50 protein-coding genes (2 of these 50 cut by a window edge) are annotated in these 57,671 nt (G+C 52.3%); 37 read left to right on the top strand and 13 right to left on the bottom strand.

The window, feature by feature from the left end:
* Together nrdE and nrdF are read left to right on the top strand one after the other, a co-directional pair.
* On the top strand, window positions 1–1,323 hold the 3' portion of the coding sequence (gene nrdE / locus F1379_RS15595; protein ID WP_150271348.1) for a class 1b ribonucleoside-diphosphate reductase subunit alpha. The gene continues 762 nt to the left of window position 1, outside the view; 1,323 of the gene's 2,085 nt are visible here — the last part of the coding sequence; the start codon falls outside the window, past its left edge; it ends in the stop codon at window positions 1,321–1,323.
* A 622-nt stretch (window positions 1,324–1,945) separates the two neighbouring features.
* The gene (nrdF, locus tag F1379_RS15590; RefSeq protein WP_150271346.1) at window positions 1,946–2,905 is read left to right on the top strand and encodes a class 1b ribonucleoside-diphosphate reductase subunit beta; all 960 of its coding nucleotides are present in this window, start codon (window positions 1,946–1,948) and stop codon (window positions 2,903–2,905) included.
* A 102-nt stretch (window positions 2,906–3,007) separates the two neighbouring features.
* On the opposite strand, the gene F1379_RS15585 is transcribed toward nrdF, so the two are convergent.
* A complete protein-coding gene (locus F1379_RS15585) occupies window positions 3,008–3,940 on the bottom strand; it encodes an AraC family transcriptional regulator (RefSeq protein WP_150271343.1) in 933 nt (310 codons plus the stop codon).
* Window positions 3,941–4,120: 180 nt separating this feature from the next.
* On the opposite strand from F1379_RS15585, the gene F1379_RS15580 reads away from it, so the two are divergent.
* The 4 genes from F1379_RS15580 to F1379_RS15565 all read left to right on the top strand — a co-directional run bounded on the left by F1379_RS15580 (window position 4,121) and on the right by F1379_RS15565 (window position 9,366).
* Window positions 4,121–4,978, top strand: a complete 858-nt coding sequence (locus F1379_RS15580) for an aldo/keto reductase (protein WP_150271341.1) — start codon at window positions 4,121–4,123, stop codon at window positions 4,976–4,978.
* Between the two features lie 212 nt (window positions 4,979–5,190).
* Window positions 5,191–7,812, top strand: coding sequence for a phosphoenolpyruvate synthase (gene ppsA / locus F1379_RS15575; RefSeq protein ID WP_150271339.1), 2,622 nt, complete (start codon window positions 5,191–5,193; stop codon window positions 7,810–7,812).
* 32 nt (window positions 7,813–7,844) lie between these two features.
* Complete coding sequence (locus F1379_RS15570; protein ID WP_150271336.1) at window positions 7,845–8,672, top strand: MerR family transcriptional regulator; 828 nt, start codon at window positions 7,845–7,847, stop codon at window positions 8,670–8,672.
* An 82-nt stretch (window positions 8,673–8,754) separates the two neighbouring features.
* Complete coding sequence (locus F1379_RS15565; RefSeq protein ID WP_150271334.1) at window positions 8,755–9,366, top strand: DUF554 domain-containing protein; 612 nt, start codon at window positions 8,755–8,757, stop codon at window positions 9,364–9,366.
* 78 nt (window positions 9,367–9,444) lie between these two features.
* Here F1379_RS15565 and F1379_RS15560 read toward each other — a convergent pair whose 3' ends face one another.
* On the bottom strand, window positions 9,445–12,105 hold the full coding sequence (locus tag F1379_RS15560; protein WP_150271332.1) for a cation-translocating P-type ATPase: 2,661 nt from the start codon (window positions 12,103–12,105) through the stop codon (window positions 9,445–9,447).
* 175 nt (window positions 12,106–12,280) lie between these two features.
* A complete protein-coding gene (gene pdxR / locus F1379_RS15555; protein ID WP_150271330.1) occupies window positions 12,281–13,768 on the bottom strand; it encodes a MocR-like pyridoxine biosynthesis transcription factor PdxR in 1,488 nt (495 codons plus the stop codon).
* A 157-nt stretch (window positions 13,769–13,925) separates the two neighbouring features.
* Here pdxR and pdxS point away from each other — a divergent pair, with 157 nt between their 5' ends.
* The 11 genes from pdxS to F1379_RS15500 all read left to right on the top strand — a co-directional run bounded on the left by pdxS (window position 13,926) and on the right by F1379_RS15500 (window position 29,480).
* Entirely contained in the window at window positions 13,926–14,807 is an 882-nt protein-coding gene (gene pdxS, locus F1379_RS15550) for a pyridoxal 5'-phosphate synthase lyase subunit PdxS (RefSeq protein WP_150271328.1), read from the top strand.
* An 18-nt stretch (window positions 14,808–14,825) separates the two neighbouring features.
* Window positions 14,826–15,413 carry a pyridoxal 5'-phosphate synthase glutaminase subunit PdxT gene (gene pdxT, locus F1379_RS15545; RefSeq protein ID WP_150271326.1) on the top strand — a complete coding sequence of 196 codons (588 nt, stop codon included), beginning with the start codon at window positions 14,826–14,828 and terminating at the stop codon, window positions 15,411–15,413.
* A gap of 211 nt (window positions 15,414–15,624) precedes the next feature.
* Window positions 15,625–16,326 (top strand): ABC transporter ATP-binding protein, encoded by a 702-nt coding sequence (locus F1379_RS15540; RefSeq protein ID WP_150271323.1) that lies wholly within the window; start codon window positions 15,625–15,627, stop codon window positions 16,324–16,326.
* Between the two features lie 14 nt (window positions 16,327–16,340).
* Window positions 16,341–18,992, top strand: coding sequence for an ABC transporter permease (locus F1379_RS15535; RefSeq protein ID WP_150271321.1), 2,652 nt, complete (start codon window positions 16,341–16,343; stop codon window positions 18,990–18,992).
* Between the two features lie 139 nt (window positions 18,993–19,131).
* Window positions 19,132–19,746, top strand: a complete 615-nt coding sequence (locus tag F1379_RS15530) for a TetR/AcrR family transcriptional regulator (RefSeq protein ID WP_239004690.1) — start codon at window positions 19,132–19,134, stop codon at window positions 19,744–19,746.
* A 43-nt stretch (window positions 19,747–19,789) separates the two neighbouring features.
* Entirely contained in the window at window positions 19,790–20,671 is an 882-nt protein-coding gene (locus F1379_RS15525; protein ID WP_150271317.1) for an ABC transporter ATP-binding protein, read from the top strand.
* A 5-nt stretch (window positions 20,672–20,676) separates the two neighbouring features.
* Window positions 20,677–21,477 carry an ABC transporter permease subunit gene (locus F1379_RS15520; protein ID WP_150271315.1) on the top strand — a complete coding sequence of 267 codons (801 nt, stop codon included), beginning with the start codon at window positions 20,677–20,679 and terminating at the stop codon, window positions 21,475–21,477.
* Between the two features lie 44 nt (window positions 21,478–21,521).
* Entirely contained in the window at window positions 21,522–22,316 is a 795-nt protein-coding gene (locus F1379_RS15515) for an ABC transporter permease subunit (RefSeq protein WP_150271312.1), read from the top strand.
* A gap of 113 nt (window positions 22,317–22,429) precedes the next feature.
* The gene (locus tag F1379_RS15510) at window positions 22,430–24,745 is read left to right on the top strand and encodes a glycoside hydrolase family 95 protein (protein ID WP_150271309.1); all 2,316 of its coding nucleotides are present in this window, start codon (window positions 22,430–22,432) and stop codon (window positions 24,743–24,745) included.
* Window positions 24,746–24,967: 222 nt separating this feature from the next.
* Window positions 24,968–28,264: a chitinase N-terminal domain-containing protein gene (locus tag F1379_RS15505; RefSeq protein ID WP_150271307.1), complete on the top strand. Its 3,297-nt coding sequence runs from the start codon at window positions 24,968–24,970 to the stop codon at window positions 28,262–28,264.
* A 472-nt stretch (window positions 28,265–28,736) separates the two neighbouring features.
* Window positions 28,737–29,480: an SDR family NAD(P)-dependent oxidoreductase gene (locus F1379_RS15500; RefSeq protein ID WP_150271305.1), complete on the top strand. Its 744-nt coding sequence runs from the start codon at window positions 28,737–28,739 to the stop codon at window positions 29,478–29,480.
* A 147-nt stretch (window positions 29,481–29,627) separates the two neighbouring features.
* On the opposite strand, the gene F1379_RS15495 is transcribed toward F1379_RS15500, so the two are convergent.
* The 5 genes from F1379_RS15495 to F1379_RS15475 all read right to left on the bottom strand — a co-directional run bounded on the left by F1379_RS15495 (window position 29,628) and on the right by F1379_RS15475 (window position 35,463).
* A complete protein-coding gene (locus tag F1379_RS15495; RefSeq protein ID WP_150271303.1) occupies window positions 29,628–31,142 on the bottom strand; it encodes an S-layer homology domain-containing protein in 1,515 nt (504 codons plus the stop codon).
* Between the two features lie 117 nt (window positions 31,143–31,259).
* A complete protein-coding gene (locus tag F1379_RS15490; RefSeq protein WP_150271301.1) occupies window positions 31,260–31,958 on the bottom strand; it encodes a response regulator transcription factor in 699 nt (232 codons plus the stop codon).
* The gene (locus F1379_RS15485; RefSeq protein WP_150271299.1) at window positions 31,945–33,429 is read right to left on the bottom strand and encodes a sensor histidine kinase; all 1,485 of its coding nucleotides are present in this window, start codon (window positions 33,427–33,429) and stop codon (window positions 31,945–31,947) included. Before F1379_RS15485 ends, F1379_RS15490 begins: the two co-directional genes overlap by 14 nt.
* 226 nt (window positions 33,430–33,655) lie before the next feature.
* Window positions 33,656–35,107: a M56 family metallopeptidase gene (locus F1379_RS15480; protein WP_239004689.1), complete on the bottom strand. Its 1,452-nt coding sequence runs from the start codon at window positions 35,105–35,107 to the stop codon at window positions 33,656–33,658.
* Entirely contained in the window at window positions 35,104–35,463 is a 360-nt protein-coding gene (locus F1379_RS15475; RefSeq protein WP_150271296.1) for a BlaI/MecI/CopY family transcriptional regulator, read from the bottom strand. The genes F1379_RS15480 and F1379_RS15475 overlap by 4 nt, the downstream gene beginning before the upstream one ends.
* 163 nt (window positions 35,464–35,626) lie before the next feature.
* On the opposite strand from F1379_RS15475, the gene F1379_RS15470 reads away from it, so the two are divergent.
* The 5 genes from F1379_RS15470 (at window position 35,627) to F1379_RS15450 (ending at window position 39,791) form a co-directional block, all read left to right on the top strand.
* Entirely contained in the window at window positions 35,627–35,974 is a 348-nt protein-coding gene (locus F1379_RS15470; protein WP_150271294.1) for a DUF1801 domain-containing protein, read from the top strand.
* Window positions 35,975–36,016: 42 nt separating this feature from the next.
* Complete coding sequence (locus F1379_RS15465; protein WP_150271292.1) at window positions 36,017–36,571, top strand: DUF1697 domain-containing protein; 555 nt, start codon at window positions 36,017–36,019, stop codon at window positions 36,569–36,571.
* 40 nt (window positions 36,572–36,611) lie between these two features.
* Window positions 36,612–37,271 carry a response regulator transcription factor gene (locus F1379_RS15460; protein ID WP_150271290.1) on the top strand — a complete coding sequence of 220 codons (660 nt, stop codon included), beginning with the start codon at window positions 36,612–36,614 and terminating at the stop codon, window positions 37,269–37,271.
* Window positions 37,272–37,273: 2 nt separating this feature from the next.
* A complete protein-coding gene (locus tag F1379_RS15455) occupies window positions 37,274–38,629 on the top strand; it encodes a sensor histidine kinase (protein WP_150271288.1) in 1,356 nt (451 codons plus the stop codon).
* A gap of 76 nt (window positions 38,630–38,705) precedes the next feature.
* Window positions 38,706–39,791: a hypothetical protein gene (locus F1379_RS15450; RefSeq protein ID WP_239004688.1), complete on the top strand. Its 1,086-nt coding sequence runs from the start codon at window positions 38,706–38,708 to the stop codon at window positions 39,789–39,791.
* Window positions 39,792–39,865: 74 nt separating this feature from the next.
* Here the strand turns inward: F1379_RS15450 and F1379_RS15445 are convergent, their stop codons facing one another.
* A complete protein-coding gene (locus F1379_RS15445; RefSeq protein WP_420850508.1) occupies window positions 39,866–40,327 on the bottom strand; it encodes a GNAT family N-acetyltransferase in 462 nt (153 codons plus the stop codon).
* A 159-nt stretch (window positions 40,328–40,486) separates the two neighbouring features.
* The gene (locus F1379_RS15440; protein ID WP_203457114.1) at window positions 40,487–41,146 is read right to left on the bottom strand and encodes a pectate lyase; all 660 of its coding nucleotides are present in this window, start codon (window positions 41,144–41,146) and stop codon (window positions 40,487–40,489) included.
* A 278-nt stretch (window positions 41,147–41,424) separates the two neighbouring features.
* On the opposite strand from F1379_RS15440, the gene F1379_RS15435 reads away from it, so the two are divergent.
* From F1379_RS15435 to F1379_RS15410, 6 genes are all read left to right on the top strand, one after another.
* Window positions 41,425–42,234, top strand: coding sequence for an AAA family ATPase (locus F1379_RS15435; RefSeq protein ID WP_150271283.1), 810 nt, complete (start codon window positions 41,425–41,427; stop codon window positions 42,232–42,234).
* A 113-nt stretch (window positions 42,235–42,347) separates the two neighbouring features.
* On the top strand, window positions 42,348–42,536 hold the full coding sequence (locus tag F1379_RS15430; RefSeq protein ID WP_150271281.1) for a hypothetical protein: 189 nt from the start codon (window positions 42,348–42,350) through the stop codon (window positions 42,534–42,536).
* 574 nt (window positions 42,537–43,110) lie between these two features.
* Window positions 43,111–43,614 (top strand): STM3941 family protein, encoded by a 504-nt coding sequence (locus tag F1379_RS15425; RefSeq protein ID WP_150271279.1) that lies wholly within the window; start codon window positions 43,111–43,113, stop codon window positions 43,612–43,614.
* Window positions 43,615–43,656: 42 nt separating this feature from the next.
* On the top strand, window positions 43,657–45,330 hold the full coding sequence (locus tag F1379_RS15420) for a DUF6138 family protein (RefSeq protein WP_150271277.1): 1,674 nt from the start codon (window positions 43,657–43,659) through the stop codon (window positions 45,328–45,330).
* A gap of 92 nt (window positions 45,331–45,422) precedes the next feature.
* The gene (locus F1379_RS15415; protein ID WP_150271275.1) at window positions 45,423–45,722 is read left to right on the top strand and encodes an iron-sulfur cluster assembly accessory protein; all 300 of its coding nucleotides are present in this window, start codon (window positions 45,423–45,425) and stop codon (window positions 45,720–45,722) included.
* Window positions 45,723–45,896: 174 nt separating this feature from the next.
* Window positions 45,897–47,489: an alkaline phosphatase family protein gene (locus F1379_RS15410; protein ID WP_150271273.1), complete on the top strand. Its 1,593-nt coding sequence runs from the start codon at window positions 45,897–45,899 to the stop codon at window positions 47,487–47,489.
* 147 nt (window positions 47,490–47,636) lie between these two features.
* On the opposite strand, the gene F1379_RS15405 is transcribed toward F1379_RS15410, so the two are convergent.
* Window positions 47,637–48,494 carry a chemotaxis protein gene (locus F1379_RS15405; protein WP_150271271.1) on the bottom strand — a complete coding sequence of 286 codons (858 nt, stop codon included), beginning with the start codon at window positions 48,492–48,494 and terminating at the stop codon, window positions 47,637–47,639.
* 85 nt (window positions 48,495–48,579) lie between these two features.
* Window positions 48,580–49,401: a MerR family transcriptional regulator gene (locus F1379_RS15400; RefSeq protein WP_150271269.1), complete on the bottom strand. Its 822-nt coding sequence runs from the start codon at window positions 49,399–49,401 to the stop codon at window positions 48,580–48,582.
* A gap of 142 nt (window positions 49,402–49,543) precedes the next feature.
* On the opposite strand from F1379_RS15400, the gene F1379_RS15395 reads away from it, so the two are divergent.
* The 9 genes from F1379_RS15395 (at window position 49,544) to F1379_RS15355 (ending at window position 57,217) form a co-directional block, all read left to right on the top strand.
* Window positions 49,544–51,049 (top strand): MFS transporter, encoded by a 1,506-nt coding sequence (locus tag F1379_RS15395; protein ID WP_150271267.1) that lies wholly within the window; start codon window positions 49,544–49,546, stop codon window positions 51,047–51,049.
* Window positions 51,050–51,292: 243 nt separating this feature from the next.
* Window positions 51,293–51,880: an RNA polymerase sigma factor gene (locus F1379_RS15390; RefSeq protein ID WP_150271265.1), complete on the top strand. Its 588-nt coding sequence runs from the start codon at window positions 51,293–51,295 to the stop codon at window positions 51,878–51,880.
* A 97-nt stretch (window positions 51,881–51,977) separates the two neighbouring features.
* The gene (locus F1379_RS15385) at window positions 51,978–52,976 is read left to right on the top strand and encodes a DUF4179 domain-containing protein (protein WP_239004686.1); all 999 of its coding nucleotides are present in this window, start codon (window positions 51,978–51,980) and stop codon (window positions 52,974–52,976) included.
* A gap of 237 nt (window positions 52,977–53,213) precedes the next feature.
* Entirely contained in the window at window positions 53,214–53,528 is a 315-nt protein-coding gene (locus F1379_RS15380) for a PadR family transcriptional regulator (RefSeq protein ID WP_275262503.1), read from the top strand.
* The gene (locus tag F1379_RS15375) at window positions 53,521–53,892 is read left to right on the top strand and encodes a DUF1048 domain-containing protein (protein ID WP_150271257.1); all 372 of its coding nucleotides are present in this window, start codon (window positions 53,521–53,523) and stop codon (window positions 53,890–53,892) included. The genes F1379_RS15380 and F1379_RS15375 overlap by 8 nt, the downstream gene beginning before the upstream one ends.
* On the top strand, window positions 53,889–54,650 hold the full coding sequence (locus tag F1379_RS15370; protein ID WP_150271254.1) for an ABC transporter ATP-binding protein: 762 nt from the start codon (window positions 53,889–53,891) through the stop codon (window positions 54,648–54,650). The genes F1379_RS15375 and F1379_RS15370 overlap by 4 nt, the downstream gene beginning before the upstream one ends.
* A complete protein-coding gene (locus F1379_RS15365; RefSeq protein ID WP_150271252.1) occupies window positions 54,651–55,421 on the top strand; it encodes an ABC transporter permease in 771 nt (256 codons plus the stop codon).
* 171 nt (window positions 55,422–55,592) lie between these two features.
* Window positions 55,593–56,060, top strand: a complete 468-nt coding sequence (locus F1379_RS15360; RefSeq protein WP_162551175.1) for a heme-degrading domain-containing protein — start codon at window positions 55,593–55,595, stop codon at window positions 56,058–56,060.
* A gap of 221 nt (window positions 56,061–56,281) precedes the next feature.
* Entirely contained in the window at window positions 56,282–57,217 is a 936-nt protein-coding gene (locus F1379_RS15355) for a bifunctional helix-turn-helix transcriptional regulator/GNAT family N-acetyltransferase (RefSeq protein WP_150271247.1), read from the top strand.
* A 38-nt stretch (window positions 57,218–57,255) separates the two neighbouring features.
* Here the strand turns inward: F1379_RS15355 and F1379_RS15350 are convergent, their stop codons facing one another.
* Window positions 57,256–57,671, bottom strand: the 3' end of a protein-coding gene (locus tag F1379_RS15350) for a sulfurtransferase (RefSeq protein ID WP_150271245.1). It continues 472 nt past the right edge of the window; the window shows 416 of its 888 coding nt (coding positions 473–888); the start codon falls outside the window, past its right edge; the stop codon is at window positions 57,256–57,258.

Genomic DNA, 57,671 nt, shown 5'->3' with positions numbered 1-57,671 from the left:
CTGGACAGCAAGAAGATTAATGCCGACGAGAGAGTCCGCCTGAAGACTCTATCCATCGGCCTGATTGTGCCGAACCGGTTCTACCGGCTGGCTCAGGATAATGAGCTGCTGCATGTGTTTGCGCCTTATAGTGTATTCAAAGCCTATGGTGTGCACCTTGACGACATGGATCTGGATGAGATGTACGATACGCTGCTCGCCGACGAACGTGTCAAGAAGAAAGCGGTCATGAGCGCCCGCGATATGCTGACCAAGATCGCCATGATTCAGCTCGAATCCGGATATCCGTATATTATGAACAAGAGCAACGCTAACCAGGCCCATGCGCTGAAAAATGTCGGCCAGATCAAGATGTCCAATCTCTGCACCGAGATCTTCCAGCTGCAGGAGACCTCTGAAATTGCCGATTACGGCAAGCCGGACCAGATCCGCAGAGACATCAGCTGCAACCTGGCATCCCTGAACATCGTTAACGTCATGGAGCATAAGGCGATCAAGGAATCCGTCCATGAGGGCATGATTGCACTGACGGCCGTCAGCGACATGACCCGTATCGACAACGCACCGGGCGTGGCGAAAGCCAACCGGGAGATGCATTCGGTCGGTCTTGGCGTCATGAATCTGCACGGATTCCTGGCCAAGAATAAAATTGCCTATGAAAGCAATGAAGCCAAGGATTTCGCACGCACCTTCTTTATGGTCATGAACTATCACTCCCTGGAGAAGAGCATGGACATTGCCAAAGCTACCGGCGAGCGGTTCTATGGATTTGAAGGCTCCGATTACGCCAGCGGCGTATATTTCGACCGCTATCTGGAGACGGATTACCGGCCGGCAACGGCAAGGGTGCAGGAGCTGTTCAGTGGTATGGAGATCCCGGGACCGGAGGATTGGAAGACACTGAAGGAGAACGTGATGGCGAACGGCCTTTATCACGCGTACCGTCTGGCAATCGCCCCGACGGCCAGCATCTCCTATATCCAGAATGCGACCTCCAGCGTGATGCCGATTGTCGAGCAGATCGAAACCCGGACCTACGCCAATTCGACCACTTATTATCCGATGCCATATCTGGGCAAGGATAATCTGTTCTATTACAAGTCCGCGTACCAGATGGACCAGTTCAAGGTGATTGACCTGATTGCGGAAATTCAGCCGCATATTGACCAGGGTATATCCGCCGTGCTGCATGTGAACAGCGATGTCACCACACGGGAGCTGGCCCGCTGCTATCTGTACGCCGCACATAAAGGCCTGAAATCCTTGTATTATACCCGCACCAAAAAGCTGTCGGTGGAAGAGTGCCTGACCTGCTCGATTTAATGCCGGAACTTAAGTGCTGCATATAAAGGTGAAGTGATGGAAGAGGATTGTGTAACTGGAGGAGCAGTAGCGTCCGCCTGAAAGCTTCCGAAGGAAATCTTATAAGATGAACTTAAGATTAGCCGGATAAGGCCTGAAAGTGATTTGATTAAAGTTACAGACTTTCGTCCGCTGCCCGTTCCCCCGATTACCTGATGAATACCGCTTTTGGCTGTATTATTCGCTGGCAGTCAGTTCTGTATAGTTATGATGAATGATAGGCAGCCCCGTTCAACAGGGATAAATGTATTTCGTGCAACTATTTGTTAGGGATGTACCCATCTTTGAAGGATAGATGTATTTTGTGCAACTAAAATCAGTATATTGGGGTCAAACTGCCTTAAAGTAAGAAAATAGTTGTACGAAATGCAACTATGGCAGGAAAACGGCTTGTTTAGATGGATATAGTTGTACAAAATGCAATTAGCAGCTTAGAAGCGGTTAGTGAGGGCATTAAGAGCAATCCGTGCTGCTGGCCTTCAGCAATCCGTGCGGTTAGCCTTTAGTAATAGGTGCTGTGGCCTTCAGCAATCCGTGCTGCCGGAAGCTCTTAAGTTCATATATTAAAAGGAGACTAAGATCTATGCCAGGAATTCAAGCGGTCAACTGGAACCGCCCGGACGATGACTTCACCATGATGTTCTGGAATCAGAACATTATGCAATTTTGGACCGATGACGAAATCCCTTTATCCGACGATAAAATGACCTGGGCGACCCTAAGCGACCTGGAAAAAGACGCCTATATGAAGGTATTGGGCGGCTTGACGCTGCTGGATACGATTCAGGGCGGCGTGGGGATGCCGCAGATTCTGGAGCATGTGGACGGCTTGCAGCGCAAAGCGGTGCTCGGCTTCATGGCGATGATGGAACAGATTCACGCCAAATCCTACAGCAGCATCTTCACTACGCTGGCTTCCACCGAAGAGATTGACGGCATCTTCCGCTGGGTGGAGGAGAATGAGCATCTCCAGACCAAAGCGGAAACGATCCAGCAGTATTACAGGAACATCCATACAAACAAAGACTTGTTCATGGCCATGGCAGCGTCAGTGCTCCTGGAAAGCTACCTGTTCTACAGCGGATTCTTCTATCCGCTCTATCTGGCGGGTCAGGGAAAGCTCACCAGCAGCGGAGAGATCATCGACCTGATCCTGCGCGATGAAAGCATCCACGGGGTCTATGTCGGAGTACTGGCCCAGGAAATCTATGCGGAGCTGAGTGAGGAGGAGCAGCAGGAGCTGTACCAGTCTCTCGTGAAGCTGCTGCGTTTCCTTCATGCCAACGAAGAGCAGTACACGGAGCAGATTTATGCCTCCATCGGTCTGGTGGAGGATGTAAAAGTGTTCCTGCGCTACAACGCCAACAAAGCGATGATGAATCTCGGCTTCGAGCCGCTGTTTGAAGACGAAGAGGTCAACCCGATTGTCTTCAACGGTATCAGCACGCACACGAAGCAGCATGATTTCTTCTCGAAGAAGGGCAACGGTTATGTCCGGGCCCTGAACGTCGAGCCATTGAAGGATGAAGACTTTAATTTCTGATTTCTTGAGCTTTAGCAATAACATGCGAGATCATGAGACTATAGCGGCAAGGCAACCAATAAGTGATTGGTTGCCTTGTCTTTTTTTCACACCTACCACAGATTAATCTCCCAGAAACACAATGCTTCTAGCAGGATCGTACATTTCCTTCAATTGCTTCACGTCGGAACGCGGCGGAGAACCAAACATCCGGGAATACTCCCGGCTGAACTGGGAAGCACTCTCATACCCGACCCGGTAAGCTACCTCGGCGGCTTCGGCAGATTCTGCAAGCAGCAACCGCCGGGCCTCCTGCAGTCTCATTTGCTTCTGAAACTGGATGGGTGTCATACCCGTCACCTCTTTGAAATTGCGGTGGAACGTAGAGAGGCTCATGCTCGCAGCTTCGGCAAGCTGTTCGACACGGATCGCCTCGGCATAATTTGCAGTGATATAATCAATGGCTTCCCGGATCCGGTAAGTATGGCTGCCCTCCATCGCGATCTGTCCCAGGGTCACACCGTATGGACCCTTCAGCAGGGTATACAGAATTTCCTTGATGAACAGGGGAGCAAGAAAAGCGATATCCTCCGGCCGGTTCAGCAGTTCCATCAGTCTTAATGTCGCATCCATCAGGGAACGCTCGGTCTGGCCTACAAAGATAGCCCGTTTTGCGTTTTCCTTCGGCACAATGCGTACGTTAGCCTCGTTCATTACCTCCAGAATCTGATCATGCGTAAATTCCAATTTGATACTTAGATAAGGGACATCGGATGAAGCTTTAATGATTTGGCCCACCACCGGCAGATTCATGGAAGCAATCAAGTAATCGGTTGAACCGTATTCGAAACGTTCCTGCGCCAGAAACACCTCTTTCATGCCCTGGGCAATCACGCAAAAGGAAGGCTTGTACACCCTGTGAGCAGGCTCGGAAATATCCGAATACCGGATCACAGATAGATCAGGAATCGCTGTCGCGAACACTCCGTCACTGGGTGAAAACTGCAGAATGAGCTTTGACAGTGCTTGTTGCTGAGTAAGGATCTCCTCCGGCATGACTACGCCCCCAGTTGTTTTTTATTCGATTATAAACCAGAACAGATCAGTATTATAGGCGCCGTGACAGGAATAGGCAATCATTCAGTATGATCAGGATAACGGTTATCTTCTATTTTGCAGCATAATAAAGGATATCACCAATTACCAATTACACCTCAGGAGGGAGAAGGAACAGCAATGGAATATGTAACACTTAACAACGGCGTACAGATGCCGATACTGGGGTATGGCGTATACCAGATCCCGGATCACGAGGAATGTGAAAGATGTGTGCTGGATGCGATCCATGTCGGCTACCGGTCAATAGATACCGCCCAGGCGTACCGGAACGAAGAAGCGGTGGGACGGGCTATCAAGGCCAGCGGAGTTGCCCGCGAAGAGTTCTTTATCACCACGAAGGTGTGGATCTCAAACGCAGGCTATGAGAAAGCCAAAGCATCCGTTAAGGAATCCCTGAGAAAGCTTCAGCTCGATTATTTGGACCTGGTGCTGATTCACCAGCCGTTCAACGATTATTACGGAACGTACCGGGCGCTGGAAGAGCTCTACAAGGAGGGGATTATCCGGGCTATCGGAGTCAGCAACTTCTATCCGGACAGATATATCGACCTTGTGAAATTCAGCGAAGTGGTTCCCGCCGTCAATCAGGTGGAGACCCATGTCTTCAACCAGCAGACCGCAGCTCACGAGATTATGAAGAAATACAATACGCAGATTGAATCCTGGGGGCCGTTTGCCGAAGGGAAAAACAATTTCTTCACTAATCCAACCTTAGAGGAGATTGGCGGTAAATACGGTAAGTCAGTAGCTCAGACAGCACTGCGTTACTTGATCCAGCGGGGTGTGGTCGTCATTCCCAAGACGGTCAGCAAAGAGCGGATGGAGCAAAATTTCAATGTGTTTGATTTTGAGCTGACTGCCGGGGATATGGAAACTATCGCAGCGCTCGATACAGGTGAAAGTTCGTTCTTCTCCCACGCCGATCCGCAGACCGTTGAGTTCATGACCGATTACGGTAAAAAGGGCCTGGAATAACACTGTAAGTTAAACAAAGGTTATTCTCGAAAAAAAAGAACCTGATGAAATCATCAGGTTCTTTGCATTGCATATAAACAGACAGAGTGATATAATCAGTCTGCGACTTTTAAAACGGAAAATAACATAGAAATATCACCTTACAATATGATTGTATCATGCCGTGAATTTCTTGTCAAATATTTTTTATTTTAGCGTATAGGAGTGATGGGATGAGTCCACTGGTGTTCGGTTTACAGGAGTTGGATCACACACAGCTATGGCTGGTTGGCGGAAAAGGATTAAACCTTGGAGTATTATCCGGCATGGAAGGAATCCGGGTACCTGAAGGCTTCTGTATAACAACCGAATGCTACCGGAAAGCCGTCGAGCCGAATGAAGCGTACCATGCGCTGTTGGAGCGTTTGAACACATTCCATCCGGAGGACCGGGAGCAGATCGGTGAAATCAGCGGAGAGTTGCGCCGCGTGATTATGGAAACAGAGCTTCCTTCGGATGTCGCGGACGCCGTAATGGAGCTGCTCTCCCGGTATGGCGATGAGTACGCTTATGCTGTGCGTTCCAGTGCGACGGCTGAGGATCTGCCGCAGGCCTCTTTTGCCGGGCAACAAGACACTTACCTGAATATCATTGGGTTAGACGCCATTCTGGAGCATATTCGCAAGTGCTGGGCTTCCCTGTTTACAGACCGCGCAGTCATCTACCGGATGCAGCATGGATTTGACCATAGACGAGTCCATCTGTCCGTGATCATACAGAGAATGATTGTTCCGCAGGCGTCAGGGATATTATTTACCGCTGATCCGGTGACTTCGAGCCGCAAGGTCGTAGCTATCGACGCAGGTTACGGACTCGGGGAAGCGCTGGTCTCCGGCCTGGTGTCTGCCGACCATTATAAGGTGCAAGCAGGGAGAATAGCCGCTAAGGTGATCTCTGCCAAGCATTTGGCTGTGTATGGGCTCGGGGAAGGCGGGACAGAGACCCGTCCGGTACCTGCTGACCAGCAGCAAGCACAGACCCTGACAGATACCGAAATAATGGAGCTGGCACGACTCGGAAGACAAATTGAAGCTCATTTTGGCCGTCCGCAGGATATTGAATGGTGTTTGGCGGAGGGAATCTTTTATATCTTGCAAAGCCGGCCCATCACTACGTTGTATCCGATCCCCGCCGTAGACGATGAAGAGAAGCATGTCTATGTCTCTGTAGGCCATCAACAAATGATGACGGACCCCATCAAGCCCTTGGGCTTGTCCTTCTATCTGTTAACCACCTATGCGCCCATGCGTACCGCTGGCGGCAGGCTGTTCGTCGACGTCGCCCGGAATCTGGCTTCGGCAGCCGGCAGAGACATGCTACTGAATACGCTGGGTCAATCCGACCCGCTGATTAAAGACGCATTACTGTCTATTATTGAGCGGGGAGATATTATCGCACCTTTTCCGGAGGATGAAGCAGCAGCGGGGCCCGGGAATAGCCCTTCAGCCATGCCTGCAGCGGATAATGAAGCGCAGATCGATAGTGATCCGGCCATCGCCGCTGAACTAATCCGGAGCAGTGAAGCCTCCATCGCAGAGCTGAAGCACCATATCCAAAGCAAGTCAGGGGCAGCATTGTTCGATTTTATTATGGAGGATATCCAGGAACTGAGGAAGACGCTGTTTAACCAGCACAGCTTGAAGATCATTATGGCCGCAATGGATGCATCGGCTTGGATTAATCGACGGATCTATGAGTGGTTGGGTGAGAAGAATGCGGCGGATACGCTTACCCAGTCTGTGCCTGGCAATATTACCTCCGAGATGGGTCTGGCGCTGATGGAAGTCGCCGATGTAATCCGAGCCTATCCCAAAGTCATAGCGTATCTGAAGCAGGTGAAGGAGGACGGCGAAGGGTTCGGGGAGGAACTCGGCAAGCTGGCGGGCGGGCATGAGTCCCTAAACGCGATCAACGGCTTTCTTAGCAAATACGGAATGCGCTGTCCCGGAGAAATCGACATCACCCGAACGCGGTGGAGCGAGAATCCGGCAGCACTTATTCCGGTAATTCTTACCAACATCAAGAATTTCGGGCCCGGGGCAGGCAAACGGAAATTTGCGCAAGGAAGACAGGCAGCCTTGGCCCATGAAGAAGCCCTGCTGGAACGGTTAAAGCAGCTGCCGGAGGGTGAACACAAAGCCCGGGCAACTCAATTAAGGATTGATCTGCTCCGTAATTTCAGCGGCTACCGCGAATATCCGAAATACGCTATGGTTAGCCGATATTTCATCTATAAGCAAGCGCTAGTGAAAGAAGCCGAGCAGCTTGTACAAGCGGGTGTGCTTCATCACCCGGAGGATATCTTCTTCCTTTCGTTCGAAGAACTGCATCAAGCTGTGCGTACCCGGACACAGGACAAAGAAATCATCCGCGCCCGGAAAGAGGAGTACAAGTTATTCGAGAAGCTGACACCGCCGCGTGTAATCACATCGGACGGCGAAATTATTACAGGTAAATACCACCGGGACGGCCTCCCGGCAGGGGCACTTGCCGGTCTGCCTGTCTCCTCCGGCGTTATTGAAGGACGCGCCCGTGTTATGCTGAGCATGGAGGAGGCTGATCTGGAAGAGGGGGACATTCTGGTGACCGCTTTTACAGACCCCAGCTGGACTCCGCTATTCGTATCCATTAAAGGCCTGATTACCGAAGTCGGAGGACTCATGACCCATGGCGCTGTCATTGCTCGCGAATACGGCTTGCCAGCGGTTGTCGGCGTAGAGAACGCTACCGGACTGATCCAGGACGGGCAGCGCATCCGCTTGCACGGAACCGAAGGGTATATCGAAATCCTGTAAGAAGAACGGGAAGGAGACGAGGGCGGCGAACCATGAGCAGTATGTTTATGATCGGCGAAATATCCAGGCTGTTTCAAATTGATATCCGGACCTTGCGTTACTACGATGAAATCCAGCTGTTCACACCGGCTCTGGTCGATGAGCAGACAGGTTACCGGTATTATGCGATTGAACAATTTGAGCGCTTGAATACGATTCTGTATCTCAAGGCGCTGAATATTCCCTTGAAGGAAATCAAGCGGTTTATAGACAACCGGAGCATTGACGATGTGTTAGCCTTGTTAAAGGAGCAGCAGAGCCGTACGGAAGAGAAGATCAGAGAGCTTGAACAGATTCATAAGAAAATACACCAGCGGATACATCAGATCGAAGCTGTATCGAGCGCAGAGGAATTAGGCAAAATCCGCGAGGTACAGCTCCCGGACCGGATGATCATAGTGCTGAAGCAGAGAATCCATAGCAGCGACAATCTGGAAATGTGGATACGTATGCTGGAGAACAACAACCGGCTGAAATCGAGTGTTTTTCTGGGGCAGGTCGGATTGATGATATCGCTCAGCAGTCTGCGGGAGCGGAAATTCGATGAATATGATGCCATTTTCCTGTTCATGGAACCGGGTGGTGATGATGGTGCAGATACTGCCGCACAGCTGCTTCCCCGTCATAAATACCTGACCGTCCGGTTTGCAGGAACCCATGCGGATGCGGCGCCTCATTATGATACGTTGCTCAAATATGTCCGGGAGCAAGACTACACCCTCGCGGGTGATGCTCTTGAAATCACTTATATCGACTATGGTCTAACCCAAGACCCGTCCAAATTCGTGACCGAGATTCAGCTGCCGGTGATTTCTAATTAACGCTATCCAATTTCCTGATGCTATTGACCCTCCAGCTGCTGGAGGGTTTATTCTTGTTCCTAAAAAGATGGGGGAGCGACCAATGATTGGAACGATTGTGAATACGGCCGCAATCATTGCGGGCAGTTTGGCGGGAAGTATTTTTAAAAGAGGTCTGAAGGAGTCTTACCAGGATATCCTGATGCAGGCCATGGGACTGGCTGCGACAGCCCTGGGCGGCATTCTCGGGCAGATGCTTGATTTAGAGCAGCGGTTCAAGCAGGTGTTGTCCAGGTTCTCCAAGGGGAATCTGGCGGAGGGGTTATCCACGGCCATATTGCTGTTCTGTGTAGGTACTATGTCGATTCTGGGGCCGATAGAAAGTGCACTGCACGGTAATCATACGTATCTGTATACGAACGCGATCCTTGACGGGGTAACCTCTATAGTGCTCGCTTCCACATTCGGTATAGGCATTATTTGGGCGGCAGCGGTGCTGTTCTGCTGGCAAGGCTCACTGTACCTGCTGGCACATGTCTTATCCGGGTTTCTCACACCTGAGCTGCTGACCGAGACCTCAATTGTCGGCGGGGTTCTGATCTTGTCCGCAGGCTTAAGCATTCTTGGCATTCGCAGCTTCAAGACGATCAACCTAATCCCGGCACTGCTGATTCCGGTGATCTTTATGGCGGTCAAGTCTATGTTGGGGCTTTAAGGGGGAAGCGTCTCGTCCAAGACATAACAGAGGGTCCCGGCAACCGGGACCCTCTGTTATTGACATGCCCCAGATGCTTCAGGCACGTTCTACCGTTTTTGACGTAAAAGCTCTGCGGATCAGCTTGATGACTTCCATCAGGATGACGGCACCCAGGGCAAGACCGGCGGCTACCAGCCATTCCGACATTCCGAACGAAGCAGGAATCGAGAAGATGCTGCGGATTCCCGGCAGAACGGTAATGCCGTAAAAGGCGATGCAGACCAGGACGGCGCCGATCACGTATTTGTTGCTGAAGAATCCGGCTTCAATGGAAGTCTGACTGTTCGAGCGGGCGGCGAAGGTCTGCAGCGTACGGGACAGGATCAGCGTGGTGAAAGCCATCGCTACGCCCATATCCGATGAATGCTGAAGTCCGATGTACAGGGAGACAATGACGGCAATCCCGATCAGCAGACCGCGGGTAATGATGGCTTGCATCATGCCTCCGGCAAAGATCCCTTCCTTGAGGTCCCGCGGTTTCCGGTTCATCACATTGGGTTCCGGCTTCTCCATACCCAGCGCAATCGCAGGCAGAGAGTCGTTCGCCAGATTGATGAACAGCAGCTGGATGGCCGTGAACGGGTTCACCCAGTCGAAGATCAGAGCAAAGAGGATGGCGATAATCGCACCCAGATTGCCGGAGAACAGATAGGCGATTGCTTTCTTGATGTTATCGAATACCGTTCTGCCTACGGATACAGCATTAACTATGGACACGAAATTATCGTCGGTCAGAATCATTGCCGCCGCATCCTTGGCCACATCGGTTCCGCTGCCCATGGCTACACCGATATCGGCCTGCTTCAAGGCAGGGGCGTCATTGACACCGTCGCCGGTCATGGCAGTGATTTTACCCTTTCGCTGCCACGCCCGTACAATCCGGATCTTGTTCTCCGGGGATACCCGGGCGTAGACGCCGATCTGTTCGAGCTTGCCATCCAGCTCCTCGTCAGACATGGCATCCAGCTCCTGGCCGGTTACGGCAATTTCCTTATCGGTCATGAGGCCAATATCTCGTCCGATCGCTTGTGCGGTGGTCTTATGGTCACCGGTGATCATGATGGTGCGGATACCGGCCTTCTTGGATTCGGCAATCGCCCCGTATACGGCATCCCGTGGAGGGTCGATCATGGCGGTTAAGCCCACAAGCACCAGATTCTGCTCATCCTCCAGCCCGATTTCTGTGACCGAGTTCGGTACAGTCTTGTAGGCATAAGCAAGCACGCGCAGGGCTCTGCTGGAGTAATCCTCATTGGCTTTAAAGAAAACCTCCAGCATTTCGGGGGTCAACGGCACTTCCTCTTCCCCCAGCAGGACATGAGTACACCGGTCGAAGAGCACGTCAGGCCCGCCTTTGGTGAGCAGCGCCTTTTGTCCATCGAAGGTGTGCAGTGTTGTCATGAGCTTACGGTCCGAGTCAAAAGGCAGCTCGGCTTCGCGGGGGAAATTGTCGCGGATTTCCTTATAATCTTTATTCTTGCTGTTGCTGAAGGCGATAAGCGCCACTTCAGTCGGGTCACCGAGCTCTTTTCCATCCTCATTAATGTTGGAGTCGTTGCAGAGTACGGCTATGTGCAGGAGCCGTCTGGCCTCCACTGACCATTCCTCATGATGCCGGTTAAATTGGTCACTGTCCCCTTGCGGTAAGAAGTAATCGACAACCGTCATTTTATTCTGGGTGAGGGTGCCGGTCTTGTCCGTACAGATGACACTGGTCGACCCCAGTGATTCCACGGCCGGAAGCTTGCGGATAATCGCATTCTGCTTGGCCATTTTGTTCGTACCTACGGAAAGAACAATAGTGACGATGGAAGAGAGGGCCTCGGGAATGGCGGCGACGGCCACGGCGACAGCAAACATGACCGCATTCAGGATTGCTTCAGTGGTATCGACCGTAGTATCCGACAACCAGACACGTCCGGCCTGGATGGCAAAAATCAAAACAGATAGGATAACAATCGCTATGCCGAGCTGCTTGCTGAAGGCTTCGAGCTTGCGCTGCAGCGGTGTCTGCTTTGCTTCGGCGCTTTCAATGAGCTCGGCTATCTTGCCGATCTCGGTAGTCAATCCGGTTCCTGTGACGGCGAAGACACCGCGGCCGTATACGACCAGGGAACCGCTGAACGCCATATTGCGGCGGTCGCCGAGCGGAGCCTCTTTATCAATGATGTTGACATGTTTCTCGACCGCTTCCGATTCACCGGTCAGCATACCTTCATTGATCTTCAGGCTTTCCGATTCAATGATCCGTCCGTCGGCAGGCACGAAATCCCCGGCTTCCAGCACGACGATATCGCCGCGGACGAGTTCCCTCGCCGCAACGGTAGTGAGCGCCCCGTTCCGCAGCACCTTGGCCTCGGGTGCCGACATCTGCTGCAAGGCGGCAAGTGAGCTTTCGGCTTTCCGGGTCTGGATGACGCTGATTACGGCGTTGAGAATCAGGACCAGGAAGATGATCAGCGATTCCATCACATGCCCCATAATAATCTGGACCGTGGCCGCTACCAGCAGAACCACTACCATCGGGTCCTTGAAATTCTCCAGGAACAGCTTCCAGATAGGGTCCCGGTTCTTTCCCTTTAATTCATTGTACCCGTCCCTAGCCAGACGCTGCTCAACTTCTGCTGAAGCAAGCCCGCGCGGCGAACTCTCCAGCTCCTGCAAGCTCTCCGATGCACTCTTACGGTAATACTCCACTAATGATAGCTCCTCTCTGCAGTAATGTGATTTAGCTTCAATGTTTACAGCTTCGGTTTACTGGACTAATACCCATTAAGCGCTTGTTATACGCATGTATGTATAGGCTAAGCGTTAGTTTACCCAGTTCGGATTGAAGCTATCTTAGAACTTACGGTTTAATTTGCGACAAGTTTCAACATGACTTGAAACCGGTAGTAACCGCCTTCTTCAACCGCATCACACCTTCCTGCAGCTCTGATTCCGATAAATGAGCAAACGATAAATAGATACCGTACTTTGTGCTTGGGGCCGCAGAACTGCTGACCTCTGAGTACAGAACCCCTTCCGAGCGGGCCGCTCTGCGAAAATCAGCAAAAGCGGAGGCATCGCCCTGCCACCAGCCAAACACATGCAGGCCCGCATCATTGTCAACCCACTCAAACCAGGAGGCAAGCTCCTGATTGAGCAACTGGATCAGCACAAGGAATTTACGGCTGTAAAAACGGTTCATCCGGCGCAGATGCCGCTCATATTGACCGCTTGCCATAAAGGCTGCCAAGGCCCGCTGCTCCAATAAGTTCACCGGTCTGGGCTCATATAAGGCCTGCGCCTTTCTGAAGGTGTCAGCCAGGGCGGGAGGTAGGACAACATAACCCAGCCGTACCTCAACAGGCAGAGTCTTCGTGAAGCTGCCCAGGTAAATGACCCGTCCTTCTTTATCCAGCGTCTTCAGCGGCTCCACATGCATCCCGCGATAGCGGAATTCACTGTCATAATCATCCTCCACAATCATGGCATCCTGACGGTGTGCCCACTCCAGCAGCGTTTGCCTGCGCTCCAGACTAAGCATTTCACCGGTGGGGAATTGCCGGGAGGGTGTAACGAATAACAGCCGGGCCTGCCAATCCTGCGGCACAAGACCCTGGCCATCCAGATTGGCTTCAACCAATCCGGCTCCGGCTGCCTGAATGGCTTGCGCGATCCCGACATAGGACGGGCTCTCCGTAACCACCAGATCGCCGGGACCGGCAAGCAATTGGGTGAGCAGGGCAATGGCCTGCATGGAGCCGGCCGTAACTGCGATATGCTCCGCATCCGCCTGAATTCCCCGCATCCTGCGGAGATAGGCGGCAATGGCCTCCCGTAGCTTCGGATCTCCTAAAGAACTGACGGAAGCCGAGGCCGCATTCAAATCCGGCTCCCGGTTACGCACCTCTGCATACAAGCGGTTATTCCATTCCTCGTAAGGGAATTTCGAGAGGTCCGGCTGATACCGGCTGAAGTCGATGACGGCTCCGGATTGTTTCAGGGCATCTCCGGGAGTTACCATATCACGCGTTGCCGGTTGCCCCAGTTGCCGGATACGCTGCCCCCATCCCGACAGGTGCCGGACTGCAGGTTCCGCAATGAATTCTTCATTACTTAAGTCGATTTGGTAGGCCACAAAGGTGCCTTTGCCATGCTGTGAAAGCAGGTAGCCCTGCGAGGTCAGCATATCGTAAACCTGATTCACGACCCCCCGGGATATATGATACGCTGCGGCCAGTTCCCTTGTAGAAGGCAGCTTCTCGCCGTACAGGATCTGTCCTTCATGAATCGCATCACGAATCGCCTGGTAAAGAGCCTTCATCTTGGTGTTATTCCGCTCTAAATAAGAGCAGTAAGCGGCATGAAATTGCATATGTCCTCCAGTTATCATTCATAGTGGTACATCAAAAACCGTTATAATTGGATCTTTTTAGTTGTCAGTACTCACCTTATACTAAGCCATAGATTGCAGACGATCAAGAGCCGCACGGAGCAGTGAACTATTAACCATACATAGGAGGAATACAAGCATGCAACAAGGAACAGATCGCGTTAAAAGAGGCATGGCTGAAATGCAAAAAGGCGGCGTCATCATGGACGTCATGAATGCCGAGCAGGCAAAAATCGCAGAAGCGGCAGGAGCCACAGCCGTTATGGCTTTGGAACGGGTACCCTCGGATATCCGTGCAGCAGGCGGCGTCGCCCGTATGGCTGATCCGACCATTATCGAAGAGGTAATGAAGGTGGTGTCCATTCCGGTTATGGCCAAGGCTCGGATCGGACATTATGTCGAAGCGAAAGTGCTGGAATCTCTGGGTGTCGATTACCTCGATGAAAGTGAGGTCCTTACTCCAGCGGATGAAGTGTACCATATCGACAAACATGAGTTCACCGTACCGTTTGTATGCGGCGCCAAAGATCTGGGAGAGGCACTCCGCCGGATCGGCGAAGGTGCAGCCATGATCCGTACCAAAGGCGAGCCGGGAACAGGCAACATTGTCGAAGCGGTCCGGCATATGCGGCTGATTAACAGCCAGATCCGCAAAGTGCAGAACATGTCCAAGGATGAGCTGTACGCTGAAGCCAAGAATCTTGGAGTACCTTACGAGCTGCTGCGCGATGTTCATGAGCATGGCAAGCTCCCTGTAGTAAACTTTGCCGCAGGCGGCGTGGCTACGCCGGCGGATGCGGCGCTGATGATGCATCTGGGAGCGGACGGGGTGTTTGTCGGCTCCGGTATTTTCAAGTCCGACAGCCCTGAGAAGTTTGCCCGTGCCATTGTTGAAGCTACTACGCACTTCACGGATTACAAGCTGATCGCCGAGGTGTCCAAGAACCTGGGAGCCCCTATGAAGGGGATTGAAATTTCGAAGCTGACGGCGGCGGAGCGTATGTCCGACCGTGGCTGGTAAGAGAGTAGGAGACGGCAAATGAACATCGGTGTATTGGCGTTACAGGGAGCGGTTGCCGAGCATATGCGGAGCATTGAGCTGGCCGGCGGCACCGGGATTGCCGTAAAGAAAACGGAGCAATTAGCTGACATTGACGGTCTGATCATTCCCGGCGGAGAAAGCACAACCATCGGCAAGCTGATGCGGAAATATGAATTTATAGAAGCGATCCGCCACTTCTCCAGCAAAGGGAAGCCTATATACGGAAGCTGTGCAGGACTGATCGTTCTCGCCGAGCGGATTAGCGGCGGAGAGGAACCGCATCTGGGCCTGATGGATATCACGGTAGCGCGGAATGCCTTTGGCCGCCAGCGTGAAAGCTTCGAAACGGCGCTTAGGCTGAAGGGGCTTGACGAAGAGATCCAAGCCGTGTTTATCCGTGCCCCGTTAATTGAAGCCGCCGGTCCGGAGGTAGAGATCCTGGCCAGCTACGACGGACAAATTGTGGCCGCACGCCAGGGGCATTTGCTGGTCTCGTCGTTCCATCCGGAATTGACGGAGGATATCAGCTTCCACCGGTTCTTTCTGGATATGGTGATTGAAGCGGCAACATCCAACATTCAATAACCACAAGCACCTCAATAACCATAAGCACCTGCCGGTTCTGCGTGAACTGGCAGGTGTTTTTTTGAACCCGGCTCTTATATGACGGATTCTCTTCAAGAAGCGAGATTCTGCCGGGTAGACACGAGTACAGCCCTCTGACGACCGGCGGGCTTCGCCATTCTTTTTATGATAAACTTGGAGGTGAGCCTAGATAGAAACAGGAGGATGAGGGATGAGCTTTGTTGCAGTAAAGGATGAGTACAAGCGCTACCGGATGGGTGAGAGCGTCATTGTTGCCAATGACGGCATTGATTTTGAGATCAACAAAGGCGAATTTGCGGTAATTGTCGGTCCCAGCGGCGCCGGTAAATCGACCGTGCTGAATATTCTGGGCGGGATGGATTCCGCCGACGAAGGCCAGGTCATTGTGGATGGTACGGATATTGCCAAATTCAGCAGCAAGGAGCTGACCGGCTACCGGCGCAATGACGTGGGCTTCGTGTTTCAGTTCTACAATCTGGTACCGAATCTGACGACGCTGGAGAATGTCGAGCTGGCTTCGCAGATCTCCCCGCGGGCGCTGGATGCGCGCAAGGTGCTGGAGGATGTGGGGCTTGGGGAACGGCTGAATAACTTTCCGGCCCAGCTGTCGGGCGGGGAGCAGCAGCGCGTCGCCATTGCCCGCGCGCTGGCCAAGCAGCCCAAGCTGCTGCTCTGCGACGAGCCGACTGGGGCACTGGATTACAACACCGGCAAGCAGGTGCTGAAGCTGCTGCAGGATACCTGCCGCAATACGGGAACAACGGTTATTGTTATCACCCATAACCTGGCCATTGCGCCTATGGCTGACCGGGTGATCGAGATCAACAACGCCAAGGTACGGAAGATGGTCGTGAATCCTTCGCCGGTATCCGTAGACGATATCGAATGGTAAGGAGCAGATCATAGATGAAGAAACGGGCATTATGGAAGGATATCTTCCGCGAGATCGGGCATACCAAGGCCCGCTTTATTTCGATTTTTGCAATCATTATGCTGGGCGTCTGCTTCTTCTCCGGAATCAAGGCTGCCGGTCCGGATATGCTGGATACCGCAGGCAGCTTCTACCGGGAGACGAAGCTGATGGACCTGAAGGTGCAGAGCAGCTACGGTTTGAATGAGGATGAGCTTGCGCTCCTCAAGGAAGTGCCGGAAGTCGGCGAGGTGCAGCCAGGCTACAGTACGGATGTGTTCGCCGGGGATAACGGATCGATCCTCAAGGTGTTCTCCTACAGCCAAGATCAGCCGCTTAATCAGTACCGCCTGATGGAAGGGCGGCTTCCCGAGGAGTCCGGCGAGATTGTGCTGGACGATGTGCTGGCAGGCGAATATAAGCTTGGCGACAGGATTGTATTCACCGGAAACGGCACAGAAGCCGGTCTTACAGACAGCTTGGAGAAGCTGGAGTATACTGTCACAGGCTTTGTGCGGAGCCCGCAGTATATCGAGAAGAACAACCGCGGCACCAGTACGATCGGCAAAGGCACGGCCGATGCATTCGCGGCAATCCCGGAGGAGGATTTCAAGCTGCCGGTATATACGGAAGCTTATCTGTCCTTCAAGGATACGGCCGGGGTAGAAGCCTACAGCTCAGAGTATGAGACGCTGATGGAGCGGCATACCGCAGCTGTGGAGCAGGCCATGGCAGGCGTACCGGAAGCACGCCTGTCCGAGCTGCGGGCCGAAGGCGAGGCGGAGCTCGCCAAAGGACGCGCAGAGCTGGCTGCCGCCGAGCAGCAGATGGCCCAGGCGGCGCAGCAGCCCGCCGCGCAAGGGCAGGAGCAGGCCCAGGCGGGAGACGCCGGGGCGATGGCCGAGAAGCTGGCCGCTGCCCGGGAGGAGCTGGCCGAGGGCGAACGGCAGCTCGCCGAGCTGGAGCTGCCCAAGATCTATGTTACGGACCGCAACGCCAATCCGGGGTATGCGGAATATAAAGACAATGCCGACCGTCTGTCGGCGATTGCCAGCGTGTTTCCGGTATTCTTCTTCCTGATAGCCGCGCTGGTCAGCCTGACGACCATGACGCGGATGGTGGAGGAGCACCGGCTGCAGATCGGTACCCTGAAGGCGCTGGGGTACGGCAATAGCGACATCATGGCCAAATTCCTGGTCTACGGTACGCTTGCCAGCCTGGCGGGCTCGGCGGTCGGCCTCGCGGTCGGCTTCACCCTGCTGCCGTCCATTATCTTCAATGCCTACGGCTCCCTTTATAATCTGCCGGATCTCATCAAGAGCTTCTATCCTTCGTATTCGATCATTTCCATCCTTGTGGCTCTGGTCTGCACCACATTGACGGCATGGCTCGCCGCCCGGGTAGAGCTGCGCGGCAACGCCGCCGTCTTGATGCGTCCCAAGGCGCCGAAGAGCGGTCAGCGGATCATTCTGGAGCGCATTACCTTTGTATGGAAACGGCTGAGCTTCGTCCAGAAGGTAACCGCACGCAATCTGTTCCGCTACAAGCAGCGGATGTTCATGACTGTATTCGGCGTAGCCGGCTGTACGGCGCTGATTCTGACCGGCTTCGGCCTCAAGGACTCCATCGGCAGCATCGCGCCGCAGCAGTTCGGCGTCATCATGAAATATGATGCGCTGGTGGCGCTGCATACCGATGCCGCACCGGAGGCGCGGGCATCCTACGAGCAGCTGATCAGCGGAGAGCCGGGTATCATCGGAACGCTGCATGTGGCCCAGGAGTCGATGACTGCACGCGCCAAAGGAGTAAATGACCAGGACGTTAATCTGTTCGTCCCGGAAACCGCTCAGTCCTTATCCGACTTTGTGCAGCTGCGCGACCGTTCCAGCGGAGAAGAACGGGAGCTCACGGACGAAGGGGCCGTCATCACGGAGAAGCTCGCGAAGCTGTATGGGCTTGAACCCGGAGATACCTTTACGCTGGTAGATAACAAGAACGACACCTATGACATTCAGGTTGCGGGAATTACCGAAAACTATGTCATGCACTATGCCTATATGACACCGGCGTACTATAATTCAGTGTTTGGCAAAGACGCAGTATTCAATACATCGCTGCTGAACTACAGCGCACAGGACAGCGTATGGGAAGATCAGTTCAGCGAGAAGCTGACCGCAAATGGTTCGGTAGCTGCAGTCAGCTTCTCCAGCAATGTCGGTACGGCCTTCGACGAGACGATGCAGAGCATGGATGTCGTAACCCTGGTGCTGATTGTATCCGCGGCGGCACTGGCCTTCGTCGTACTGTATAATCTGACCAATATCAATGTATCCGAGCGTATCCGCGAGCTGTCGACCATCAAGGTGCTTGGTTTCTATGACAATGAAGTGACGATGTACATTTACCGGGAAAATATCCTGCTGACCCTGCTCGGTATTGCAGGCGGATCAGGTCTCGGCATCCTGCTGCACAGCTATGTCCTGCAGACGGCCGAGCTGGACGCGACGATGTTCGCTCCGGTCATTGAGTGGCCCAGCTATATTTACGCGGCCCTCTTAACGATGGTGTTCTCCGGTATTGTAATGGCCTTCATGCACATGAAGCTCAAACGGATTCATATGATCGAGGCGCTCAAATCGGTCGAATAGCCAATCAGACTAAAGACCCTTCCGGGAATCGGAAGGGGTCTTTTTTTTTGCTGAAATAATCGTTGACCATTTCGGTTTACAGGAATATACTGGCATCATAAACCGATTCGGTCGATGATTAATGAATGGGGGTGACCTATTGGAAAAGTTCGCAAGCCTGCCTGCAGAGAAGCAAACCCAGATTATAGACGGTGCCCTTTTGGCCTTCAGTGTTAGTGGCTACAAGAAAACCTCTGTCAGCGACATTGCCGCCGCAGCGGGCATTTCGAAAGCGATGGTCTTTCATTATTTCGGCACCAAGAAGGCATTGTATCTGTATCTGATCGAATTCTGCAGCGGCATCGTAATGGATGCCATAACCGAAAAATTTGACCGGGATGTCACTGATTTTTTTGAACGAATCCAAATGGTTTCCATGATCAAAATCCTGGCGATGCGCAAGCATCCCGCTATTCTGTCCTTTCTAAGCAGCATTCTGTTCGAGAAGGATGGGGAGGTGCAGCAGGATATTCAGACAACACTGGCCATGGGCGAAGGCTTCAGAAACCAAATTGCCTTAGATGGAATGGACGTATCCAAATTCAAGGACGGTGTCGATCCCAAGCTGGTCCTGAAGATACTGGTTAGATATTCAGAAGGCTTCGTCAGCGAATTGCCCAATGATGCCGTAATTGATCCGGAAGCTCTTTATAAGGAGTTCGAGGAGTGTACCCGCTTGCTGAGAAGCAATCTGTATAAGGAAGAATATCTCTAAGCTGCAGTATTAACATTCCGGATAAATTGAGGAGGGCACGCCAATGTCCGTCATTGAACTGAATCATCTGACCAAACATTACGGCAAGTCGCGGGGAATCACGGATGTGAATCTCGCTGTGGAAGAAGGAGAAATCTTTGGCTTCATCGGGCCCAACGGTGCAGGAAAATCGACAACCATCCGTACGCTGCTTGGGCTCATCTATCCGACAAGCGGCAGTGCTACTGTCTTCGGCAAGAGCTGCACCGAGCACCCCAAGATCCGCAAGGAGCTTGGTTATCTGCCTTCCGAGGTCTTTTATTATGACAACATGCGGGTCATTGACCTCCTTAAATATTCGGCCAGCTTCTATAAGAAGGACTGCACGAAACGGATCAGGGAACTGGCAGAAGTGATGGACCTTGACCTGAAGAAGAGAATCGACGATCTGTCGTTCGGCAACAAAAAGAAGGTCGGTATCGTACAGGGTCTGCTCCATGAGCCAAAGCTGATCATTCTGGATGAGCCTACAAGCGGCCTCGACCCGCTGATGCAGCAGAAATTCTTTGAGCTGATCGCGGAGGAGAACCGGAAGGGCGCCACGGTATTCTTCTCCTCACACATCCTTAGCGAAGTGCAGAAAATGTGCAGCAGGGTGGCCTTCATTAAGGAGGGGGAAATCATCAAGCTGGAAAAGATGAGCACCCTGCAGGAAAACAGCTACAAGCGGATCAGCATGGAGGCCGCAGCGGCCATACGCAAGGCAGATTTCAATCTCACCGGCGTGAGCAATTTCGAAGCGAACGGCAACGCAGCCAAATTCATTTTTAAAGGAAATATCAATACGATGATGAAAGCCCTCGCCGCCGTTGAACTCCGCAACCTATCCGTTGAGGAACCCGATCTGGAAGAAATCTTTATGCATTACTATGTCAAGGAGGATTGAGCGGGATGAATATGGTTCTGCATGAGCTGAAGTCTCTCCGCAAATCCGGCATGATCTGGTCGGGCGCTATGATTGCACTCGCTGCGCTGTTTCTTTCGCTGTATCCCAGTATGGCGGGCGACACGGCAGATTTCGTAAGTCTGCTGGAAGGCTACCCCGCAGCTGTAAGGGCGATGCTTGGCATCCATCTCGACTACATTTCTTCTCTCTCAGGGTATTATTCCATGGTGTTTGTCTACATTGTTCTATGCGGAGCCATTCAGGCCATGCACCTCGGCGCATCTGTTCTGTCCAAGGAATCGCGGGAGCGCACGGCCGATTTCCTCCTCGTTAAGCCTGTAACCCGCTCAAATATAGTCACGGCCAAGCTGCTCGCGGCCTGCACAGTGATTATCGCCACCGATATGATGTTCTTTGCAGTCACAGCCATCCTGGCCGGAGCTGTTGCAGCCAATGGTTACAGCATGCATCTGTTCATTCTGCTTAATCTGCCCCTGCTGTTCATCCAGTTGGTCTTTCTGGCCATCGGGCTGGCGGTTTCCGTATTCTTCAGCAGGCTGAAGAATGTGCTTCCCATCACTCTCGGTACCGTCTTCGGGCTTTATATCATCGGGGCACTGCTGGGTGCAAATGCAGAGGAAGGGGCGGGTCGCTACCTGTCACCTTTTCAGTATTTTGACAGCATCTATATCATCGAACATAGCGGCTATGAGCTCAAGTACCTGCTTGTCAGTGCGCTCCTGATTGCAGCCGCAGTGGCAGTAAGCTACCGGGTGTATATCAAGAAGGATATCCATGCGGTTTAACTAGAGGTGCTTGCCTAACGATATGACCTGAAGGAGGCCGTAGTATGAATATATTTTGGAGAGAGCTGAAGGCGGGACGGAAAGGCTTGATCATCTGGAGCGTGTGTATGTTTCTGCTGATCGTCAGCGGCATGGGCAAATATACGGCTTATTCCTCCGGGGGAGCGGGCAGCGAGGTCTTCAACCAACTGCCGTCACCGGTCAAAGCCCTGATGGGGATCGGCTCGCTGGATGTTACCGTGATGAGCGGATATTACGCCCTGCTGTTTCTGTATGTGGAGCTTACCGCCGCCATCCATGCCGTGCTGCTGGGAAGCAGCATTATTGCGAAGGAAGAAAGGGATAAGACGGCGGAGTTCCTGCTGGCCAAACCGGTCTCACGGACAATCATCGTTACATCTAAACTGCTGGCCGCCCTTGTGAATATCGCGGTCCTTAACCTCGTTACATTGTTCTCGTCCCTGGTGATGGTTGCTGCGTATAACAAAGGGACAGATATTTCCGCTGAAATTGCCCTGTTTCTCTTCAGCATGTTTATTGTTCAGCTGATTTTTCTGACCTTCGGCGCTTTGCTGTCCGCCTGGATGAGACATCCGAAATCCTCGGGGGCCGCTGCTGCAGGAGTCTTGATCGGCTCGTTTGTCGTATCCAAAATTACAGATTTGAATGAGCGCCTTGCTGTGCTGAATGTGCTCTCGCCCTTTAAGTATTTCAGCTACAACCGTATAGTCGCCGGAGGAGGGCTCAGCCTTGGCATTCTGATTCTGGCAATTCTACTGGCCGCCGGTATGGCAGCATTAACGTATTTCTTTTACGGGAAGCGGGAGCTGACTTTATGAGGCTCCGAAAGAGACGGTAGATAGAATCGTCAATGTATAGGTTAGTTTTGTACATTCAAATATGAACAGGGGATGCCTTAGAATGAGGAGGTCATTGTATAGGGGGTTAAAAAATGAACGAAAAGACGATCTGGTATAATCATCCGGCTGAAAAATGGGAGGAAGCAATGCCCATCGGCAACGGCACCCTTGGAGGCATGGTCTTCGGCAGCACCGGCATTGAACGAATGCAGCTAAACGAGGACAGTCTCTGGTATGGCGGTCCCATGAACCGCAACAATCCTCATACGCTTACACATTTGGACGAGATCAGAGGCCTGCTGTTCGCCGGACAAATCCGGCAGGCAGAAGATCTGGCATCTACAGCACTGGTGGGTACCCCTGACGGTCAGCGTCATTATGAGCCTCTGGGGGATCTCTATTTGCATATGGGTGACGGAGAAATGAAAATCAGGGGTTACCGCAGGCAGCTCGATCTTGACCTGGGGCTGGTAAGGGTGGATTACCATCGGGATGAGGTCCATTACAGCCGCGAGTATTTCTCCAGCTTTCCGGATCAGGTACTGGCTGTGCGTTTAACCGCCGGCACTCCCGGAGGACTTTCATTCTCGACTCTATTTGGAAGGGGGAGCGTGCTGGAGCCTACTCCGTGGTCTGATATCCTCAGACATCCCGTGGGATTCCACGCCTATGTGGACCGGATCGAGCACCGGGGTCCGGCGGATCTGATTATCCGCGGCAGGAGCGGTGGAGAGGAAGGAATCCGCTTCTGCTGCGCTATCCGAATCGTCGCTGATGGAGGTCAAATTTCAGCCGGCAACGGTCAGCTTACCTTGAAAGACGGGAATTCGGCTACCATCCTTGTATCCGCCTGCACCGACTTTCGGTTCCCGAAGGAAGAGCTGGAGGCAGAATGCCTGAACAGGCTTGATCGCGCTGCCGGCAAGTCTTACGAACAGCTGCGTTCAAGTCATATTGAGGATTATCGTGCATTATTCGGCCGTATGGAATTATCTCTTCAGGGAAAGTTGGACCAGCAGAGCCTGTCTGATCTTGCAACGGACCAGCGGCTGCAACGGCTTCAGCAGGGAGCGGAGGACAACGGACTGATCGGCCTATATTTCCATTTCGGCCGTTATTTGCTGATCTCCTGCAGCCGTCCAGGCTCATTGCCGGCCAACCTCCAGGGGATATGGAATAAAGACATGCTGCCGATATGGGACAGCAAGTATACCATCAACATCAATACGCAGATGAATTATTGGCCGGCTGAAAGCTGCAATCTGGCGGAATGCCATATTCCTTTGTTTGATTTTATTGGAAGGATACGTGAAAGAGGGACAGAAACAGCCGGAACCATGTACGGATCGAGAGGCTTTGTTGCACATCATAATTCAGATATCTGGGCGGACACGGCTCCGCAGGATGTCTGCATTACCTCTACGTTCTGGGTCATGGGAGCAGCATGGCTATCCCTGCATTTATGGGATCATTATGAATATGGACGGGACCTCTCATTCCTGAAGAATGCTTACCCCACGATGAAGGAAGCCGCCTTGTTTCTGCTGGATTATCTAATCACAGACCCTGACGGGAACCTTGTTATCAGCCCTTCCTCTTCGCCGGAGAACCGTTATGTGCTGCCTAACGGGGAATCGGGAGCTTTATGCTACGGTGCTTCAATGGATAGTCAAATCATAAGGGAGCTATTCGGGCACTGTATCGAGAGTACAGAGATTCTTCAGGAAGATGAGGATTTCGGAGAGCTGCTGCGTCAGACGCTCGCACGAATACCCGGACTTGCCGTCGGGAAGCACGGTCAGATCCAGGAATGGAGTGTCGACTATGAAGAGCTGGAGCCGGGACACAGGCATATCTCCCATTTGTTTGCTTTGCATCCCGGATCACAAATCACACCGCATTCGACTCCGGTTCTGGCCGAAGCCGCCGGGGTTACTCTTCGCAGAAGGCTTACGCATGGAGGCGGACATACGGGCTGGAGCCGGGCGTGGATTCTGAATATGTGGGCAAGGCTGGAGGAGCCAGAGCTCGCCTATGAGAATATTCTGGAGCTGCTCCGTTCCTCGACATTGCCTAATTTGTTCTGTGATCATCCGCCCTTTCAGATTGACGGTAACTTCGGAGGGACCGCGGGCATCGCAGAAATGCTCGTACAGCGTCAAGGAGACGACATCCGGCTGCTTCCCGCATTGCCGGCTGCCTGGTCACACGGTTCTGTCCGGGGTCTGCGCGTGCGCGGCGGTTACGAAATAGCGATGAGCTGGAGTAACGGTGAGCTTCAGCAGGCCAATATCTGCTCCTTAACGGAAGGTAAAGTTACCGTATCTTATATCAACCATAGAATAAAGCTTGATTTCCCAGGTCCCGGGTTTACCGTGTCATTATCCCCGGAAAGCTGGGTAGAGTAGGTTATAAGCATTCCAGCCGCCGCTCATTTTCTATGACATTTTTCGCAGTTTATTGCGTAAATCATCCTATATCTCCTTCCGCTGACTAGGCCAAAAGTATAATTTTGCTTGAGTTAACATAAATCTATGTTTTTCCTAATCCTTGTGAGATAGGATAGTAGTCGACAAGCAGGTGGACAAATCTGGTAATGCCTGCCGATCTATCTCTGAAGGAGGAAGGATATGAAGGAGAAGCATTCAGGTTGGAAGAGGAAGCTGCTTAACGGCACGCTGGCTGCGGCGGTAGCCGTACCGCTGCAATGGTTCGCGTTTGGAGCCGGTCCGGCGGTGTACGCCGAGGGTCCAAGCGATCCCGCACCGTACATTGAGGCCAAAGTAGTCAACGAGCATGCGGGCCAGAAAATTCTGTTCGACAATACCCACGCGCAGACGGCGGGTGCGGCCGACTGGGTTATTGACGGTGCTTTTTCCGACTTTGGCCATGCGCTTGCCCAGGAAGGCTATTACGTCAAGGAGCTTCGCAAGACCACCCCGATTACGCCCGGCGATCTTTCCGGATATGATGTCTTCATCGTGGCCGAGGCCAATATTCCTTACAAAGCCAGCGAGCAGGCGGCAATGGCGGATTATGTGGAGAATGGCGGCAGCATCTTCTTCATCGGCGACCATTACAATGCGGACCGTAACAAGAACCGCTGGGACGGGAATGAGTCTTTTAACGGCTACCGCCGCGGGGCCTGGGACAACCCGGCCAAGGGCATGAGCGCCGAAGAAGCCGGGTCTGCGGCCATGCAAGGTGTGGTCAGCTCCGACTGGCTGGCAGATGAGTTCGGCGTCCGGTTCCGTTATAATGCGCTCGGCGATATTAACGCCACCAATATAGTTGCTCCCAATCAGGCCTTCGGCATTACTTCGGGAGTATCGAGCGTAGCCATGCATGCCGGCTCCACGCTGGCCATCCTGGACCCCGCCCGCGCGAAGGGCATCGTCTACCTGCCGCAGACCAATGATTCCTGGGGCAACGCGGTGGATCAAGGCGTCTACAACGGCGGCGGGGTAGCGGAAGGGCCTTACGTTGCCGTGGCCAAGAAAGGCGCCGGCAAAGCCGCCTTCATCGGCGACTCCTCGCCGGTTGAGGATGTCACGCCGAAGTATCTGCGCGAGGATACCGGCGCCAAGAAGACGACCTACGACGGCTTCAAGGAGGCCGATGACGCCGAGCTTCTGGTGAACACCGTCAATTGGCTCGCCGAACAGGAGAGCTATACGGACTTCACCCAGGTAAGCGGCCTGACACTGGATCAACCGACACCACTGCTGCCGTTCGAGGAGCCGGCGCTGTCCACCGAGCCGCAGCCGGAGCCTTGGGCCGCACCTAACGCCGGTTATAAATGGTATGACCGCAGCACCTTCAAGGCAGGCGCCTATGGCGGACCGGCAGCTACCGCAAGTGCGGTGTACAATTTCACGCATCAGGCGGTGCTGCCGAATGCGCAGATTTTCCAGATCCGCGTGAGCGCAGATTATCTTCCGGCCGGCACCAGCGTATCCGGCTTCCAGCTCGGCATCTACCAGGTGAGCGGCGGTGCCCAGATCGCCAAGATCCAGAACAGCGATGGGACCTGGCCGAGCAGCTATGCCTACAGCGCCAATTTTAGCCTGACGGCCGATCTGAACGGTCATGCCTACAAGGATCTGACTTTGCAGATCAAGCCGGGCACTACGGCTGCTTCCAATCTGCGCCTGCGCCAGAACGGCACGAACCTGAAGACCGAAGCGGTGACGCTGGGCAATGTTCCGGCCGAGCCGCTGCCAGCCGAAGAAGATCCGATTCCGGCAGCCATCTCCATCGGCGAAGCCCGGGGCAAAGCGGCCGGAGCCTTGGTGACGGTGGAGGGAACCGTTACGACCGAACCGGGCATCTTCGGCGGGCAGGCCTTCTACCTCCAGGACGAGACCGGCGGCCTTTATGTCTACCAGAGCCAAGCCGGCTTTCATGCCGGTGACACGGTCAAGGTAACAGCGACCACGGCACTGTACAATACAGAGCTGGAACTGACCGAGGTCGTGAAGATCGAGAAGACCGGCACAGCGGAGCTGCCGCAGCCCATAACAGCCGCAGCCGTCAACGATGCCAACCAGGGTCAGCTGCTGAAGCTTGACGATGTAACGGTGACGAATATTATCACCGCTGCACCAAGCGGTTCCTTTGAATTTGACGCCGTAGCCGCAGACGGGACAAGCAATCATGTCCGGGTCGATGTACGGACGGGCATCACCCAGGACAGCTTCCCTTATACGGAAGGACAGAAGCTGGATATTACCGGCGTTGCCGCGATCTTCAAAGGCGTCTACCAGCTTAAACCGCGAAGTCTCACAGACTTCGCCATCGTGGAAGAAGAGGCCGCACCGGTAACGACGGCTACGCTGTCGGCAGAAGCGAATGCGGCAGGCTGGTTGAATCAGCCTGTCACAGTTTCGCTCAAGGCCGATCCGGCTACGGCTAAGGTAAATTACTCGCTGAATGGCGGTGCTGAAACTGTGTACAGTGCGCCAGTATCGGTGAACGAAGACGGCCGGCATACCCTGACCTACCATGCAGTGTCCAGCAAGGGCAAGGCGGAACAAATGAAGACACTGAAGCTGCAGATCGATACGGCTCCGCCGGCAGCGGAGCTGACGGAATCCGGCCGTGCCGTCGGCGATGTGGAGGAAGGGGCGCAGCTTAAGTTCGAGTTAACTGCTGCCGATGCGCTTTCCGGTGTAGCTTCCAAGCAGCTTCTGCTGGATGGTCAGCCCATTGCCGATGGACAGACCCTGAGCACTGAAGAGCTGGGCGCCGGTTCCCATACGGTAAACTATGTGGTGACCGACGTTGCTGGCAACATTGCCGGGAAGAGCTACACGTTCCAGATTACGGGTGGTGCTATACTCGCGACAGACAAGCCAGGCCAGCCGGCGTTGTCCTCGAACAGCGGCCATGGCTACGGGCTCAGCGACGGCAACTTCACCGTTACGATGAACCTGTGGTGGGGCAATAACGGCACCAGCTACAAGCTCTATGAGAATGGAACATTGATTGATTCCAAGCCGCTAAAGGATGGATCTCCGTCCGCACAGACGGCGAGCACAGCGCTCCAGGGCAAGCCGAACGGCACCTATGTATACACGGCAGAGCTGACTAACAAGTACGGTACGACCAAGAGCCAGCCGCTCACAGTTACCATCCGGGACGCGGCTCCCGGAAAGCCGGTCCTGGCCCATGACAACTGGGACGGAGACGGCACCTATAAAGTGACGATGAATCTGTGGTGGGGCACGAACGCCACAGAGTACCGCCTCTATGAGAACGGACAACTGATTGACACGCAGCCGCTGAACGCCAATACGCCTTCAGCCCAGAGCGCTGCGACTGCCATCAGCGGCCGTGCTCCCGGTGAGTACGAATACCGGGCGGAGCTGGTCAATGCGGCGGGAGAGACCGTCAGCGATACGATTAAGGTAACTGTCAGCCGCTAAAATAAATTTATTCCACATGTGGAATATAAGTACAATAAACAGCGATTCTCCAGAGCCGGAGGATCGCTGTTTTGCGCGTAAGAGCCATGGTTTAGCCAGTGCTTCCTACGCTCAAAATACAGGCATTTGCTGGGTAATGCAATGAATGCTGACGGAAGACGGAGTAGCTTTCTGGATTAGCCTGGAACAGCATGGTGCGCTGGAGAACTGTGTATAAAGGAATAGCTTATCCGGAGAATATAAATCAACGGTTACTTAGCATCATGAACGCAAAAGCTTTAATCAGAATCACGGCAGCAGCTAAGGGCTGAGACAGATTGTTATACAATTCTCTTACTTACTTTTAATTAGCTTATTGACAATGGTTAGCTACAGGTATACCATTAGTTATATAGTAAGTTACTTAAAGAGTCCTGCTCACCTTTTATACACAGAGTGGGGTTCACAAATTACATCATTGGAGGCAGACATCATGACTAATCTTCAAGGCAAAGTAGCAATTATTACAGGCGGAGCATCGGGCATTGGCCTGGCAACGGTGAAGGCTTTTCTGGAGAAGGGCGCCAAAGTAGTCATTGCCGATTACAACGAGGAGCATGGCAAAGCCGCTGAGCAGGAGCTTAAGCAAACCTACAGCGACGTCCTGTTCCACAAAGTAAATGTCGCCGAAGAGCAGCAGGTGGAACGCCTGGTGGCGGAAACCGTGAAACACTTCGGCAAGCTGGACGTGATCTTTAACAACGCGGGAATCGGCGTTCAGAAGCCTTCGCATGAGCTGACGGACGAAGAATATAAACGGGTAATATCCATCAACCAGGACGGTGTATTCTACGGCGCCAAGTACGCTATCCGCGAAATGCTGAAAACAGGAGGCGGCTCGATCATCAGCACCTCTTCCATTCTGGGCTCTGTCGGCGAGCCGACATCCATGCCTTATGCGGCAAGTAAAGGGGCGGTGAACCAGATCACGAAATCGCTCGCCCTGGAATATGCCGACCGCAATATCCGCGTCAATGCCATTGCCCCCGGATTCATCGAGAGCGGAATGGTCAACAAGGAAGCTCTCGGCGATTTCTACGATGGCCTGGTAGCCAAGCATCCGCTGGGCCGCCTTGGCCGGCCGGAGGAGATCGCACACGCGGCAGTGTTCCTGGCTGAGAATGATTTTGTAACAGGTACAACCATCTTGGTTGACGGCGGATACCTGGCCCAATAATATTATCCCCTCAAGCGACACTTAACAGCCTCATGTCTAAACATGAGGCTGGAGTGGGCTTGAGGGGTTTTTGGGGCATCCATAAATAAGGCTGCCGAGACTTGCCCGGCAGCCGGAGAGTACCCTGGGGTACTCTTTTTTTAATATTTATTGCGGTGTCACGGTTACCGAGGAGGCTACAGCCCAACCGCCAGCCGGAGTTACCGTGTATACGGTGCCGGGAGTCAATTGCCCGTTAACCAGATCGAACGTGCCTGTCGCTCCTTTGCGGCTGGAATATTTGTAGGTTGCCGTCAAGGTATCGCCGCCTGGAGCGGTCAACGTAATGCTCCGGCCGGAGAAGAGCTCATCGCCGGGATCTTGCGCAAGCGTAACTTCAAGGGAGGTTTCACTCACAGCCCGCGCATTGGCAATCTGCAGTGCATCGAACGATTCAGCGACAAACGACGCCTCGTCGAGGCTGGCCCAGTCCGAGGAAACCGTATACGTCACGCCTGGAGTCAAGGCTGCTCCTTCAGGCAGCCGGAACTTCGGTTCCTGCTTGCCGTCCGTCGATTGCGTAAACGGGACGTACTTGGCAACCATCGGTTCACCGCCTGCCGGCGTAATGACAACCTGTCTTGCCTGCATGGAGGAGATGACCTGATACGTCCGGCCTCCAGCCTGCTCATTGTCATCCAGTACAAAGGCATTGGCTCCCCGGCCGCCGCTGTAGGCCGAAATAATATAACCATAATCTACAACGCCGTTTTCTTTCAGCGCTTCAATTTCGAAGGTATCGTTGGTTACTTGGGTGGGGGCCGTCATATTGACTTTGGTTCCGCTGCCCTCAAAGGAACCAGCGGGCTGCCCTTTATATGAGAGCGTATAAGCAGTCCCTGCCTGCTGAACAGACGTCGGGATGATATAAGTTGCGATCGAGCCTGTTTTCAGGCGGGGCATATTGGTCAGCGTCAGTCCTCCGCTTATAGCGAGGTCCGTCTGGGCCTTCGCGAATGCTTCATCCGCTGCCGTCAGCGGCTTATCGAACGTGACAACTAGCGTAATCGCGTTCAGTGCTTTTACACTCTTGATTTGGGCTGCTGCGGAAGGGATCGCCTTACGGGCTGTTTGCAGCAGAACCGCCGTCTCACCGCGCGTTACAGATGCGGTCTCTGAACCGAGAGCATTCATCCAGTGTTGTACGGACTTCACATCCCGCTGCATGGCCTTAGATATGACTTGGACCAGCTCTGCACCGGATACGGGGCTTTGCGGATTGAAGCGGCCGTTGTCGGACTCCATAATGCCAAGTCCCGCCAGCTTCAATACATACGGCGCATACCAGGCTTCGTCGCTGACGTCCGCCAGACTTACAGCTTCACTAGTCTTGTCCGCCAGACCGAAGGTATTGTACACCAGCGTTGCCAGTTCGGCCCGGCTAATTACTCTGTGCTCTCCCATCGAACGATCGGCATATCCCTGCATGATACCAAGACTGTTCAATTCCCGGATTGCAGCTTCAATCTGCGGATTGGCCGGCTGCACTGCCGGTACAGTTGCCGAAGCAGCGGTAGTGACGTATGCAGCTGCGTTCGCTTGGCTTGCCAGAATCGGAAATACTCCTGCACTTAAGGAAGTTACGGCTAATAATGCGGCGATCTTTCGGGCTCTAGAATTCATATTGAAATTCCTCCTCTATAGGTGTATTTGCCTGTAGCTATAGAATAGAGGATAAAAAGAAACTCCCAAGGGCAAAAAGATTAACAAAAAATAAACTACAGCTAATTTTTCCCGAAATTATACGGTGAACCGGTAACCCGCGCCCCACACGGTCTCGATATACTCCGGGTTCTTGGGATCAGCCTCCAGCTTCCCGCGGAGCTTGCGGATGTGCACGGTAACGGTCGCGATGTCGCCGCTGGAATCCATGCCCCAAATCCGCTCGAACAGTTCTGTTTTGCCGAATACGCGATTCGGATGGCTGGCCAGAAATACGAGCAGATCAAATTCCTTGGTCGTAATCGCTACCTCTTCGCCGCTTACGAAGACACGGCGCGAAGGCTTGTCGATATGAAGTCCGCGGATGTGGATGGCATCCTGATCTGCAGAATTCCGCTTACCCAGCAGGCGCTCGTACCGGGTAAGATGAGCCTTTGCCCGGGCGACCAGCTCACTGGGGCTGAACGGCTTCGTAATGAAATCGTCAACGCCTAAATTGAATGTGCGAATCTTATCAATTTCTTCTTTCCTGGCCGAGACAACCAGGATCGGCACTTCCTTCACTTCGCGAATGCGCCGGCAGCATTCAAAGCCGTCCAGCCCCGGCAGCATCAGATCAACGATGATCAGGCTGTAATTCTCCTCCAAGGCCAGCCTCAGACCTTCATCGCCGGTATGGCAGAGCTGAACAGAGAATCCGTTAAGCTCAAAATAGTCACGCTCTAACTGTGCGATTGTTGTTTCGTCCTCGATAATTAAAATATCAGCCGTTGCCATTCTCTGTCTCCTCGTTGGTCTGCCGCTGCAGCCTGATGTATATGGTTGTACCCGCATCGGGAATACTTTCTGCCCAGATGGAGCCTCCGTGCGCTTCGATAATCTGGCGGGCAATCGCAAGTCCCAGCCCGCTGCCGCCGGCGGAAGAATTGCGGGAGCGCTCCGCCCTGTAGAAGCGTTCAAATATATGGGGCAGCGCTTCTTCCGATATACCGCTGCCATTATCCTTGAATGCGATAGTGATCCATTCCTGATCCGCTTGCAGGGTAATGCCGAAGCGCTTCCGGGCATTGTCCATGTATTTAAGGGCATTGTCCACGATATTGACTACCGTGCGCTTTAATTTGTCCAGATCCACGGAAGCCAAGACCGGTCCGGAGGTTTGCTTATCCCAGTCCAATTCAATTCCCTTGTCGTCCAGATCATATTTCAGCTCCTCGATGCTGTCCTCCAGAAAATCTACGATGTCCACCGTCTTAAACAGGAAGGGCTCTTGATTCAAGTCGAGCTTAGAGTAGAGAAACAGCTCATCGACCAGCTTGTCCATACTGACGGCTTTGGCATGAATGATGTTGACGTAAGAGTCCATTTTCTCAGGGGTATTGGCCACCCCGTCACGTATGCCTTCGATATAGCCTTTGATATTGGTAAGCGGGGTGCGAAGGTCATGCGAGATGTTGGAGATAAGCTCCTTGCGGCTCACTTCGTCCTGCTGGCGTAGCTCATTGGAGCGCTGCAGCTGCTTGCGCATGCTTTCGAACGCTTCGTTCAGCTGGCCCACCTCGTCATTCGTGCTTAACTGAAGCTCAAAGGCCAGATTTCCAGCCTTGATTTGCTCGGCATAGCTTCGCAGCTGATGAAGCGGCTTAATGAAGCTGCGGGTGATCCAGCGGTATAATAACAGGTTGGCTATGATGAGCACAGCGATCAGCAGGAACGACATGACCGGCAGAAGCTTGCGTGTTAGCTCTGCGAAAGGGCTTTTCTCCCGGATGACAAAGATACTTCCCCGTTCACCATCCGTATATCGGAAATCAAATTTTGCATAGGCATAGAAGCGTTCGCTGATGTTGAAGGTGCTGCGGATCTGATTATTGTTCAGATCATAGGCAGGCAGCGCTTGCTTGAGCTCAGGCTGGTGGAAGGTCAAGGATTCGAAGATCTGGTCGCTCTCGCGCCTGACGTAAAGCCCTGACTTCTCGGCACGCAGCTTCATATCGTATTCGCGCAGCAACACCTTGTCCTGGAGCCCGTCCGGATCGGTCTTAGCCAGGAACTTCATCTCCTGGAAGATCGCTTCGCCCTGTTCGGTCAACGGATTAATCTGATAATGCACCTTGTATATATCGCGGAAGCTCTGCAGATCCCCGGTCGCGGCAATCGTATAGAGACTGGCTGTAAGCAAAATAAAAAGCAGGCTGATTACCAGCATGCCCGTGAAGGACAGCAGCATTTTTATGCGAATCGACATAGTATCTCCTTCCCAAGAACCGCTTACGGTTAGTTAGTGCACATGGTAACACAATTACGGGCAGTTTGACCACACTGCATTGCCGCAGCATTGCCAAGAAACATCTTCCGGCAGTTCCCGCAGGAGGGATGTGCAATCTGGAAGTGGAGGGTATAGAGGGGGAGGGTTAAGCAGACAAACAAAAAGCGCCGGATACGAATCCAGGTGCTCTGATTAACATACTATTTCACCAATATGAGATTCTGTTTAACCGGTCAATCAACTCCCGCAGGCCTGCTTCATCCTCGGCATATCGCCGGACATCTTCACCCAGAAGCTTGTCGGCTTCTTCTCTGAAAAAAGTAAAGCTAAAAAATGCTCCGTCATATTGATCCATCCTCCGGTCCACCAGCGAAAAAGTTATGTTGTCCACATTATCAATCAGGCTGAGAAGCAGGATCGCATGTGGGTAGAACTCGACGCCGTTTATCGCGTTACCTTTCGTCACCGAAGCGGAGTCATACATATCATAATTAACTGTCACTCCATAAGGAGGAGCAACAGTCTGCAGCTCCATTCCTGCAGGTTCAAGACCTTCCAGCACCGGCATTCCGCCGATCAGCCCGCCGACCTTGCTGGCATCGCCCACGTAAAGTGTACGGTTCTTCATCAGTTGTGCGAGATCATACCCGAAATAGGTCGGAGCTGGCGTCGGCGTTGCTGCCTGCTCCACAAGCTTGGGATTTGCCGTGCAGCCCACAATCACCGCTGTAATGATTAGCATAAGTCCTGTGATCTTACGGGATGAGGGCTGGCGGTAAGCCAAAACATTCTTAATTCTTGCTTTCACATCACTCTCGCCGAAGGCAAGCGGACTGCCATGCCATAACCCGTTCCCCTTTACCGCAAATGCGAGCAGAGAGGTGGAGTAGCTTCCTTTAATCCCATACCCCAGCTTCTTCACGACGGCTTCGTCGCAGGACATTTCCATATCCTTGCTCATCAGGGCATAGGACAGCCACATCAGGGGGTTGAACCAGTGAATGGCCAGCATGACGAACGCAAACGGCTTAATCAGATAATCCCGCCGCCGGATATGTGTCTCTTCGTGCAGCAAAATATAAGACAGCTCCTGTCCGCCCATTCCGGCCGGGAGGTAGATTCTCGGCTTCAGGAAGCCGCAGACAAAGGGCGTACCGATCTGATCACTCTCAAAAACATTCCCTTGGACCAAGGTAGCCGTCCGGACCCGGGACATAAGCTGCAGGTACGATACGAGGCTGTATACAAGGATCATCACAACGCCTGTCAGCCAGATCACGCTTCCCATCCATAGCATGATTTGCAGTGGATTAACACTTGCCGCCCGGTCGGCAGCAGGAAGCGAGGCATTGACCAGACGGCTGATCCCATTGATTCCGACATCGACAGCCGGACGCAGCTGCATACCGATATCCTGGGGCACAAATGCCAGGAAGCCCGATCCCGCTTTGTCCTGCGGCTGCACCAGCCGCAGGAAGCTGAAGCTGGAAGTGAAGCTGACAGGGAGCACCAGCCGGATGATTACGGCCGACCAGAGGAGGTAAGAGAATATTTTGGGAGCACGCCTTAGCAAGAATCTTGCAAGGATAACCGCAGCTGCCACGTAGCTTGCCGTGATGCTCATATTCAGAATCCGGATAAACAGATCTGCGATCATCGGGTCGCCTCCTCAATAATCCGCTTCAGCTCCTCAGCCTCCTTTTCGGACAGCTTCTTCTTGCCCAGAAAAGCAGTTAAGAATTGCAGCAGCGACCCGCCGAAGGCTTTGTCCACCACCGTCCGGCTCTCGTATTGCTGCGCCTCTTCCTTCTTGATCAGGGCGGTAACCGTCGCATCCTCATTTCGGAGAACACCGCGCTCACACAGCTTTCGCAGCACCGTGTACGTCGTAGACTTCTTCCAGCCGAGCTTCGTCTGGCTTAGCTTTACAAGCTCAGTGGAATTGATCGGCTCATGATCCCAGACCAGGCAGGCGAATTTATACTCGGCATCGAATAATTTATAGGCTTCCATCCGGCTCCTCCTCATAAGTTTATTGCAATAAACCTGATGCTTATGAGTCTATTGCAGTAGACCTCGAAAGTCAAGCGCAAGACAGAACAGGCCTGGAGAATGCTGCGAAAATGGTTATAATCTTAATTGCGGATGACTATCAACATGCAAAGGAGAATGAACCATGAATCAGGAAGTTACCGGGTATATCCATGCATTGAAAGAGCCTTGGCAAATCGAGCTATCCTCCGCTCTGCGGGAGCTTATACTTTCCGTCATTCCGGAGGCAGAGGAACGGATACAGTATAAGAAGCCCCATTTTTTGAAAAACGGGAAATATGCCGTTGTCATCTCCGCCTCGAAGGATGCCGTGAGCTTCACGATATTCAATGCAACGGGGCTAAATTTCCCGGGGGATTTCGAAGGTCCACCGGAACGCAAAACACTTAAGCTGCGCAAAGGGCAGGAATGGAACAAGGAACAGTTGATTGGCCTGTTAAGCCAGGCTGCCGCCTCATTGGATACTCCATAAGTCTGCGAATTTTATATATAGCACAGAAAGAGGGGGCGGAATATGATATACGTGGCGCTGCTGCGGGGCATTAATGTGGGCGGGAACAACATGATCAATATGAAGCAGCTCAAGGCTGCTTTTGAGCGTGCAGGAATGATATCCGTAACCACTTATATTAACTCTGGCAATATTATTTTTGCTGATCAGGAACACTCCCCGCAAGAGCTGGCACATTTACTACAGGAAGTAATTGCTGCGGAGTTCAATTTGCAGATCCGGGTCATTGTACGCAGCATCGCCGAAATCCGGACGGTCATCGCGGCAATTCCGGATTCCTGGAGCAATGGCGAGCAGATGAAGAGTGATGTCATGTTCCTGTGGGATGAGGTCAACCGGGAGTCTGTGCTGGACGAGCTGCCATTGAAGCCGGGAATCGGCACGCTGATCTATACGCCCGGCGCCGTACTGTATGCGGTGGAACGGGAGAACGTGAACAAGAGCGGAATGACCAAGCTGGTCGGTTCTCCGCTCTACCGGTACATGACGGTGCGTAACGTCAACACTACGCGTAAAATTTACGACATCATGCTAGCGGCGGAAGCCGCTGGAGAATGAAGCTTGATGACATCATAGCGATCTGGAGGACTTACAGTGAATGGCCCATATTCTTGTAGTTGAAGACGAACAGCCGATCAGCGATTTGATTACCATGAATCTGAAGCTGGTCGGACACACTTATTCCAAAGCTTACACGGGACCGGAGGCTATAGAGACACTGAAGCAGGAACGGACGGACCTGATCCTGCTAGATGTGATGCTTCCCGGACTGGACGGGTTCACCGTGATGGAGCAGATCGCCCCTCTGCATATCCCGGTGATTCTGATTACGGCCAAGAATGCCTTGGCTGATCGGATCAAAGGATTTGAGCTGGGAGCGGATGATTATATCATCAAGCCCTTTGAGATTCTGGAGCTGCTGGCCCGCATCAACGTCGTGCTGCGCAGGAATGATCAGACTCCGGCTTCTTTTCTTTGCGATGCGGTAGAGGTGCGGTTCGCAGAACGGCAGGTCCGGGTGGATCAGGAGCCGGTGGATTTAACCGCCAGGGAATTCGAGCTGCTTGAAGTGCTGATCCGCAACCGGAATATTGCCCTTTCGCGGGAAAAGCTGCTTGAGCTGGCCTGGGGCTATGATTATGCCGGCGACACCCGTACCGTGGATGTACATATCCGTCAGCTGCGGAGGAAGCTCGGCTGGGAAGACCGGATCAAAACCGTGTTCAAGCTGGGCTACCGCCTGGAAGTTCAGGTTTAGCCATGCGGTTCTGGCATAAGATTCTGCTTGCCGTTCTTACACTCTTTATTGCTGCCCTCGACATCAGTGTCATTATGGTGATGAAGAAGAGCTGGCAGCTTAACATGGAGAGCGAGAAGAAGCGGGCGGCCAGCGAGCAGCTGCTGATCGCCAACAATATTTATGAGAACCTGGATTCGATCCGCGCGCGGGGCAACCCGCTTACCTCTGTATTGCTGGCCAGTGTGGCCGAGTCGTACGGAGATTACTACCGCAGGCAGGGGATTGGCCTGGAGCTGCGGGAGAACGGGCGGCTTGTCTATCCCCAGCCGGACGGAGGCGCCGCCGCGCCGGAGGAGCAGTCTATCCGTTTATCCATGCCGCTCCCCGATCCCTATCAGCATATCGAGCTGTCCTACCAGCGCGAAATCGGCGGTCTGTATGAGCAGCAGCAGGAGCTGAACCGCTTCTTCGTGATGATCAACTGGATTGCCGGCCCGGTGCTGGCCGTCCTGCTCTTTCTCCTGATCCGGCAGCTGACCAAGCCGCTTAAGCAATTGTCGGAGACGACCAGGACAATTGCCGGAGGCGATTATTCGAACCGGGTGAATCTGCACAGCAAAGACGAATTCGGCGAGCTTGCCCTTAACTTCAACCGGATGGCTTCCGTAGTGGAGCAGCGGATCACCGATCTGTCCGATATGGCGGAGGAGAAGCAGCGAATGGTGGACAATCTCGCCCATGAATTGCGGACTCCCCTGACCAGTATGCAGGGCTTCGCCGAATTGCTCACCTCGGCCAACCTTGACCGGGAAGATCAGATGAAGGCGGGCAGCTACATCCGGAGCGAAACGGTCCGCCTGAAGAACCTGGCGTTCAAGCTGCTGGATCTATCGGTTCTGCGGCACCGGCTTCCGGAGCTGGCAGATGTGAAGGTAGCCCGGTTGTTCGCGGCGGTCGGGCAGACGGAGCGCCTCAGATTAGAAGAGAACGGCATAACGCTGCAGACCGATTCCTCTATCCGTGCTGTGAGAGGGGATCCCGATTTGCTGGCTACCTTCCTGGTGAATCTCATCGAAAATGCGATTCATGCTTCAGCGCCAGGCAGCACGGTCCGCTTGCTCGCCTATCATCAGGAAGGAGAAGCCGTGCTGGAGGTGCGTGACAGCGGCAGCGGAATGACGGCGGAGCAAAGCAAGCATGCCTTCGAGCCGTTCTACCGTGCAGACCCTGCACGGTCAAGAATTCACGGCAACGCGGGTCTCGGTCTCTCCCTGTGCCGGCAAATCGCCGACGCGCATGAGGCCAGGATCGAGCTGCATTCGGTGCCCGGTGAAGGAACAGCGATCCGACTTTTTTTACAACTCTATAACAACTGACCTCCTAAACCTTAACATCCTGGGATTAAGGTATTCCCATAACCAACATCTTAGATCCCATATGGAGGTAATGTCATTGAACAAGAACAAACGGTCCGCTACATTGGCAGTTCTGTTATTCACGGGAGGCGTTCTCGCCCTGAGCTCCTTTGTCGTTCCAGGCCTGGTGGATTCCGCGGTTGTCGCCAAAGACAGCCCGAAGCCGCAAAGCAATGCGCTGCTGGATTTGACCGGTAAGACAGGTCCCGTCCTGAAGGTGGAAGCGCCGGCCCCCGTGTCTACTGTGAACGCTGAATGGCTGGAACAGATGCCAGAAGAGCAAATCCGGCAGATATATGATGCCATGGACAAGCTGAGTGTTGAGCCGCGTATTTCGGGCCGGGAAATGACCGAGTCGGAGGTGAACCGCAGGCTGGTGCTGGAAGACGGGTATGTGTATGACGGTCTTCGCCCTAAGGAGCTGCTGCCGCTTCAGCCGGGACAAGCGCCGCTGTATCTCGATCTGGAGAATAATACGTACGCCTATCCAGAGCGGACGATGACAGACGAAGAGCTGCTGCAGCTCATTGACTGGTCCTACCGGCTTAATTATGCCCTCTCCAGCCGGCATGTGACCGCTCCGCCCATCCTGCAGAATATCACAGAGGAAGAAGCGGAGGTGCTCGCAGCCGAGAGTGTCCGCAAGCTGTTCGGCGGTGATGTCTCCAAGCTCGAAGCAACTGTTCTGCTGGCCGAACTGGGACTCGGCAAGGAGCCAACCTGGACGGTGCATTTTGCCCCGTACCGCTCGCTGACATTACGCGGTCAGGGTGAGTCGTATTGGGAATACAACGTGTACATTGATGCCAAATCCGGGGTGGTAGAGGATACGACAGCCTTTAACCCGACGCTGAAAAGAACACCGATTGACACAAGCGCAGCCAGCGCGATCCTGAAGGACGACAGCTGGATTCAGGAGGCCACGCAGATCGTACAGGACAAGCAGGGTGAGAGCAGAACCATTGTCAAAGCCAGCCTGACGGATATGGAGACGAATAACAAGAGAGGGATGGTAGCCGTAGAGCTGCTGCTGGAAGACGGGAGCCGCTATAACGCGGAATTGCGTTATCCCGATCAGACCCTGCGCTGCCTGATTTATGAGGCTGCGGATACTGATAACTAGTGTTCCGGTTAATGTCATTAAAAATTTGTAGCCGCCGGGATTAACCCGGCGGCTACTTTGTGCCCTGGCTATTGTTATATTTCCTTCGTCATAAACTTGCTGTACGGATCGAGACTATAGCCGGCAAACGGTCCGCATTCCTTGAACCCGAAGCTCTCGTACAGTCGGACCGCCGGCAGGAATGACTCCGGCGTCCCCGTCTCCAGGCTGAGCCGCGAGTAGCCCCGTTTACGGGCTTCTTCAATAATATGCTCTACAATAGCCCTGGCCACTCCCTTGCGTATGAAGGCGGAGGAGGTCCGCATCGACTTCAGTTCTCCGTGCTTCGGGTCCAGCTCCTTAACCGCCCCGCAGCCCGCCAATTCTCCGCCGATCCACGCGCTATAGAATGTAATTTCCGGTTTCCGCAGCCCGTCCAGGTCGAGCGCATGCACACTCTCCGGCGGAGAATCTGCATGCATCCCCCGCAGATGCTCTTCAAGCAGAGCGATAATTTCGGGGCCCTGCAGACTGTCAATCTTAATTACGATATCCATGCTAAATCTCCTATCCGTCTCTGAATTAAAGCTAGTATACAGCAGCTTTGTTGCAATTACAACAAATGTATGCAGCTACCATTGTATTACGACAGGTTACAGCAGAAAAGCCGCCATTTCGGCGGCTTTTTGCTTATACGATTCGTTTCTGTTCCTGAGTCAGTACTGCGTGTTGCCCGACTGACTGGTCTTGCCGGAGGCGAACCCTTTAAAGAGAGTGGGCACATTATGATAACGTGTGCCGGTAATTTTGGCCGTGCTGCTGCTGCTGTCGGTCCGGAAAATAGAATCCTTTACATTGGAGATGTCGGAGTTTGACAACGTGAAATTTACCGCGTAGGTTGTACCGCCGTTCTGACGGGCGAGCTTGCCGATGTCATCCGCCCGGAAATTCGTAATGTTGATCGTTCCCGCAGCATTGGCCTGGAACACTTTGTCATAGGCCTTATATGCGCCGCCGCCCGAAATGTTCACGGTGCCGGAGGCTTTAAGGGTCAGGGCGTCCTCGCCGACATCCTGCCAGGTCACATTGGTAATTGTAGCGTTTCCATAGCAATGGACGCCGTCGGCGCCGGGAGCACCGATGATTACATTTTTGAGTGTCGCGTTGTTCTCCAGCCGGAAGATGGGCTTCTGGTTCTCACCTTGGCCGCCGTCGCCAAGTGTGCTGGCATTGGCTACGAAGGTTTTGCCGCCGCCGTCATAGGTCTGACCGGCAGGAACGATGATCGTTGAACTGACCACAACCGGTGTTGCAGCATCAGCCGGTAACGGTTTGGCAACATAGAACACGGAAAGCATGGCAACCGACAGGAGCATCCCTAAAACCTTTTTCAATAAAATACCGCCCTTCAACAGGAAATTGGTGGTCCGGCAATGACCGGTACCGCAGGCTTTGCGGCAGATGTGCACCTCTGCTTCATACCCGATATCTAGATTATTCCGTACACGTGTGCATAGAACAGAGCAGCTCAAATTGGATACACATTCCATATTTTAGACACAAATCGGGCAATGGAGGGGCTGAGCCAGCCTTATCTGAGACATTTCTGGTAGAATAGAACACATACGATAAGACAAGCACAAGGAGAGCGGCGATGATTTATTTGAGAAGCTTCAAGCTGTCGGATTATACGGACCGAAATCCCAACATCTACCCGGATCATGTATTTAGATATATTTCCGGTGAGGTGCTGGTGTTCGACCGGATAACTGTGCTTTATGGCAGCAACGGCAGCGGCAAATCCACTTTGCTTAATATTATTGCAGGCAAGCTGGGAATTCCGGGAGCCGAACGAATGACCAGCTACGGGCACAGTACCTATGCCCAGCGGTTCCTCGATAGGAGCAGCTATCAGCTTGGACATGATGAGCGCGAGCGTGAATTCAGGCAGCTTCCCGAAGGAAGCCGGTATATGAAGTCAGAGGATATTCTCTATGAGATCAAGAAAATACAGCAAGCCTCCGTACTGCGCGAGGGAATATTATTTGAGCAGCGTAGCAAAGGGATGAGTGAGGAACAGGCGGCAGAGTATGAAGACACCTATGCGTTTAAGAAGAAGCTGGAGAACATCCAGTTTGCCCAGGAAAAATACTCGAATGGAGAGACGTCCATGCAGTTCTTTGACGACTACCTGCTGCCCGGACAATTGTATTTGCTGGACGAGCCGGAAACGTCGCTGTCTCCTGCCAATCAAATCAAGCTGGCCGAACAAATCAACGAGCTGGCACGGTATCTGGATACTCAATTCATCATTGCCACGCATTCTCCCTTTATGTTAGGCACGCTGCATGCCAAAATCTATAATCTGGATGCGAGGCCGCTTCAGACCGCAGAATGGTACGAACTGGACAATGTGCGGTTCTTTTACCGGTTCTTCAATAAACATCAGCACAGGTTTGAGTGAGGGAGCATCGCAAAAGGTTCACTTGGGTTCAGGAATTTGATGCATAAGCCCCGCTGAATAATGGAAAACTTCTGGTGAGCGAATAATCCCAAGATTCCCAGGAGGTTAACCCAATGACAGAACAGGACCCGCAAAAGCTGCTAAAGCTCAAGCATGAGATGGATGAGCAGAAGAGACAATTCACCAACTTCGCCCGCAGTGTCAGCGAAGGCGGTGAAGTAGAAGCAGGCCAGGAATTCAGCAATGACCGGTTACCGGACGATCAAAACCGGATGAAGTCTGTAGAGAACAGAATGGATTGATCATAGGAGCGACATACAAAAGAGTCGATCTTTGGGGATCGGCTTAGATATAAGAAAATCCTGTTAGTTAAAGCCCGCATTTTATGCGGGTTTTTTGTATGCGATCAGGCTGCCGACGAGCTATTGGATGTACAGAATGTTGTTAGATATGCGGAGTAGCTCCGCCTTTAGGAGTAAATTCGACTTAATTGCATATTGTACAATTAAACCGACGGAAATTCGCCGGAGTATGACTTTAGTTGTACTTGGTACAACTAAAAACTAGCGATCCTACGAAAAGTCGTTATTCTACCGATAATAGTTGCAGAGAATACAGTTAAACGGCTTACACCCTCCATTTTAGTTCAAATACATGTATAAAGTGCAACTATCCACGCCAGCGCCGTTCTATTAATGACAGAGCATCGTCCACCGGCAAAGTTTAGTCTCGCGTAAGCCAAGCGCAGCAGGCATGCAATACATAACGCGGATTATTGTTTAATATTAATTAGGTGCAACACTATCAATACATGATGCAAAGGGGCTGCATTCCATGGTTCATTCGACAATTTTCAGCTTCCCGCTGAAAGTCTATATGGGAAAAGGCAAGCTGTGGCTGATGAGCTTTGGCTGCCTGATATTTATTGCGATAGGCGGCTGGTTCTTCGCGGAATATCTGAACGGCAACCTGATCCTTGCGTACGGAATCGTAGGGATTTGCTGTGTTATGCTTTTTGGCGCTTGTCTGGTTTATTTTATCCGGAAGCTGTTTGATCGTTCCCCTGCACTAGTCATAGATTATGACGGCATCCTCGATAATTCCTCCTATCTTGCAACCGGGCTGGTTCGATGGGAAAATATTCAGCAGATTGAACTGTATCAGTTGGCCGGCCAGAAGATGATCGGGATACAGTTGAAGGAGCCTGAAGCTTATCTCGAAAGCCAGCGGGGCTTGAAACGCCAGTTGATCAAAATTAATCAAGGCATGGTGCAGGCCCCGATTAACATTGCACAGTCCGCCTTGCGGATGCCGTTAGCTCAGATTTATGAGGAAATGATGATGCGTTGGCATTCATATCAGGGGTCCCGGTTAAGTTAACAGCTGATTAGCACTTGAACTGTAAAGGAGCATTGAATAGACATGGATCAAACGTTCGAAGCCATTATTGATGATATGAAACAGGAAATAGACAACTGGATCGCATTAATCAGCGATATAGACGCAGAGAAAATAGTCAAACGCACTTCGCTGCAGGCGGGAATTCACGGCTATGCTCTCCTCGAATACGCGAATGGCAAGGTGAAGGTGACGGACCACGGGCTCGATTTAACGATATCGGGCTCAAGAAAAGGGAGTTCCCAAGAGCAACTGACTGAGGAACAAGTACGTGAGCGGATTGTCCCGGAGCTGGCTCAGTATATGCAGCACAAATTAGATACTTTGCCAACGGCAGCCATGGATTACCGTTTTTTGTTTGAGGGTAGATTTCAGGTAAGCGGCGGCACTGCCCATGTACGTATTCTGGAAGTTGTGGACGAGACTAAAAAACAGTGGCTGCTGGATCGGATCAGCCGCTATATCTCGGATAAGCTAGATGACGGCAAATATCCGACCAAACCGCTGGAGACCTTCTTCCTTGCCCGGCATCTGCTCGATGAAGGACTGTTTCCCGTCCTCGATTCCGGCAGAATCATCCGGGTGTTTGATAAGCTCCAAGAGCTGAACCGGGGAAACAAGCATCTTTCGGAGCACCGGAACACGCTGACAGTAGCCCTGCGTAATTGGGTGGAGGCTCAGTGGCTGCCCCGGTATTTTGAGAATACAGGCACAGAATGGCAGAGAGAATACAGGAAGAAAGATGGGGCAAAGCTGGACATTACTGAACAAAGCTACATAGAGCTAGTCATTTATGCTGCCATCTGCATCCTCAGATATGAGCCTTCCTACAGCAGAAGTGCAGGACTCACCTTCCTGAACTGCGCGACCCAGCTTGGCAGCGCCGAAGCGGAACGGCTGACCAAGCAGGGCAGCGGGGCATTGCCCGAAGAGACTACTTGGTTACGCGGCGAGCTAGCGGATTGCAGCGCTAATGATGTGTTTGCCGAGGTAAGCATTCATATGAAGCAGGAGTCAGCAGAGGGCTATGCGCAAGCGCTCCGGTTCCTGATTGGGCTGCTTAAGCTTGGCTTTCCCAAAAGCTATCAGATTAAGCTAAAGTCCGCAGTTAAGCAATGGCTGCCGGTCAAAGGACTGGCCAAATCGGGCACGCACCGTTTTTTTGCCAATGCGCTTGAATATCCGGAGGTCCACCCGCTCTTGGAAGAGTACGCGATGGCGGCCATGGAAACCTTCGAATGGTATACGGATACGGAAGGTGAGAAGAGCTGTATGCCGGGCAGCTATGCGGTCTTTGGCCTTGGTCTGACAGGCCTGCTCTATTTCCCGCTGGTCAGACAATACATGGAGAAGGTAGATGCCGAGCATCAGCTGGTCCAGGACCGCTTCACCTCAGCCTTTGCCGAGCATTACGGCATTAATGAACAGACCCTTCCGACACTGGTGACCTGTATGCTGTATAGCTCAGATTCTTTGAAGCTGAAATGTTCCGGAGCATTCGAGGATGAGGAGCTGCTAAAGCTGCTGGTCAATGAAGTGAGCGGGCTGGCGGATTACCAGGCGGAGCATATTGTGTACCTGATTTGGGGTGGAACGGACAAGCTGCAGAAGCTGGCCGGAAAAGCTGTGGGAGACAAAAAGCTGTACCTTGACGGACTGATTGAGGCCACCAAACGCGGACCAAAAGCTAACGGATAATACGAAGTTCACACTAAATTATATATAGTACCTTATGATATGTTATAATAAAATCCTCACTGCATATTAAGAAGAATAGAGGTCGCTATAAGATGAAATGTAAAATCAACCGGAATGCAGCAAAAGTACTCAAAGATATGCTTGGCAGCCAGGAAGCGGAAGGAAAGAAGATCCGCGTCATTATTACACAGAATCACGGCAATCACGGCCACTATGATGTAACTCTTGATACGCCAACGGAGCATGATGAAGTCGTGGCAACAGACAAGGGGATTGAAGTGTTGCTGGACACTCGCGAGCCGCTCCTGGACGGCGTATGGATTCAGTATTTCTATGTACCGGAAGAAGGTTTCTTCATCACAAATCCGTCTACTGGCTTTCTTGAAAAATAAACCGTTGTTTAGCACAGATCAGAGTTCAGCCTGTTTACGGGCTGGACTCTTTTTGTATAGTCTAGAGGAGATTAAGCACCTTTAGTTTGACAAGAGAGTTATGCATGAAATTCAGGATTATGTACAACATACCCATATCAAGCATATTATGAATGGGCTGGGTGATCTTTATACATGCGACAAGTAAAGATTCGATTGCTGCTGATCTTCATATTGATCATGACATCAGGTTGCCAACGTCAGGAATCAGGACCTAAACCTGAGGAACAGGATTTGGTCCGGGTAAAATCAATACAAGGTGATTACACAAAGAAAGTTATTTTAGTGGTAGTTGATTCATTAATGGCTCAAGCCATTGACAAAGGCTTAGGGCAAAATGAACTTCCCAATTTCCAGTTTCTGATCAAGAATGGCCAATATTACAAGGGCATGGTCAGTTCTTTTCCCACCATGTCAGTAACGATTGACAGTTCCCTGATTACAGGAACATATCCGGATGGCCACCGTGTGCCTGGTTTGACATGGTATTCGGAACAAGAGAAAAGGCTGATCAGTTATGGTACCGGACCAATGGAGGCCATTAAACTTGGCGTTGACAATGTATTGGCGGATGCCCTGGTTCACTTGAACGGCAAGCATTTAAACCCGAAGCTTCCCACCATTTACGAAGAATTGGGCCGGAGCGGGATGAAATCCGGCAGTATTAACGGTTTGATCTACCGGGGTACCAAGGATCACAATTTATCCATTCCTCTCTGGATGCAAGCTCCGGCTTCATTACCCGGAACAATCCCTGTTAAGGGCCCCGATTTTTTAACGCTGGGTTCACTGTCAGATCCGCTGAAAGGCATTCAAGAGCTGCCTGACGGCTTAACCCGCCGCATGGGTCTCAACAATCAGCATTCCATTAAAACCGCCCAATATTTAATCAAGGCAAATCAATTGCCGGATTTCTTGTATGTTTATCTGCCTGATCTGGACCAGAAGATTCATAAGAAGGGTCTTTCGAAGCTGGAGGGAATCAAGGCGGTGGATCGTCAGCTCCAAACCTTATTGCAAAGCTTTGGTTCGCCGAAAGAAGCCTTAGACAAGGCGATTTTTATTATTATAGGGGATAGTGGAATGACCAAAATTCTGCCTGCCCCAGATCATCCAGTCATCGAATTGGCTTCCTTTTTCCACGACTATAAAATATTGCGTCAGGGCGAATCAGTAACGGAGGACACAGAAATCATTCTCGCTGTCAATGAAACGATGGCCTATGTCTACAATCTGAAATCAGACAAGCTAAAAGACATCGCCCATTTATTAAGAGCTGATCCCCGTATCGATGTTATTTCATGGAAAGAAGAGGGGTGGATCTACGCCATTTCAGGCGGAACATCCAAGCAGATGAGATTTAAACCGAGTGGCACACTGGTTGATAATTATCAGCAAAAATGGACGGTCGAGCAAGAGCTGGAGGTGTTGGATTTGAAATCTGATGCCAAGCATCGCTCCATACAGTACGGTAAATACCCAGATGTACTCAGGCGGTTATCCGGAGCTTTACATTCTCACCCTGGAGAATTTCTGGTCGTCACCGCAAAGCCCGGTTATGAATTGGCAGACGTAAACTCCCCAACCCATAAAGGAGGCGGAGGTCATGGAGCCTTTGGACAAATGGAATCGTTGGTCCCCCTTATCATTATCGGAACCGATCAAAAGCCACAATATTTGCGGATCGTAGATTTAAAACCCTTCATTCTTAAGCTTCTGATTAAGTAAAGTTAAATCAAAAAAAAGTAAATGCCCCTTTTTCGCTGACATAGGCTGAAGCTCTGGTAAGTATTCCTATGACTGCTATAAGGGGGCTTTGGCATGCATATTAAAATTGACTTTGAGGTTGGAGAGGAAAGGAATGACTTGTCTGTCTTAGTCAGGTCTCTCCTCATACACCTGTTTCCATAACGTGTTTAAGCCTTCAGCAATCCGGTTTATCACTTTGCCGCTTTTGAGATAGCCATTGTGACATAAGGGATTCCAGTTATTGAGCAGCGTACCGACGTTGACATCTTCGTCTGCAGTAACGGCCTTGTCGTATTCTGGATGGATGCTTTTCAGGGGATAGCCCAGAACATCGTCTTTATCATAAAAGTTGACCCATTCTCCCTGGACATTGGGGTGACTGGCAGAGAACCCCTTGCTCGGTACCTGGATCGGCTTGTCAAACGTAGCGTAACGCAGACTCCACAAAGGCAAGGTAGTTCCACAGGTATAGAATAAAGATAATGTATCTCCCCGTTCCAGTGCGGATTCCGGGTTCACAATTTCCGGTTTCTGCCGGCCATATTGCAGGTCATAGAAGAAATTGCTCGCAATAACGCTTCCCAAACTATGTGAAATCACGCAGAGCGGAGTATCCGTTCCGGCTTCAATGCTTAATTGGTTCAACTTCCTGCTGATTGTCCGGTGCACGGCTTCATAATTCTGATCTCCGCCTTCGAGAGGCTGATAGGCAACAGCGTCCGCCAAATAATGAATCATGAACTCTCTTAGCTCTGTATACCGCAAATTGTACGGAGCACCGACCAGCCTGTTTTTCAATTCTTCTTCCCGTTCTGCAAAGACAGAGGCCCACCAGACCGGCTTGATTACGATTCGGTCTTCCGGGTTGTCCTCCCCGCTGATTTGGGCAAAGCTCTTGTACAGGTCCTTGATAAAAGCTGAAGCAAAGTCCTCATGCTGCTTGCCTAAGCCGTGAATCACAATAACAGCCAGTTTTTCTGTCATACGATCTCCCCGCTTTCAATACTTGTTAGAACAAAAGAAGCCTCCATAAAGTTGACTCCTTGATTTTGCCCTAGAGGACAAGCATTCATTCGGGAGCGACCTCTACAGAAATCCGGATTACATAATTGTCCGGGTTCTTTTCTGTGAGATAATTAACCCGTTCTACTTCATAAACATTGCCGCTAACCCGCATTCCGTTCGTCCGGATGAAATTCTTCATTTGCCCGTAGCTCACCGGCATGGATTCGTAAGAGCCCCGGTGATCCATCATGGCATACAGCCCTTCAGGCCGCTCGAAGACATGCTCGCCCGCTGCGGCAGCCGGCAGCTTATTGGCAATATAATTAGGGAAGTATACTTCCGCTTCAAAGTTCTCCTTGCGCATAATTGTGCAGACCGGGAACGCATGAACAATAAGGTTCTCCTCGCAGTAGGTGCGGTGCCGGCTCAGCTTCTTGGCGTATTCATGATCGTCGGCGCCCGGCTCCAGTGCAGTAGCAACGTAATATTCCGCATCGCATTTCTCCAGCACAGGAGTGCTCCACAAATCCTCCGTCACCGTCTCCGTCATTTCAACGGCCCCCGCCAGAAAGCTTTGCATGCGCTTGATCCTAACCTGCTCCATTTCGAGTTCCCGCTGTTTCTGCTGGATGAGATTCACAAACTCCACTTTGTTCTGGTTGGCAAAAAAATCAATGATTTCCTGCAGGGAGCTTCCAGCTTTCTTCAGCACATTAATAATATCCAGGGTGTAGCACTGCTGCAGAGAATAATAACGGTAGCCCTTCGAATTGACATATGCCGGCTTCAGCAGGCCGATATCATCATAATGAAACAGCGTGTGTTTTGTAACGCCGCAGGTCTTTGCTAGCTCGCTGGTGGTGAAGTACTGTTTCTGTATTTGCATATCTGTCAGCTCTCCTTGGAGGGTGAACCCCGTTAATCTTTCAAAATTATAATATTTAATCGAGGTATTGACTATAGGGTTACCCTATAGTTTTAAATTCAGACTATAGAGAAAATAATCGAAGCTCTGGAGGATTAACTGTATGTCTACTTTTAAACGCTGGATGATCTTGGCCATTGTATCCAGTGCACTCTTGCTCATCGTTATGGATATGACCATTCTGTACACGGCTTTGCCGAGCCTGACAGCGGATCTTGGGGCAACCGCCTCGGAGAAGCTGTGGATTCTGAACGGTTATTCTTTGGTAATGGCCGGGCTCCTGCCCGCCATGGGGACCCTGGGAGACCGTTTAGGCTATAAAAGAATATTCACGCTGGGCTTGATCGCCTTTGCCGCTGCCTCGCTGACCGCTGCCTTTGCACCGTCCCCGGGCATCCTGGTAGCGGCTAGAGTATTTCTTGCGGTAGGAGCAGCCATGATGATGCCGGCTACGCTGTCGATCATCAGAGTCACCTTTACCGATCCCCGTGAGCTTGGGCTGGCGCTCGGCATCTGGGGCTCCATCTCCGCCGGCGGCGCGGGACTTGGCCCGATTATCGGCGGGCTCCTGCTGGAGCGCTACCCGTGGGGATCGGTGTTCCTGATCAACATTCCAATCGCGCTTGTCGCCCTTATACTGACTGTTATCTTTATCCCCAAGCATGCCGGTGACCGGGAGAAGAAGTGGGATATGCTCAGTTCGGTGCAGATCATGATTGCCATGGTGACCATGATTTATGCCATTAAAGAATTCGCCCGTAGGGGAGGCTCGCCCGCACTTGCGACAATCAGTGCGGTGATCGGGGTGCTGGCCTTTCTGATCTTCATCCGCCGCCAGCTAAGAAGCGCTTCGCCGCTGATAGACTTGTCGCTGTTCCGGACTGCACGGTTCACAGCGGGATTCGCTACGGCTATGGTCAGCTCATTCGCCCAGCTTGGCGTGCAATACCTGATTACTCAAAGGCTGCAATTGGTAGAGGGACTCAGCCCGCTTGAAGCGGGAATCTTTACGCTATGTCTGCCGCTGGCGGCGCTCATCGCCGGTCCGTTGACGGGCCTGCTGACGCATAAATACGATGTGCTGCGCATCCAAAGTGCCGGATTGCTGCTGGGAGGCTTCGGCATCGGCTTCTACCTGCTGCAGCTGAACGGCGCAATGAGCGGCCAGATTCTAGGACTCACCTTGTTCGGCGCAGGACTGGGCGCGGCTATGACGACAGCGTCCCATTCCATCATGAGCAATGCCCCGGCCCACAAAGCAGGCATGGCGGCCTCCATCGAGGAAGTAGCGTTCGAGATGGGAGGCGCTTCGGGAACGGCGATTATCGGCAGCTTTGCTGGGCTGTTATATACGCTGTCGCTGAAGCTTCCGGGAGATATGCAGGCTCCGGCCCAGGTTTATGACAGCCTGGATGAAGCGCTGCTAGCAGCGGAAGCTTTGCCGGTGGCAGTCGCTGACATGCTGAGAGAAGCGGGCCGTGCCGCTTTTGACGATGCCTACGTGATGGTGGTCTCAGGTGCAGCCATTCTGCTGGTGCTTGGCGCCGCCGTAATCGGCTGGACCAGCCGGCGTTCGTCCAGAGCCGGTTCTATCGGCCATAGCCGCTGAGGTGCCATCTGACAGAGTATATAGAGCATTTTAGGAATCAGCCATAATTTACCTTCAACGGGCTAGTAATGAGGGTTACTCTATTCTAATAGAGCTGCCTTACATTACTTGGACCTTGAATCTGAATTGTGTCTCTTTTCTAAGATGCTTTTTTTGCTGCCCTGAAAGGAGCACTGTTAACTTGTGTCACAAAACGGAGCGTGCCGATTGTTATATAGACAAAGAAACAAAGGAGGTGAGCGTTTGAAGCCATCCATCCCCGGGGAAGCGGAAGGAACACACCCAGAAGATATTGAAGCCGTTGTCCAGCGCGTGCAGACAGGAGACCGGCAAGCCTACACCATGATTATCCGGCAGTTTGAGCGGCAAATGTACACGTACTGCTACTACATTCTGAAGAATCATGCGGAAACAGAAGATGCCGTACAGGAAATCTTCATCCGGGCCTATGAGAAGCTCCCTCAATATACATCGCAGGCGACTTTCTCGGCCTGGTTGTATAAGCTGGCTTACTATCATCTGATGAATATCAAGAAAAGCCAGTCCCGGTGGCTAAAGCTGATCCGAGAGGTTAAGGAACCGCCGGAGCCCCCCGTCTTTTCGCGGGAGTCCATGATTGAAGAGCTGCTTACTGTGCTGTCCGTGGAGGAGAGGCATATCTTGCTGCTGAAAGCGGTGGAGCAATACAGCTTCGAGGAAATCGGCGGCATTATCGGAATTAAACCGGCAACCGTGCGGAAGAAATACGAACGTCTGCGCCGCAAGCTGGTAACCTATCGACAGAATCAAGGAGGAAGCGCCCGTGAGACATTTGCCCACTCAAACCGATGAGCAAGACATGGACATGCTGGAAGCATGGATTCGCAATTCGCAAATCCCGAGCCAGAGTCTGAGTACAAAAATCATGAATGAGATTGGAGAGAACACAATGAAGAGAACGAAGAGAATGAAGCCATCCATGCTGAAAAAAACGGTGGCAGCCGTTTCGGCGGCAGCCATGCTGGGAGCGGGGGTAATCGGCACCGGATTTGTCTCCCCGGCAATGGCCGCAGCGTTGCAGAATCTCCCGGTGGTAGGCAGCATCTTCGATAACGTGGATCAGGATAACTTACAGGCAGCCATTGACCAGGGCATCGCTGCGACCCCGAATCTCAGCGTAACGCATGACGGCGTGACTCTGAAGCTGACTGAACTGCTGTATGACGGCAGCCGGCTCTCCTTCTTCATTGAACGTGAAGGCGTTGAGCTGGAGAACACACTTGTTCCATGGAAGGGTGACAATGGGGTCAAAGGATACCTGGAGCACCCGAAAGCACTGGCAGACGGACAAGCGATTCCGTTCAGTGAAGGCAGCATCAGCGAAGTTCCGGGAGCACCAGACTCCTTCCAAGTCGAATATACCAAAGGCATCAGCCTGCCGGAGGCATTTGAGTTAACAGTGCAGGCCAAGGTAACCGGAGTTGACGAGATTTATGAATACAACATTCCTGTCAGCATCAATAACAGTGCGCTCGTCCTGACTCCTGATGTGACCAAGTCCAGCGGCGGTTTCAGCTATACGGTAGAGCAATTGGAACTCAGCCCGGTCACCACCCGTCTCATTCTGGACAGCACGGGTAAAGCCCCTGCTTCACCAGAGCAAGCCGGCCAATTCCATGCATCCATGGTCTATTATGACCTGTTCGATGACCAGGGTAACCTGCTGGAGCAAAAACGCGTAGGATTCTTCAACGAAATTCCGGGAACGGCTTACCATGTGAATGAGCTGTATGCACCGGTATCGGAGGCTGTATCGTCCATCACCATCAAGCCTTACACCTTCACGGTCAACGGGTCAGACTGGAGTATTCAGGGCGCCGCAGACGGCACATTGGGCACCAAAACCTATCTGCCTGAGCTTGAAGTTACCATTCCGGTACAGCGCTAAGGCCTCTGCTTAGACAGCAGCCCTTGTAAAAATAAATATCAGTCAGCCCCGTTGCGGAACGAATTTCCGCAACGGGGCTGATTTGCGTTAATTGGATTATTTTGATTATTTACATGCAGATCTGGTTAGCCCATTGACATCCAGCTATTCTGTGATACTATGTAGTGGTAGTAAGCAACACTGAATACCAGTCATACTGAATAGCGAGAGGTGATTGTGCTGGATAATCTTACGGAAATGCTCAAAGGCGTTCTTGAGGGCTGCGTCCTGGAAATTATAAGCCGCAAGGAAACCTACGGCTACGAAATCACGCGGCACCTGAACGCTCTCGGTTTTACCGATGTTGTGGAAGGTACGGTGTACACCATCCTGCTCCGACTTGAGAAGAACAAGCTGGTGGAGATCACCAAGAAGCCTTCCGACATGGGCCCCCCGCGTAAGTTCTTCGCGCTCAATGAAGCCGGGCGGGAAGAGCTGCAGAGATTCTGGGAGAAATGGGAGTTTGTCACGTCGAAGCTCAAACAATTAAAGGAGGAAGAATTCAATGGCTGATTTTTTCGATAATTACCTCAATATCAAGAAGATCATTGAGAGCAAACGCGAGTACAAGCAACAGATGGCAAGAGTGGAGGCACTGCCTGAAGACTACCGGTACGTCTTCAAGAAAATACAGAGCCATATGTGGATGTTCGTGGCGGGGAGCGGCTACGACATGATGGAAATTCATTATGGACTGATCGAGCTGTTCGAGGCCGGTGCTGCAGACGGCAAGCATGTGCTGGAGATCACCGGCGAAGACGTGGCCGCATTCTGCGATGAACTCTTGCGCAGTGCCAGCACCTACACGGAGAATTGGCGTGAAGCATTAAACCGCGACATTCTGAAGAAGTTCGGAAAGGGGAGGGATGCCAAATGAGTGATATCGCGATCCAAGTAAAGGACCTGAGGAAATCCTATAAGTCCACTGAAGTCCTGAAGGGGGTGGATTTCGAGGTGCGGCGCGGGGAAATCCTGGCCCTGCTCGGCTCCAACGGAGCGGGTAAGACCACGGTGGTGAAGATCCTCACCACGCTGCTCAAGCAGGACAGCGGTACCGCTGTTGTCAACGGCTTCGATGTAGCGTCCAAACCCGGGAGTGTGCGGCAGGCCATCAGTCTGACCGGGCAATTCGCCGCTGTGGACGAAATTTTGACGGGACGGGAGAATCTGATCATGGTTGCCAAACTGCGGTACCTGAACAACCCCCGACAGGTTGCGGAAGACTTGCTTGCACGCTTCGGCTTGACGGAAGCCGCCGACCGGAGAGCGGCCACTTATTCAGGCGGTATGCGCCGACGGCTCGACATCGCTTTGAGCCTTGTGGGCCATCCGCAGATTATCTTCCTCGACGAGCCGACCACCGGCCTTGACCCCGAGGCGCGCATCGAGGTATGGAAGAATGTGAAGGAGCTTGCCGACGGCGGAACGACCGTACTGCTCACTACACAGTATTTGGATGAGGCTGAGCAGTTAGCAGACCGGATTGCCATTCTGCACCAGGGCAGAATCATCGCCGGCGGCACGCTTGAAGAACACAAGAAGCTGTTCCCGCCCGCAGCGGTAGAGTACGTTGAGAAACAGCCGACACTAGAGGAAATCTTCCTCGCCATCGTCGGCAAGAAGGAGGCCATATAAATGGAGACGACAAAAAATCATTTTTTCACTGATATTAGTGTGATGCTCGGACGTTCCATGCGCCATATCCTCCGCAGTATGGACACCATTATCACGGTCTGCATCACTCCGATCGCCATGATGCTGCTGTTCGTCTATGTGCTGGGCGGAGCCATTCAGACCGGGACGGACAACTATGTGAATTACCTGCTGCCGGGCATCCTGCTGATGGCCATCGCCAGCGGAATCGCTTACACGGCTTACCGGCTGTTTACCGATGTGCAGCGGGGGATCTTCGAGCGGTTTCACACCATGCCGATATCACGCTCTGCCTTGCTTTGGGGGCATGTGCTGACCTCTATGGTGTCCAATGCCATCAGTGTCATCGTCATCATTCTAGTAGCGCTTGTTATGGGTTTTCGTTCATCCGCAGGCGTACTGCCATGGCTTGCTGTTGCCGGTATACTCGCGTTATTTACTCTGGCCTTAACTTGGGTAGCAGTGATTTCGGGATTGTCCGCCAAAACTATGGAAGGTGCAAGTGCTTTTTCCTACCCGCTAATTTTCCTTCCGTTTATCAGTTCAGCGTTTGTGCCTACCGAGTCGATGCCTTCGGTCGTTCGCGCTTTTGCCGAGAACCAGCCGGTAACCTCCATCGTTAACGCCATCCGGGCACTGCTCTCAGGCCAGCCGGTGGGCAATGACATATGGGCCGCGCTTGCGTGGTGCTTAGGAATTATAATCGTCGCCTATCTATTTGCGATGCGCGCATACAGAAGAAAAGCAGCTTAATATTTAAGGATGATCCGTGATTCTAGAACCGGATGCGAAGACGCTGAGCCGATAACCGTGAGTAATCACTGTTGCCGGCTCTTTTTATGTGTTCAACAATGTAAAGACACAGTATACTGAAGAAGATTTGCCGGAGAACATTTCAAAATTTATAGCAAAGGAAGTGCAGGGGTGGAAGACTACACAGCGCTGTTAAGTACGCTGCTTCGTCAGGAGCAAGAGCTGCAATTCACGGAATTTAACAATAATACAGCCATCGAGCTGGGTCAGCTCATACTGGCCAAAGCTTTCGCGGAAGGTAAACAAATAACGGTGGATATCCGCAAGAACGGCATGACCTTATTCCACGCCAAAATGAATGACAACGGTCTGGGCCATGACCGCTGGATTACGCGGAAAATCAATGTGGCCCATCATTTCGAACACAGCTCCTATTACATACATGTCCTGATGAAGTCCTGGAACACGACAATCCAGGATAACGCCTTTGTCGATCCGCTGAATTATGCAGCTGAAGGGGGCTGCTTTCCGCTTATCGTTAAGGGCGCCGGAATGATCGGCACGATTACCGTCTCCGGACTGGAAGGCCATGAAGACCATGAAATGGTGGTAGCCTCGCTTAAGAAGCTGCTCTCTTAGGTGAGCTCCTAACACTGGATGAGCTCATCCATGTGAAAATTGAAATTAAGCTGCTCTGGAAATCCCGGGGCGGCTTATTCAAGTTTATTGGATCGGTTGAGACGTTTGGTCTAAATATAGTTGACAAAATCAATTAAAATCAATATATTATACACTTAGTTGACATAGTCAAATAAATAACGCGAAATAATATAGACCAGTTCTTTAAGGAGGCATTACATATGGGTTCAAGCACGTCCATCATCCCGGCCATACGCAATTTTAACCGCTTCTACACAAAAGTGCTCGGGTTACTCGATAAGCAGCTGCTGGACAGCGATTTTTCCCTTCCGGAAGCACGGGTACTGTACGAAATCGGCAACACGGAGTATTGTACGGCCAAGCTGCTCACCGAACGCCTTAATATGGATGCCGGTTATTTAAGCCGGATGCTGAAACGGTTCGAAAAGCTGGGCTTGATTCACCGGGTTCCGTCCGAGAAAGACGGCCGATCGTTCTTCCTTTACTTATCCAGTCCTGGCGAGGAGACATTGTCCAATTTGAATACCTTGTCTGAGGAGCAAATTCAAAATTTGGTTGCCGGAATTCCCCCTCTCGGCCAAATAAGTATTGCCAAAAGTATGGCTTCGATTGAAAGAGAGCTCTCAAACCATGCTACAAAGGACTACGTAAGCATCCGGACCGAATTGAAGCCGGGGGACATCGGGATGCTCATTCATATGCACGGGTGGATTTATGCGAAGGAGTGCGGCTACGATCATACTTTTGAAGGCTATGTCTGTAAGACGTTTTACGATTTGCTGCAAACCTACAGCCCGGACAAGGACCGTTTCTGGCTGGCCGAGGTCAACGGTGAAATAGTTGGCAGCATAGCCATCATCGGCCATACCCAAGAGAAAGCACAGTTAAGGTGGTTCATGCTGCATCCGGATGCAAGAGGAATGGGTCTCGGGAGCAAGCTGCTGCAGGAGGCGATCAGTTACTGCAGAGGACAAGGCTTTCAGTTTATTAGTCTAGAAACAACTGAGGACCAGAAAACGGCTATCCGTATGTATATGAAAGCTGGCTTTAAGAAGCTGTCCGAACAAGAAACCGAATCATGGGGGAAACGTCACTTGGAACAGACTTACTTGCTTAATCTAAGGACGATTCCCTGACAAAGGGGAATCGTCCTTCTTATTAAGCTTAGCCGCAATCAGGCCTTGGCAGCGCTTGGGTTCTCAATCGGCAGGGTAGGGTCGGCCGCCCATTCCGACAATGAACCGTCGTACACGGCGACGTCTTTCCCCAGCTTCTTGAACACCAGCGCATTCCAAGTGGCAGCAATGCCGCCGCCGCAATACGTAATAACCTTCTTGTCCTCATCAAGAGCACCATGCTCCGCCAGGTTGCTTCGCAGCGCTTCTTCGTCCACGAGAGTAGAGCTGCCGGGCTTCGTATGCTTGGCGATAAAGATATTCACACTGCCGGGAATATGTCCGCTGCGGGCGTATGTCTTCGTTTCGCCGTTATGGTCTGCCGGGGAAAGGCTATTCACGAGCAGTGTAGACTCATCCCCGATCGCGAGCTTCACGTCTTCCTTCGTCGCAAGGAGCTCACTGCGGCGTTGTC

It is taken from the genome of Paenibacillus tepidiphilus, assembly GCF_008635795.1.
Taxonomy (GTDB): domain Bacteria; phylum Bacillota; class Bacilli; order Paenibacillales; family Paenibacillaceae; genus Paenibacillus_AQ; species Paenibacillus_AQ tepidiphilus.
The sequence above is the reverse complement of the archived record's forward strand: the minus strand, read 5'-3'. Positions and strand labels throughout refer to the sequence as shown.

Bases quoted from the DNA above. Each gene is read 5' to 3' on its own strand.
- F1379_RS15465 (WP_150271292.1), top strand. From the start codon at position 36,017: ATGATATACGTGGCGCTGCTGCGGGGCATTAATGTGGGCGGGAACAAC.
- F1379_RS15405 (WP_150271271.1), bottom strand. From the start codon at position 48,494: ATGACAGAAAAACTGGCTGTTATTGTGATTCACGGCTTAGGCAAGCAG.
- F1379_RS15475 (WP_150271296.1), bottom strand. From the start codon at position 35,463: ATGGAAGCCTATAAATTATTCGATGCCGAGTATAAATTCGCCTGCCTG.
- F1379_RS15520 (WP_150271315.1), top strand. From the start codon at position 20,677: ATGAATATGGTTCTGCATGAGCTGAAGTCTCTCCGCAAATCCGGCATG.
- F1379_RS15580 (WP_150271341.1), top strand. From the start codon at position 4,121: ATGGAATATGTAACACTTAACAACGGCGTACAGATGCCGATACTGGGG.
- F1379_RS15470 (WP_150271294.1), top strand. From the start codon at position 35,627: ATGAATCAGGAAGTTACCGGGTATATCCATGCATTGAAAGAGCCTTGG.
- F1379_RS15425 (WP_150271279.1), top strand. From the start codon at position 43,111: ATGGGAAAAGGCAAGCTGTGGCTGATGAGCTTTGGCTGCCTGATATTT.
- F1379_RS15540 (WP_150271323.1), top strand. From the start codon at position 15,625: ATGAGCTTTGTTGCAGTAAAGGATGAGTACAAGCGCTACCGGATGGGT.
- F1379_RS15500 (WP_150271305.1), top strand. From the start codon at position 28,737: ATGACTAATCTTCAAGGCAAAGTAGCAATTATTACAGGCGGAGCATCG.
- F1379_RS15380 (WP_275262503.1), top strand. From the start codon at position 53,214: ATGCTCAAAGGCGTTCTTGAGGGCTGCGTCCTGGAAATTATAAGCCGC.
- F1379_RS15505 (WP_150271307.1), top strand. From the start codon at position 24,968: ATGAAGGAGAAGCATTCAGGTTGGAAGAGGAAGCTGCTTAACGGCACG.
- F1379_RS15410 (WP_150271273.1), top strand. From the start codon at position 45,897: ATGCGACAAGTAAAGATTCGATTGCTGCTGATCTTCATATTGATCATG.
- F1379_RS15460 (WP_150271290.1), top strand. From the start codon at position 36,612: ATGGCCCATATTCTTGTAGTTGAAGACGAACAGCCGATCAGCGATTTG.
- F1379_RS15490 (WP_150271301.1), bottom strand. From the start codon at position 31,958: ATGGCAACGGCTGATATTTTAATTATCGAGGACGAAACAACAATCGCA.
- nrdF (WP_150271346.1), top strand. From the start codon at position 1,946: ATGCCAGGAATTCAAGCGGTCAACTGGAACCGCCCGGACGATGACTTC.
- F1379_RS15535 (WP_150271321.1), top strand. From the start codon at position 16,341: ATGAAGAAACGGGCATTATGGAAGGATATCTTCCGCGAGATCGGGCAT.
- F1379_RS15395 (WP_150271267.1), top strand. From the start codon at position 49,544: ATGTCTACTTTTAAACGCTGGATGATCTTGGCCATTGTATCCAGTGCA.
- F1379_RS15480 (WP_239004689.1), bottom strand. From the start codon at position 35,107: ATGATCGCAGATCTGTTTATCCGGATTCTGAATATGAGCATCACGGCA.
- F1379_RS15515 (WP_150271312.1), top strand. From the start codon at position 21,522: ATGAATATATTTTGGAGAGAGCTGAAGGCGGGACGGAAAGGCTTGATC.
- F1379_RS15565 (WP_150271334.1), top strand. From the start codon at position 8,755: ATGATTGGAACGATTGTGAATACGGCCGCAATCATTGCGGGCAGTTTG.
- F1379_RS15445 (WP_420850508.1), bottom strand. From the start codon at position 40,327: ATGGATATCGTAATTAAGATTGACAGTCTGCAGGGCCCCGAAATTATC.
- F1379_RS15400 (WP_150271269.1), bottom strand. From the start codon at position 49,401: ATGCAAATACAGAAACAGTACTTCACCACCAGCGAGCTAGCAAAGACC.
- F1379_RS15525 (WP_150271317.1), top strand. From the start codon at position 19,790: ATGTCCGTCATTGAACTGAATCATCTGACCAAACATTACGGCAAGTCG.
- F1379_RS15435 (WP_150271283.1), top strand. From the start codon at position 41,425: ATGATTTATTTGAGAAGCTTCAAGCTGTCGGATTATACGGACCGAAAT.
- F1379_RS15585 (WP_150271343.1), bottom strand. From the start codon at position 3,940: ATGCCGGAGGAGATCCTTACTCAGCAACAAGCACTGTCAAAGCTCATT.
- pdxS (WP_150271328.1), top strand. From the start codon at position 13,926: ATGCAACAAGGAACAGATCGCGTTAAAAGAGGCATGGCTGAAATGCAA.
- F1379_RS15455 (WP_150271288.1), top strand. From the start codon at position 37,274: ATGCGGTTCTGGCATAAGATTCTGCTTGCCGTTCTTACACTCTTTATT.
- F1379_RS15430 (WP_150271281.1), top strand. From the start codon at position 42,348: ATGACAGAACAGGACCCGCAAAAGCTGCTAAAGCTCAAGCATGAGATG.
- F1379_RS15375 (WP_150271257.1), top strand. From the start codon at position 53,521: ATGGCTGATTTTTTCGATAATTACCTCAATATCAAGAAGATCATTGAG.
- F1379_RS15510 (WP_150271309.1), top strand. From the start codon at position 22,430: ATGAACGAAAAGACGATCTGGTATAATCATCCGGCTGAAAAATGGGAG.
- F1379_RS15415 (WP_150271275.1), top strand. From the start codon at position 45,423: ATGAAATGTAAAATCAACCGGAATGCAGCAAAAGTACTCAAAGATATG.
- pdxT (WP_150271326.1), top strand. From the start codon at position 14,826: ATGAACATCGGTGTATTGGCGTTACAGGGAGCGGTTGCCGAGCATATG.
- F1379_RS15485 (WP_150271299.1), bottom strand. From the start codon at position 33,429: ATGTCGATTCGCATAAAAATGCTGCTGTCCTTCACGGGCATGCTGGTA.
- F1379_RS15355 (WP_150271247.1), top strand. From the start codon at position 56,282: ATGGGTTCAAGCACGTCCATCATCCCGGCCATACGCAATTTTAACCGC.
- F1379_RS15440 (WP_203457114.1), bottom strand. From the start codon at position 41,146: ATGCTCCTGTCGGTTGCCATGCTTTCCGTGTTCTATGTTGCCAAACCG.
- F1379_RS15385 (WP_239004686.1), top strand. From the start codon at position 51,978: ATGAAGAGAACGAAGAGAATGAAGCCATCCATGCTGAAAAAAACGGTG.
- F1379_RS15365 (WP_150271252.1), top strand. From the start codon at position 54,651: ATGGAGACGACAAAAAATCATTTTTTCACTGATATTAGTGTGATGCTC.
- F1379_RS15370 (WP_150271254.1), top strand. From the start codon at position 53,889: ATGAGTGATATCGCGATCCAAGTAAAGGACCTGAGGAAATCCTATAAG.
- F1379_RS15420 (WP_150271277.1), top strand. From the start codon at position 43,657: ATGGATCAAACGTTCGAAGCCATTATTGATGATATGAAACAGGAAATA.
- F1379_RS15570 (WP_150271336.1), top strand. From the start codon at position 7,845: ATGAGCAGTATGTTTATGATCGGCGAAATATCCAGGCTGTTTCAAATT.
- pdxR (WP_150271330.1), bottom strand. From the start codon at position 13,768: ATGCAATTTCATGCCGCTTACTGCTCTTATTTAGAGCGGAATAACACC.
- ppsA (WP_150271339.1), top strand. From the start codon at position 5,191: ATGAGTCCACTGGTGTTCGGTTTACAGGAGTTGGATCACACACAGCTA.
- F1379_RS15495 (WP_150271303.1), bottom strand. From the start codon at position 31,142: ATGAATTCTAGAGCCCGAAAGATCGCCGCATTATTAGCCGTAACTTCC.